The organism is Nonomuraea sp. NPDC004580 (assembly GCF_040609855.1).
Lineage (GTDB): Bacteria > Actinomycetota > Actinomycetes > Streptosporangiales > Streptosporangiaceae > Nonomuraea > Nonomuraea salmonea.
Map to the genome: position 1 here is coordinate 1 of NZ_JBEXLH010000033.1, position 56132 is coordinate 56132.

A 56132-nucleotide genomic window follows, 5' to 3' on the forward strand; every position below is an offset into this window, starting at 1 on the left:
GCAGCGTGCGGCCTTCGCGGGCGAGCCGGGGCCGCAGCAACGTCCCGACCTTTCCCGCGGCTCCCGTCATGAGAATGCGCATGCATCCATGATGTCCACGATAGCCAGGACGCGGACCCGGCTTGGGCCCGGGACGGGCGCCGGGGCCGGGACGCGGGCCAGGCGTGGGACGAGCGGGCGCGCCGCTCTCGAAACGTGCCTGAGGAGCCCCAGAGGTCTCGCCGCGCGCCGCCTCGGGCTGCTGCGGCTGCTGGTGGGGCATGGGCACCGGCGGGCGCGGCTGGCCGCCGCCCTGACCGCCCTGTCCGCCGCCCTGTCCACCACTGGGACCACCGGCCGCGGGACCTGGCCGCGGGCCGGGCTTGGGCCCGGGACGCGGCGGGGCGGGAACAGGCGCCTGCCCGGCGCCGTTACCGGCCTGGCTGTCCGCCGGCCGGGGCGCAGCCCTTGGCGGCTGCGGCTTGTTGGACGGCTGACCGCCGCCACGAGAGGGGCCACCCTTGGATGCCCCCAGCGCTTCGGTGAGCCTGCGGACCACCGGCGCCTCGATGGTCGAGGACGCCGAACGGACGAACTCTCCCATCTCTTGGAGCTTGGCCATGACGACCTTGCTCTCTACGCCGAACTCCTTAGCGAGCTCGTATACCCGGACCTTCGCCACTGCACTCCCTTACTCGGCCCGGGAGGCTGGCTGTGCCGTCCGGACCGTCGCTACCTTGACGTCTTCATCGCCGCGTGCTCATCAGGCGCTCATAGCAATCTGACTCCGCCCATCAACTCGGCGTCCTACATGACATTTCGTGGTCTCCCTCCAAGTGCGCCCGCACGGGCGACACGTCAAGCGGCCCCGGCACGCGGAACGCGCGCGGGAACGCTCGGCGCCGCTCGGCGAGCTCCAGACAGCTCAAGGACGGATGCAGTGATGCACCGCGACCAGAGAGCCGTCCTCGCAGGTCAGGGACCACGTGATCCTCGACCAGCACCAGACGGAGCAGCTCGGACTTAGCCGTGCGAACCCTGCAGCCCACACAGGTGCGCTGTGGGACCGCTTGGCCACCATATTCCAGCTTACCGTGTTGACGCATCTACGGAACCGGCGGCATCCTCGGCTTGGGTGTCGGGCCTGATGTCGATCCGCCAGCCCGTGAGCCGGGCGGCGAGCCGGGCATTCTGCCCCTCTTTCCCGATGGCCAGCGAGAGCTGGTAGTCGGGCACGGTGACCCGCGCCACCCGCCCGTCAAGGTCGAGAACCTCAACGTGGGAAACACGGGCCGGCGACAGGGCATTCCCGACGAACTCGCCGGGATCTTCCGACCAGTCGATGATGTCGATCTTCTCGCCGTGCAGCTCGGTCATCACGTTGCGGACGCGTGAGCCCATGGGGCCGATACACGCGCCCTTGGCGTTGACGCCGGGCTTGCGCGACCTGACGGCGATCTTCGTACGGTGGCCCGCCTCGCGCGCCACCGCCGCGATCTCGACGGTGCCGTCGGCGATCTCCGGCACCTCGAGCGCGAACAGCTTCTTCACCAGCCCCGGGTGGGTGCGCGACAGCGTGACCGAGGGGCCCTTGTGGCCCTTCTTCACCTGCACCACGTAGGCGCGGATGCGCTCGCCGTGCACGTATTCCTCGCCGGGCACCTGCTCGGCGTGCGGCAGCACGGCCTCGATCTTGCCGAGGTCGACCAGCACCACGCGCGGGTCCTTGCCCTGCTGGATCACGCCGGAGACCAGCTCGCCCTCGCGGCTGGCGAACTCGCCGAAGTTGATCTCGTCTTCGGCGTCGCGCAGCTGTTGCAGGATGACCTGCTTGGCGGTGGTGGCGGCGATGCGGCTGAAGTTGGAAGGAGTGTCGTCGTACTCCCTGACGACCTCACCGTCCTCGCCGAGCTCCGCCGCCCAGATCGTGACGTGGCCGCTGGCCCTGTCGAGCTCCGCCCGCGCCTTGGCGGCGGCGCCGTCGGTGCGGAAGTATGCGATGAGCAGCGCGTCCTCGATCGCCTTGACGACCAGGTCGAAGGAGATGTCCTTCTCCCGCTCAAGGCTGCGCAGGACGCTCATGTCGATGTCCACGACGGCTCCCCCTTAGCCTTCGTCGCCGTCGACGTCGTCGATCCGGCGGAACTCCACCTGCACCCGTCCGCGGGTCAGGTCCTCATAACCGAGCCTGCGCGGCTCGCCGGCGACGTCGAGGTCGACGCCGCTCTCGTCGGCGGCCTTGACACGGCCCTCAACCACGGTGCCGTCCTTCAGCTCCGCCTTCACCAGCCGCTTGGCCGCACGCCGCCAGTGGCGCGGCTCGGTCAGCGGGCGGTCGACGCCCGGCGAGGAGACCTCGAGCGTGTAAGCCGCCTGGCCCATCGCGTCGGTGTCGTCGAGCGCCGTGGAGACGGCCTGGCTGACGTCGGCCACGTCGTCGAGGCTCACGCCGCCGTCGCGATCGACGATCACGCGCAGCAGCCGCCGCTTGCCCGCCTGGGTGACCGTGATGTCCTCCAGGTCGAGGCCCTCCGCGCTGACCACGGGCTCCAGGAGCTTCATCAGGTGGTCGCGGGGTGATGCGCTGCCCATATCGACCTCCCCTATTGTCATGTCTCAGCCGGGCGGACCTCGCCACTGGCTCTCCCGCCGTCTGACCTCTCAGCCAGCGACGACAGTTGACACCCTATCCGTATGAGGGCACGGAGAGAGCGCCACTCGTCGTGGTCGAATGGCGGAGCGTCGCCGGACGGCGAGCGCGGGCACTGGCCGTACGATGCTATCGAGGCCGGTAGCCAGGCCCGCCAGGTAGGTGACAAGTGGAGGTTGGAGTTCGTGCGCCCGCGTCAGCTCTCCCGGCGAACCGTGCTGGCGGGCGGGGCGGCCGCTCTGACCGCCTGCAGCGCCTCCGGCCCGCCTCCGCCGCCCTCTCCGGCGCCCGACTCTCCCGAGGTCGTGCTGCTGAAGGCGCTCATCGCGGAGAAGGAACGTACCCTCGCGCTCTATTCGGCGCTGATCGCCGACGGGGGCGGCAAGCTGGCGCCGTTTCGTGACCGTCACCAGGCTCATCTGAACGAGCTGCGCAAGCACGTCCCGGCCGTATCCCTTACAGCGGCCGCCTCCGCTTCGCCCTCTCCTTCGCCCACCCCTTCGCCCACTACGCGCAAGCCGTCGCTGAAACGGCTGCGCGACCTGGAGCGCGAGGCGGCCGCCTCGCGCGCCCGCCAGCTCGACGCCGTCTCGCCCGGCATCGCGCAGCTCATCGCCGGGATAGGGGCCTGCGAGGCCGTCCATGCGATCGCCCTGCCGAGGTCGCTGTGACGGCCGCGGGCGACGACCTGGAGAAGCTGGGCAAGGCGCTGGCGGCCGAGCACGCCGTGCTGTTCGCGTACGGGCTGCTCGGGGCGCGCACGTCGGGCAGGCTGCGCGACCGGATGAGCGCCGCCTACGACGCCCACCGGGCGCGGCGCGACCAGCTGCGCTCCTCCATCACCTCGCGGGGCGGTCGGCCGGTCGAGCCGGAGGCGTCCTATCAGCTGCCGTTCATCCCCTCCAACGCCACGCTGGCCACCGATCTGGCGGTGCGGCTGGAGGCGGGGGTGACGGCGGCGTACCTGGAGCTGGCCGCCGCACAGGACGTCAAGCTGCGCCGCTACGCCGCGCTCGCCATGCAGGAGTCGGTCACGCGTTCCTACGCCTTCCGCCCCGCCCAGCCGGCGGCCTTCCCCGGCATGCCGCAGGCGGCCACCCCGCCCGCCTCGCCTCCCCCGGGCGGCTGACGCCACTCAGCGGTAGAGCGCCGAGAGCAGGTCGGGGCCGAGCCGTTCGAGGGCGTCGGCGTCGAGCTGGTAGTAGACGACCGAGCCGCGCCGGTGGGTGTGCACGAGCTGCGCCTCGCGCAGCCTGCGCAGGTGTCGGGAGACCTGCGGGGCGGTCATGCCGAGCTGGGTGGCCAGCTCCGCGGTGGCGACGGGGTTGCGCAGGATCGCGTAGCACAGGCGCAGCCGGGTCGGGTCCTGGAGCGCGGCCAGGCGGCGGCGCGCGGTCTCCAGGGTGGGGGCGCCGTCCCCTTCGGGCTCGCTGTACTGGATGACGACCGGATAGCCCGGATAGTGCTTGATGACGAAGTGGGGCCGTCCGTGGACGGTGGGGACGAGCAGGCAGGGCCGGTCGGGGGTGACGCGGGCGGTGGCGTTGTAGAGCTTGTCGAAGACGATGCGCGGCGGCGTGCCCGACGGGTGGGCGGCGGTCGGGAGGTCGGCCAGCGCGAGCGCGCCCTTCCTGCGCAGGTCGCGCTCGCGCAGCGCGGCGTCGTGGTCGAGGGCGCGGCGCAGCGCGGGCCACTCGGCGTCGAAGGCCGCCGCGGCGAAGGCGGCGAGGAAGTCGAGCAGCTCCGCGCGCACCGCCTCGGGGTCGGCGCGCAGCCGGGCGCCGATCTCCATGCGGCTGGAGGAGATGAGCCGCAGCCGGTGCAGCACGTCCTCCCCGAGCCTGGGGGCCAGCTCGGTGTCGTTCTTGCCGATCAGCGCCTGCACGGTCATGGCGACGAAGTCGCCGATGGGCAGCTCGGCCACCTCGCGCAGCTCCTCCTCCAGCGTGCGCCGCGGGCCGGCCGACAGCGGGAGCAGGTAGCGGGCGCGGAAGGCGCCGTAGAGGGGCGCCCAGACGGCGGCGGTGGTGAGCAGCGCGGTGTCCAGCTCGGCGTGCGCCCTGGCCACCCAGGCGGCGCTGGCGGGGTGGTGGCCTGGCTCGTCGAGGGCGTGCAGGCAGGCGCACAGCTCGGCCAGTGGCGACCGCTGGACGGCGATGGACGCGATGGACGCGGGGGCCGAGGAGGTGCCGGATGAGTCGAGGAGGAGCGTGACGGCCACCCTGCACATTACCGCGTTGCCGTCAATCTTCTTGTGGGCGGTCCTGCGTTTGCGCAGGCTGTCGCCTCATGGCTGAGGCACTGCACGTGGTCAAGCACCCGACCGGCTTCTATTCGGCGGGGGCGACGACCGTTTTCGCGTCGAGACATGATCAGAGGTTCTCCTACTGCCTGTACGTGCCGTCCGCCCACGACCCGGACGGCGCTCCCCTGCCGCTGGCCGTCCTGCAGCACGGCACGGGCCGGCGCGGCCCGCAGTACCGCGACAACTTCGCCGAGTGGGCGGAGGAGCGCGGCTGCCTGGTGCTGGCCCCGCTGTTCCCGGCCGGCGTCGGCGACGATCCCCGGGACCTGCACGGCTTCAAGTTCCTGCGGTACGGCGACATCCGCTTCGACCTGGCCCTGCTCGCCATCGTCGAGGAGGTCGGCGAGCGCTTCAACGTGCGGACGGACAGGTTCCTGCTGCACGGCTTCTCCGGCGGCGGCCAGTTCGTGCACCGGTTCGCCTACCTGCACCCGGACCGGCTGGCCGGATTGTCGATCGGTGCACCAGGGCGGATAACGTACATCGATCCGAGCAGTCCGTGGTGGATCGGGCTGAAGGGGTTCGAGGAGGAGTTCGGCCAGCCGCCCAGGGTGGCGGAGCTCCGGGACGTTCCCGTGCAGATGGTCGTGGGCAGCGCCGACGTGGAGACCTGGGAGATCAACAATCCGGGCGACTCCAACTGGATGGACGGCGCCGACGCGCACGGCGTGACCCGCGTGGAGCGGCTCATGGCATTGCGCGACGACTTCGAGTCGCACGGCATCGCCGTCAGGTTCGACGTCGTGCCGGGCGTGGGGCACGACCCGATGCTCGTGCTCGACCCCGTCAAGGACTTCTTCGCATCGATCCTCACCCCCCGGGAGTCATCATGAGAATCAAACTGCTGGCCGCCGTCGCGGTGGCCGTCTCGCTCACCGGTTGCGCCGTGGGCGAGAGCGCCGGCGCGGGCGGCGACTATCCGAGCAAGGCGCTGTCCATCATGGCGCCGGGCAGCCCCGGAGGCGGGTGGGACACCCGGGCGCGGGGCATCGCGAGCGCGCTGAGCGAGTGCGGCGTCGCGGACGTGGACGCCACGGTCACGAACGTGCCGGGCGCGGGCGGGACGATCGGGCTGGCGCAGTTCGCCAAGCACGAGGGCGACCCGTACCAGCTCATGGTGATGGACAGCGTGACCATGCTGGGCGGCATCGTGAACAACAAGTCGCCGGTCGACCTGTCCTCGCTGACGCCCGTGGCCGGGCTGAGCAGGGGGCCGAGCGCGATCGTGGTCGCGAAGAAGTCGCCGTACGAGGACCTCAAGAGCCTGCTCGACGAGTTGGCGGCCGAGCCGCGCGGCGTGAAGTGGACCGGCGGCTCGCTGGGCGGGCCCGGCCAGATGACGGTGGCGGGGCTCGCCAAGGCCAGGGGCGTCGCGGCCAAGGAGATCAACTTCGTGCCCACGGCGGGCGGCGGCGAGTCCCTGAACCTGCTGCTCAGCGGCGCCGCCACGGCCGGCATCGACACGGTGGCCGAGCTGCGCGCGCAGATCGAGGCGGGCGAGCTGCGCGTGCTCGCGGTGGACTCCGACGAGCGGATCTCCGGCATCGACGCTCCCACGCTCAAGGAGCTGGGCCTGGCCGACGAGGCCGTCTCGACGCTGGCCGGCGTCATGGCTCCGGCCGGGCTGTCGAAGGAGCAGCAGCAGGACGTGATCGGCCTGATCGACAAGGTGCGTCAGTCGTCGTGCTGGAAGAAGGTGCTGGAGCGCAACAGCTGGACCGAGGACTGGACGCCGGGCGACGCGTTCGGCACGGTGCTGGCCCAGCAGCGCGAGCAGGTGACGGCCATCCTGGGCGAGCTGGGGCTGGGCAAGTGAGCAGGCGGATCGTCTCCGTCGGGTTCCTCGCGGTGGCCGTGCTCGTGCTGGCGCAGGCGTTCGCGATCCCGCTCGGCGAGGGGTATCAGGCGGTGGGGCCGCGCGCGTTCCCGCTGCTGGTGGGGATCGGGCTGGCCGTGGTGTCGGTGCTCGGGGTGGTGCAGGCGTTCAAGGCGCCCGCCGGGGGCACTCGGGACGCCGAGGGCGCCGAGGAGACGCACTGGCCGTCGGTGCTGCTGTTGCTGGGGACGCTCATCGCGTACGCGCTGCTGCTCGTCCCGGCGGGCTACTGGCAGGCCACGACCGCGTTCTTCGTGGCCGTGGCGAGGGTGCTGGGCAGCAGGCGGCTCGTCCGCGACCTGCTGGTCGGGCTGGTGCTGGGGCTGGCCACGTACTTCCTGTTCGACCGGCTGCTCGGCATCACGCTGCCGCCCGGCCTGATCAGATTGGCGATCTGAGATGGACGTGCTGAGCAACCTGCTCGACGGGTTCGGCCACGCGCTGAGCCTGCAGAACCTGCTGCTCGGCCTGCTCGGCGTCACGGTCGGCACGCTGGTGGGCGTGCTGCCCGGGCTCGGTCCCGCCACCACGATCGCACTGCTGCTGCCGCTGACGTTCGTGTTCGACCCGGTGGGGGCGTTCGTCATGTTCGCCGGCATCTACTACGGCGGCATGTACGGCGGCTCGACCACGGCGATCCTGCTCAACATCCCGGGCGAGACGGCGTCCATCCCGACGACGCTGGAGGGCTATCCGATGGCCCGCAAGGGCCGGGCGGGCGCGGCGCTGGCGACGGCGGCCATCGGCTCCTTCGTGGCGGGGACGATCTCCACGGTGGTCATCACGTTCCTGGCCCCCGGCATGTCGAACATCGCCAAGCTGATCCAGCCCGCCGAGTACTTCTCGATCATGGTGCTCGCGTTCGTCACGGTGACCTCGCTGATGGGCGACTCGATCGTGCGCGGGCTGTCCAGCCTGTTCCTTGGGTTGACGATCGGCATGGTCGGCATCGACCAGATGACCGGCCAGCCGCGCTTCGCCTTCGGCGTGCCCGAGCTGTACGAGGGGCTGTCGGTGGTGGCGGTGGCGGTGGGCCTGTTCGCGGTGGCGGAGGCGGTCTCCACGGCGGCCGCCAGGCGTCGTCCGGGCACGCCGGTGCCGCGGCTCGGCGGGAAGGTCGGGATGACGCGGGAGGACTGGCGGCGCTCGTGGCGTCCGTGGCTGCGCGGCACCCTGTTCGGGCTGCCGATCGGGTCGCTGCCGGCGGGTGGGGCCGAGCTGCCGACGTTCCTCAGCTACAACGTGGAGAAGCGGCTGTCGAAGTACCAGGACGAGTTCGGCCACGGCGCCATCGAGGGGGTGGCGGGGCCTGAGGCGGCCAACAACGCGGCCTTCTCCGGCGTGCTGGTGCCGCTGCTGACCCTCGGCATCCCGACGTCGGCCACGGCGAGCATGTTGCTGATCGCGTTCCAGATCTACAACGTGCAACCGGGGCCGCAGCTGTTCGACCAGCAGCCGGTGCTGGTGTGGACGCTGATCGCCAGCCTCTACATCGGCAACGTGATGCTGCTGGTGCTGAACCTGCCGCTGATCCGGGTGTGGGTGAAGCTGCTGAGCGTGCCGGCCGCGCTGCTCACGGCGGCGATCCTGACCTTCGCCACGCTCGGGGTCTACTCGATCTCGCAGAGCGTGTTCGAGGTGCTGGTCGCGTACGGGTTCGGGCTGCTCGGGTGGGTGCTGCACCGGGCGGGCTATCCGGTGGCGCCGCTGATCCTGGGCGCGGTGCTGGGGCCGCTGATGGAGGTGCAGTTCAGGAGGGCGCTGGCGTTCAGCGAAGGAGACCCTTCGGTGTTCGTGACCCGGCCGGTGTCGCTGGTCATCCTGCTGATCGCGGCGGTCTGCCTGGTGGGCCCGGTGATCGTGCGCCGGCGTACGAAGACGGCGCTGCCCGTGGCGTGAGTGGAGCCCGCTCGGCCTGAGCGGGCTCCACGCCTGTGTCGTCAAGCGCCGGTGGCTGTCTTAAGCGCCGGTGGCGGCCACGATGCGGTCGGCGGCCTCGGCCAGCGGGATCTCCGACTTCTCGCCCGAGACGCGGTCGCGCAGCTCGACCACGCCCTGCGAGAGGCCGCGGCCGACGATGACGATCGTGGGGACGCCGAGCAGCTCGGAATCCTTGAACTTGACGCCGGGCGAGACCTGCGGCCGGTCGTCGACCAGCACCCGCAGGCCGCGCGACTCCAGCTCGGCCCCCAGCTCAAGGGCGGCCTCGACCTGGTTCTCCTTGCCGGTGCCCACGATGTGGACGTCGGCGGGCGCGACCTCGCGCGGCCACACCAGCCCCAGCTCGTCATGGGCCTGCTCGGCGATCACGGCCACCGCGCGGGAGACGCCGATGCCGTAGGAGCCCATGGTGATGCGGATGGGCTTGCCGTCGGGGCCGAGCGCGTCGAGGCCGGCCGCGTCGGCGTATTTGCGGCCGAGCTGGAAGATGTGGCCGATCTCGATGCCGCGGTCGATGGACAGCTCGGAGCCGCAGCGCGGGCAGGGGTCGCCGGCGCGGACCTCGGCGGCCTCGATGGTGCCGTCGGGGACGAAGTCGCGGCCCGCGACCACGCCGGCGGCGTGCTTGCCCGGCTCGTTGGCGCCGGTGACCCAGGCGGTGCCGGTGACGACGCGGGGGTCGACGAGGTAGCGGACGCCGAGCTCGCGCAGGACCTGCGGGCCGATGTAGCCGCGGACCAGGCCCGGGTGCTTGGCGAAGTCTTCGGCCTCGAAGATCGCGGGCTCGCCGGGCGACAGCGCCGCCTCCAGGCGCTTGAAGTCGACCTCGCGGTCGCCGGGCACGCCGATGACCAGTGTCTCCACCTTGTCGGAGCCGGGCGTGACGACCTTGACGACGACGTTCTTGAGCGTGTCGGCGGCGGTGATGGACAGGCCGTGGTGCTCGTTGACGTGGGACACCAGCGACTCGATGGTCGGCGTGTCGGGGGTGTCCATGACCGTGAGCGCCGGCGCGTCGTCGAGGGACTTGGCGGGCGGCGCGGTGGTGACGACGGCTTCGGCGTTGGCGGCGTAGCCGCAGGAGCGGCAGGCGACGAAGGTGTCCTCGCCGGTGGGCGTGGGCGCCAGGAACTCCTCGGAGGCCGAGCCGCCCATGGCGCCCGACTGCGCGAAGACGATCTTGTAGTCGATGCCGAGGCGGTCGAAGGTCCTGATGTAGGTCTCGCGGTGCTGCTCGTAGGAGCGCTTGAGGCCGTCGTCGTCGAGGTCGAAGGAGTAGGAGTCCTTCATGACGAACTCACGGCCGCGCAGGATGCCCGCCCTGGGCCGCGCCTCGTCGCGATATTTGGTCTGGATCTGGTAAAGCGTGACCGGATAGTCCTTGTAGGAGGAGTATTCGCCCTTGACCAGGTCGGTGAAGAGCTCCTCGTGGGTGGGGCCGAGAAGATAGTCGGCGCCTTTCCGATCGTGCAGGCGGAAGAGCAGATCACCGTATTCGGTCCAGCGACCGGTCGCCTCGTAGTATTCGCGCGGCAGCAGGGCGGGGAAGAGCACTTCCTGGCCGCCCATGCGGTTCATTTCCTCGCGGACGATCTTGGTGACGTTTTCCAGCACCAACTTGCCGAGCGGGAGCCAGGTGTAGATGCCGGGGGCGACGCGGCGCACGTAGCCGGCACGGACCAGGAGCTTGTGGCTCGGCACTTCCGCGTCTGCCGGGTCGTCCCGCAGGGTGCGAAGAAACAACGACGACATGCGCAGCAACACGGCTACTCCTTGCTCGAAGCTGGATGTGGAGGACTACAGGCTATCGAGTCGGAGGAGCGATGCGCTCGCGCTTATCCACAGCTCGGCCGCGCTCAGCCGGCGAGGGGGAACCAGCCGACCATGGCGGCGGTCATGCCGGCCGTGACCAGCCCGGCCAGCGTGGCCGACAGCGCGAGCGCGCGTACCCGTCCTCGTACGTTCCTGCGCAGGACGAGCACCGCGGCCACGGTGAGCACCCCGATCACCACCGCGGGGCCGGGCCAGAACGACTGCTCGCTCTCCACGACGCCCGGTGCCGCCCTGGCCACCACGTCGGCGATCAGCGCGGCGCCGACCGCGCCCGCCGCGACGTCGCCCCAGACGTCGTCCCTGCGGGTGGCGTAGGCGAGCAGGCCGAGGCAGACGAGCAGCGCGAGCGTCCAGTTGAGCCCGGCGGCGCCTGGGCCGGTGAGGTGGAAGGGGTCGGCGCCGCGCAGCGCGCTCGCGCCGATGGCGGCGACCAGGGTGGACAGCGAGGCGAGGAACGTGGTCAGCAGCGCCCAGGCGAATCCGGACGCGGTGGCGCCGACGACCAGGGACAGGGCGAGGTAGGCGTAAGGGTCGTAGATCTGGCCGGCCCAATGGGGGCCGTCGCCGGAAAGGAGCATGCCGAGCATGCCGACGGCGAGGCCCCCGAAGAAGGCGCCCAGCAGATGATGTTCGATGGCGCGCTGGCGCCGGTCGTATTCGGCGAAGTCGGCGTACTCGATCGTGGTGTTGTTCATGTCCATCCCTGGTCAACCCCTCCCCCCGATGCGTCTGGGGATGACCAGCTCCAGATTAGGCATACGTCCCGAAAAGGCAAATTTCGGTCATATCCCTGCCAAAACTAGCAAGTGCTTGGTTACCATAATCGCGTGGCACTCGCCGATGACCTTCGCGCCGCCGTCCGCGACCATCTCGCCGGCCGCCCGGGAGCGTCCTGGCAGGGGTGCGCGCGCGAGCTCGGGCTCGCGGGCCTGATGATCCCCGAACGGCACGGCGGCGCCGGCTGCGGCCCCCTTGAGATGGCCGCCGTCGCCGAGGAGCTGGGCCGCGTCCTGTCACCCCACCCGTTCCTGCAGTCCGCCGTCATGGCGGTCGCGGCGCTGCGCGCGTGCGAGGCGGGCGACGAGCTGGCGGCGCTCGCCGGAGGCGGGACGAGCGCGACCGTGGTGCTGCCCGGCGACGGTGACCTGCGGCTCGACGGTGACCTGCTGACCGGCGAGGTGCCGTACGCGCCGGCCGGCGACCTGGTGCTCGCCTACGTGAACGGGCTGCTGGTGACGGCGGAGCCGGCGGAGCGCGAGACGTACGTGACGATGGACGAGAGCCGCCCGCTGCAGCGGCTGCGCTTCGATGCGGCCCCCGCACGGCTGCTCGGCGACGGCGGGTCATGGGCCCGCGTCCGCGACCTCGGCATCACGGCGCTGGCGGCCGAGCAGGTCGGCGGGGCGGCCCGGTGCCTGGAGATGGCGGTGGAGCACGCCGGGCGGCGACACCAGTTCGGGCGGCCGATCGGCTCCTTCCAGGCGATCAAGCACAAGCTGGCCGACGTGCTGCTGCTGGTCGAGTCGGCCCGTTCGGCGGCCTTGGGGGCGGCGGCGGACGTGGGCGAGGTGAGCGCGGCGATCGCGGGGTCGTACTGCACGGAGGCGTATCTGACGGCGGCGGGCGAGAACATCCAGGTGCACGGCGGCATCGGCATCACCTGGGAGCATCCCGCGCACCGCTACTTCAAGCGGGCCACCTCCGACGCCCAGCTCTTCGGCCCGCCGCAGGCGCACCGCGCCCGCCTGGGCGCGCACGTCTTCGGGGACTAACCGCCGAGCAGCTCTTCCCAGGGGTGGCGGGTGTTGGTGCGGCGGGTGGTGTCGAGCGCCTCGGCCAGCCGCCAGAGACCGGGGCGGGCGCGTACGGTGGCGCGGCCCATGGGGTCGATGGCGCGCAGCTCGAACCGCACGCCCATCACGTCGAGCACCGCCGAGCCGGGCCGGCCGGGCCCCGCCTGGGTGACCAGGGAGCCGTCGCGGCCGCGTACCTGCTCGGCGAGCAGCGCGGCCACCTCCGACGCGTAAGGCCCGTCGCGCCACTCGATGTGCCAGCTGTGGTCGGCGCCGCGCCACCAGGTGAGGTCGCGGCAGGACTCGATGAAGTCGGCCTCGGTCGCGAGCGCGGCCATCACCCGGCCGAACGCTTCGTACCTGCGGGCGCCGGTGAGCGAGAGTTCGTCGCCTGGGGAGGTGGACGTGCCGCTCTTGGTCCGCCGCAGCGCGTGCTTTCGCTTCACGAACACCCACTCTGATCGTCGCCGCGCCCTTCCCGCAAGTCTTTGCCGCTGATACGCTCTACCAAGCGAGCGCTTGGTTTCCTACTTCTCCGGAGGCGCGATGACGTCCCTACGGATCAGCCTGGGGTACGAGCTGGAGGTGCGCGGGCGCTCCAGGGACGTGGAGCGGCAGGCGTTCGGCAACGTGGTGGACCAGGTCGTGCTCGGTGACCGGCTCGGCTTCGAGGCCGCCTGGTTCGTCGAGCACCACTTCACCCGGGGCTTCTCCCACTCCTCGGCCCCCGACCTGGTCCTGGCCGCCATCTCGCAGCGCACCGAGCGCATCAGGCTCGGGCTCGGGGTGGTGCTGCTGCCGTTCCAGTCCCCCATCCGCACGGCCGAGCGCGTCGCCACGCTGGACGTGCTGAGCGGCGGCCGGGTGGAGTTCGGCACGGGGCGGGGCGCCTCGCCGCTGGAGTACCAGGCGTTCCGCCGGCCGTTCGAGCGGTCTCGGCAGATCTGGGAGGACTCGCTCGAGGCCACGCTGGCCATCTGGCAGGCCGACGGCGAGCCGGTCAGCCGCTCGAACGAGTTCTTCGAGATCCCCGACGTGGCCGTCTACCCGCGCCCGGTGCAGCGGCCCCATCCGCCGGTCTGGGTCGCCTCCACCTCGCTTGAGGGCTACCTGGCAGCCGCGCGGCACGGCTACAACCTGCTCGGCATGACGATGCTCAAGGGCATCGACGACGTCGCCGCCGACATCGCGGCCTACCGCGCCTGCCTGGCCGAGCACGGCTTCGACCCCGCCTCGCGGCGCGTCGCGCTGATGATCCCCTGGTACGTCGCCCCCACCCGCGACGAGGCCATCACCACCGCCGCCGACCCCGTGCTGTGGTACATCCGCCGCCAGGTCAACCTCGTCACCCCGCCCGGCTACTACGACGCCCGCCACGCCACCCACCGCGTGCTCGGGCAGCTCGCGGCCGGGCTGCCGCCCGAGGAGTCGATGGCCACGCTGCGCGAGCACCTCATGGTGGTGGTGGACGACGTGGAGGGCTCGCGCAAGGCCCTGGCCAGGATCGCCGAGGCCGGCGCCACGGACCTGATCATCCAGGCGCAGGTGGGCGGCCTCGCGCACGAGCACGTGTGCGCGTCGATGACGCTGTTCATGAAGGACGTGATCCGCTGATGGGGCGCCGGCCGACCCGTGACGATCGCAGGCTGAAGGACGTGATGCGCTGATGGGCCGTTGGCCGACCCGGGACGACCTCGGGGCCGCCGCCGGCTCCGCCTGCGGGCTGCTGCTCGTCTCCCCCGACGGCACGACCGCCGTCCCGCTCGGTCCCGACGACCACGCGCGTACGGCGCGGGCGCTGCGCGCGGCGGGCGTCGGCGAGCGTGACCGGGTCGTGGCGGCGCTGGCCGAGCCGGCGGGCTCGTTGTGGGCCGCGGCGGCGGCCGAGGTGGCCGAGGCGGGCGCGGCCGTCGGGCCGCGCGGCCGGATGCGGCTGCACCACGCGCTGACCGCGCTCAGGGCCACCACGCTGGTCGCCACCCCGACGGGCGCGATGGACTTCCTGGCCCGCCTGCACCTGGAGTTCCTGCTGGACCCGCTGGATCTCGGGCTCAGGACCATCGTGCTGACCGGCGAGATCGCCTCCAAGCGCACGATGGGGCACCTGGCGCACGAGTTCGGGGCGCGGGTGACGGAGGTGCTGGCGAGCCCGTTCGGCGGGGGCGCGCTGGCCTGGCGGGCGGCCGAGCAGGACCCGCTGACGCCGCTCGCGGACGACCTGCTGGCCCTGGCCTCGCCCGCCGAGGACGTGCTGACCGAGTCGGGGCCCGCCGAGCTCGTCCTCACCACGCCCGACGCCGTCCTCAGAACGGGTCTCGTCGCTCTTGGGCCTGGCCACGCCCCCGCGCACACCGTCGGGGAGCACGTGCTGGTCAGGGGGCTGTGGCTGGCGCTGCCCCGGCTGGAGAAGGCGCTGGCGCGCATCGACGGCGTGACGGGCTGGGAGCTGGCCGTCAGCAGGCAGGGGACGCTGGACACGGCGGCGCTGACGGTGACGTTCGGGCGCGAGAGCCTGATCGGCAACCCCATGTGGAAGGCGCGCATCGAGGAGTCCGTACGCGCACTCACCCCGATCTCCGTCGCCGTCGAGATCGCGCCGAATGTCTCCGAGAGCCCCGCGCCCGGCACCGTGAACGACCTGCGCGGCCACCACCTTGGAAGGGACCGGTCACTCATCACCTGAAAGCTAGGGGCAGCCCATGGAAACCTGGGAAACGCTTCCTCGCATGCTGCGCGACCAGGCGGAACGGCATCCCGATGACGTCGTGATCGCCGAGCCCGGCGGCCCGCGCCTCACCTTGGCGCAGCTGCGGGCGGCGGCGTCCGAGGTGGCCAGGGGGCTGCTCGCGCTCGGCGTCTCGCCTGGCGACCGGGTGGCTCTCTGGGGGGTGAACTCCGCGTCGTGGGTGGTCCACGCCTTTGGGATCTGGGACGCGGGCGCGGTGATCGTGCCGCTCTCGCCCCGCTACAAAGGCATCGAGGCGGGTGAGCTCATCGCCAAGACCGGCGCGGAGGTGGTGATCGCGGGGCCGGGGGCTTCCCCGGAGTTGCTGCCGGGAACGCGCGTCGTCCCCATGGGAGGGCTCGCCGCGCGGGCGCCGGCGCGGGAGGCCGAGGAACGGGCGCTGGCCGTACGGGACTCCGACCTGTGCGAGATCATGGCCACCTCCGGCACCACCGGCACGCCGAAGGGCGTCATGCTCGACCACGCGCAGATCCTGCGCGGCTACCTCGACTGGTCGGAGATCGTCACGCTCGGCCCGCACGACCGCTATCCGGTGATCGCCCCCTTCAGCCATGGTTTCGGGCTGAACGCCGGGCTCATCGCCTGTGTCATGCGCCGCGCCACCATGCTGCCGATCGCGTCGTTCGCGCCGGACGCGCTGATGTCGCTCATCGCGGGTGAGCGGGTGAGCGTGCTGGCCGGGCCGCCCACGCTCTTCTTCCGGGTGCTGGACGAGCTGGAGCGCGGCTCGTGGGACGTCTCGTCGCTGCGGGTGGCGATCTGCGGGGCGGCGGCCGTACCGGCTGCTCTGATCACCCGCCTGGTCGGCGAGGTCGGTCTCGAACGGATGATCAACGCGTACGGGCTGATGGAGGGCACGGTCGTCTCCATGACCAGGGCCGGCGACCCCATCGACGTCGTCGCGAACACCACCGGCAGGCCCGTCCCCGGCATCGAGGTCAAGGTCGTGGACGACGACGGCAAGGAGGTCGCGCCCGGCGAGCGCGGCGAGATCCTGCAGCGCGGCTACGGCGTGATGCGCGGCTACTGGGGCGAGCCCGAGCGCACGGCCGAGGTGGTGGACGCCGGCGGCTGGCTGCACACCGGGGACGTCGGCGTGCTGGACGAGGCGGGCAACCTCGCCATCGTGGACCGCAAGAAGGAGCTCTACATCGTCAACGGGTTCAACGTCTCGCCCGCCGAGGTGGAGTCGCTGCTGCTGCGGGAGGGCTCGCTGGCGCAGGCGGCGGTGATCGGGGTGCCCGACCCCGTCTCGGGTGAGGCGGGGGTGGCGTACGTGGTGGGCAGACCGGGCGTGCGTCCCGACCCCGCCGCGCTGATCGCCTGGGCCAAAGCCAACATGGCCGGTTACAAGGTGCCGAAGCGAGTCGTCGTGGTCGACGCCCTGCCCGTGAACGTCAACGGCAAAGTGGACAAGCTCGCGTTACGGCGTGATCGGCCGGTCGGCGAGTAGCCTGGGGATGCGGGTTCAGCCGTGGCGGCAAACGGGGATACATCGGTCACATCCCGGGCGCACGCACAACCGGCATAGGGAGGCAGCGTGACGTTGCACGTGGCGGTCATCGGGTCGGGCCCCGCCGGGATCTACACGGCCGAGGCGCTGGTCAAGCAGGCGGCCGAACCTGTCCAGGTCGATGTGCTGGAGCGGCTGCCGACGCCGTACGGGCTGGTCCGCTACGGTGTCGCGCCCGACCACACGTCCATCAAGTCGATCGCCAACTACCTGCGCAGGGTGCTGGAGCTGCCGCAGGTGCGCTTCTTCGGCGGCGTCACGCTCGGCTCCCACCTGTCGGTTGGCGACCTGCTCGGCGTCTACGACGCCGTCGTCTACTGCACGGGCGCGATGGTCGACAGGAAGCTCGGCATCCCCGGCGAGGACCTGCCGGGCAGCGTGGCCGCCACCGACTTCGTCAACTGGTACTGCGGGCACCCCGACGTCGATCCCGCGCGCTTCACGCTCGACACCTCCGAGGTCGCGGTCATCGGGGTCGGCAACGTGGCGGTCGACGTCGTCCGCGTGCTGGCCAAGACCGCCGAGGAGCTGCGCGCCACCGACGTGCCCCACGAGGTGCTCGAACGGCTCGGCGAGAGCCAGGTCAAGGCCATCCACATGGTCGGGCGGCGCGGGCCCGAGCACGCCAAGTTCACCCTCAAGGAGCTGCGGGAGCTGGGCGAGCTGGCCAACGCCGACGTGTGCGTGCGGCCGGATGAGGCCGTCGTGCTCGGCGCCGACTTCCCGCGTCAGGTGCAGGGCAACATCAAGGTGCTGCAGGAGTGGGCGGCGCGCGAGCCCGTCGGGCGGGCGCGCCGGCTCGACGTGCGGTTCTGGCTGCGGCCCGTCGAGATCCTCGGCACCTCTCGGGTGGAAGGGCTGCGGCTTGAGCGCACCCGTCTGTCGCCGGAGGGGCGGGTGGTCGGCACCGGCGAGTACGAGACGCTGCCCGTCGGGATGGTGTTGCGGTCGGTCGGGTATCAGAGTGTGCCGTTGCCTGGCGTGCCGTTCTCCGAGGCCACCTCGACGGTGCCCAATGTGGCGGGGCGGGTGCGGGAGCGGGAGTACGTCGCCGGGTGGCTCAAACGTGGGCCTACCGGGGTGATCGGCACCAACAAGTCGGATGCCGCTGAGACCGTCCGTACGTTGCTTTCCGACCTTGCCGGGTCGCCTCGGACCGGGTCGGGCGCCCTCGAGGCGCTGCTGGCCTCTCGGGGCGTGCAGCCGGTCACGTACGAGGAGTGGCTGGGCATCGAGGCGGCCGAGACCGAGCTGGCCCGGTCTTTGGGCCGGGGCGAGAGGGTGAAGCTCGTGGGCTTGGAGGCCATGCTCCGTGCGTGCCGTCCCTGAGGGGTTCTCGGAGACTTACCGGGTGCAGCAGGCCCGTTACCCCTCTGCCTCGGAGCCTGCCTGGCAGCCTGTCCACACCGTCTACGTCCCTGCTGACCGGTTTTCTTCTGGGACGGTCGCTGACTGGGGCGATACGGCGTCGTCACTAGTGAAGGCGCACCTTTCCGGCCCTGCCGAGGTGGCTTCCGTCTTCGACCTGCCTAGTGCTCTGGCGGCCGCCGTGCATGACAAGGTGCTGCGCAAGCTCGCCACCGAGCCCGTCGAGGATCTTCGGATCGACTTCGAGGACGGATACGGGGTGCGCGGTGATGCGGTCGAGGATGCCCATGCCGCTCAGGCCGCCGAGGCTGTCGCCGCCCTGCATGCCTCCGGGGCCTTGCCTAGGCGGTGGGGGGTGCGGGTGAAGTCCTTCGCCGATGGGGATCCTGCTCGGTCGGTGGGGACGTTGCGGGTCTTCTTGGCCGGGGTGGTGGGTGCGGTCGGGGAGGTGCCCGACGGATTTGTCGTGACATTTCCCAAGGTGTTGATGGAAGCGTACCTTGGGCAGTTTGTCGGGGTTTGTGGTGAATTGGAGGGTGAGTTCGGGACGCGACTGCGCTTCGAGATGCAGGTGGAGGCGCCGCAGACGCTGCCGTTCCTGCGCGGCGACCTCAACGAGTCGCTGGGCGGGCGGCTGGCCGCCGCGCACTTCGGGGTGTTCGACTACACCGCCGCGATCGGGCTGCCGCCGCACGAGCAGCGGCTCGACCATCCCGCCTGCGATCATGCCCGGCACGTGATGCAGACGGCGTTCGCCGGCACCGGGGTCGAGCTGTCCGACGGCTCCCTGGCCGCCTCGCCCGCCTCGGACCGTACGGCCGACGTCCACGCGCTGTGGCGGCGGCACGCCGACCTCGTCCGCCACTCGTTGCGGCACGGCTACTACCAGGGCTGGGACATGCACCCGTCCCACCTGGTGAGCCGCTTCGCCACCGTCTACGCCTTCCACCTGGCCCGCTACGACGCGTACCGGGAACGGGTGCTGGCCTGGCAGGAGCGGCGGGATGCGGGGGGCGGCGTGATGGACGAACCGGCCACCATCCGCACGCTGGCCGCCGCCCTGCGCCGCGCCGACCAGGCCCTCCCCTGATCGGGGCTTGTCAGTCGCGCTCGACCAGGGACCGCCACTGACGTACGAGCCGCCACTCCACCGGATCGGACCAGCTCGCCCGTACGGCGGACCCGACATGAAAGGCCCGTACGCCATAGTCGAGCAGCGCCGGCACGTGCGCAGGCCGCAACCCCCCACCCGCCAGCACGATCGACGCGTCACCCGCGTCGGCCCGCGCCTTGAGCACGGGCAGCCCGTCCCCCACCCCGGTCGGCGCCCCCGACGTCAGCACGGTGGCGAGATTCGGCAGCAGCCGCACGGCCCGCCACGCCGCATGCACATCCGCCGCATGATCAACGGCCCGGTGAAAAGTCCACGGCAACGGCGAGACGGCATGAATCAGCGCCTCGGTAGCCGCGAGATCCACCGCCCCACCACCATCAAGAAACCCGAACACGAACCCGGCCGCCCCCGCCTGAGCGAGCGCCTTGGCATCGCGGCTGAGCCGATCGAGCACGTCGGGATCGGCGGCGAAGTGGGCATCGCACCGCAACATCACCATCTGCGGAAGGGGGCACTCTGCGGCGATCGCGGCGACCGTCTCCGGGGAAGGAGTCAGCCCATCGGCCGCCATGTCGGCCACGACCTCCAGACGGTCGGCGCCGCCCTGTTCCGCGGCCACGGCGTCGCGCACGTTGAGCGCGATCACCTCAAGCAGGGATCCGGTCATGGAGGAGAGGTTATAGGGCTATCTGTCCCTTTGCGCCACTATGACCACCCTGCTGCCGGCCGATCACTGCTGATCATCGGACGGCTCCCTCACCCCTGCCGCCCTCTCCGCCGCAAGCTCGACCGCCACTTCCAAGGCATCACTCGCCACCTACCGCCGCTCGCCCGTAGACGTCGCAACCTCCCGCGCAAGGATCGCTCTGACTTCAGCGCTGAACACGCCCATGCTGCCTAAGAGCAACGTATAGTAGAAGAAGGTTTTTCCGGTCAGTCCCGCCACCCACCGGCTGATCATTTCCACCTCGCCGAGAATCTGCCTTCGGCAATACTCCTCGATGTCATACTCCCCATCGGGAGCAGATACCGTGCGGCCGTACGAAGCGCCGCGAAAGATCTCATCAAGTACGAGCCACGCATTCTCCGGCAACGAACCTTGCGCCCTCAAAAAGGCCAAGATTCTATCCACAACCGGCGCAGCCCCCGCATGCAAGTCCCCTTGATTAACCACCTCTCCAACAATGCGATGAAATGCCTCATCTCTCTTCGGTTCTTCCCCTTCGAGCAGGGCGTCGAGATACGGCACCAGCTCTGAAGCTCTCCCCGTAGCAGTTGGCACGGAGCTCCAGTCCCACCCCATCACATCACCTTTCCCAAGATCCGCCAGGCTCTGGTACAGCGCCAGGGGGAAACTGGCTTCTCTCGTAGTCGTCCTGACAACGAACATTGCATACTTCAGCCACTCGACCTGTATCGGGGTACATAGAATGGCCGTAGCGGAGAGTCCTCTCTCGGAGAGCCGCGCGGGCAGGCGCGCTCGCGGCAGACCTGCGCCTCTTGTGCCAGCGCAGGCTTATCGACTCCCGGCCAACGCACAGGTCGCGCGGAAAGGTGACTACGCATTCCTTGACCCGGGTGGCGAACACCGCGCAGGCCGGGCACGCCTTCGAAAACCCGTAACACTCGCTCCACCTCGGACGAGAACCGCTTCACCACATATCCCCGCACCAACGCCTCATGAAGCCACTCCGCATTCCGGGGAAACCGAGTATGTGATGTCCACCTTAGAAACTGCCGGGGCACTTCTCAGGTCGTCTTATTCCGAGCCCTGCGCTCTTCGGCGAGGTCAACCGCAACTTCCAGCTGATCCATGGCGGAGTCAAGCCGAGGACCGCTGGACTTCGCTATCTCGCGCTCCAGGATCGCAATCGCCTTATCGCTGTCCTCCCCTATGTCGCCTAGCAAAAAGGCCGCATATGAGAAGTCCTCTCCATCCAGCCGCATCACTACTTCATCGATAACAGGTAGAGCGCTGAGAACGGAACAACGACAATACTCTTCAACTTCATAGCGCTCATCATCGACAACCAACGAACGGCCGGAAGAGGAGCCGCGATAAATCTCGTGCAGTATCAACCACGCCTCTTCGTGCAAGTACCTCTTCAGACGCAGCTCAGCCAAAATCACGTCTGTCACCGCCGCAGCCGAGCTGAAGAGGTCACCTTGGTTCACAACCTTGCCATCCAGCGCCGAAAATGCCTCCGCCCGCTGACTTCTGGAGCCGTGCAGAAGCTTGTCGAGGACTGGCGGAACACCGGTAGCATCGCCATTCAGGATTTCGAGCTGCTGCCAGTCCCATGTCATCTATGTTCCTCGCGCTTTCTTGCCGCATTACCAGCGCCGGTCCGGCGGAACCTGCGAAGGTTTTATCCAGCCCCTACATCTGCCGCAGAAGTCTGCCTCTTTCATCGAATCGGGATGTGCAGGATGACCGAACCTAATATCCTCCGGATCTGAGCCGCCTGCGACAAGCTCATCGCGAGCCAGATTCTCCGCGCAGTGAGTTGATGGCACACCTCGCTCAGATCGCTTCACCCCTACAGCGACCCTGCCTGTTTTGCAGTCGACCGCTCCGACAATCATGACATGCTTTCTTCGCTGCGTGTTCGACATCTCCTCGCGCACTTGATCGCGAGCCCGGTCAGCGATCTCCCAGCATTGTTCGTCAGAGTAGGGTGGGCCATCGTTGTGGACGAGGATGGCCTGGCTGCCGGCCGCCACATGGTAGGTGTGGAAGTCCTCGACTGTCAGGTTGTGGACGCGTTGGGTGGCTGTGCGGTGGGCGACTGCGGTGATCTGGACGTACGTGCCGGCTGAGGTTTGCAGCCACATGCCGGGCTGCAGGGCGCCGGCGGTCAGCCAGGCCTTGCGCTTCGGGACCCAGAACGGGTGGTTGTCCGTCGCTGTGATGACGTCCTTAGCGCCGTCCACCGTGACGGTGATGTCGACCAGTTTCTTGAGGCCCTTGCTGCTGATCAGAGCCAGGACCGGGCGGGCTTCCGTGCGGCCGGTCGCCGGGTCGGTGGCCACTACCTCGTCGCCGGTCTCCACCTTTTCGATCGGCTTGGTCGAGCCGTCGGCCATCAGGACCGGGGTGCCGGGGACGAAGCTGTTGGGGAGGGCGCAGGTGGTGCCCGGCGGGTCCACCGGGACGTCCGGGATCGTGGCATCGACGATGTCCTCGATCACCTTGTCCGCGATGTCCTCGGCGGCGTTCTCTCCAAGCTCCTCGGCGACGTCCTTGGCGCACGAGATCAGGCTGCGGCACAGCATGTCACCGTCATAGTCGACCCCTTCGTAGTCGACGCCCGCGGTGGCTATGTCGGCGACCTCCGCCTCCTCCAAGACCATCTCGGTGGCCTCGTTGGCGGTCTCGTTCTTCTTCTTCGTCGTCGAGGTCTTCGTCTTCGGCTTCGAAGCCGTCTTCTTCGTGCTCTTTGGCTTCTTCGTCGTCTTCTTCGGGGTCTTCGCCTTCGGCTTCTTGACCTTGGGGGTCTTGACCTTCGGCGACTTGGCCACGGGCCTGGTCGGCTTCTTCGCCGCCGCCCTGGTCGTCTGCTTCTTGGTCGTCGACTTCTTCTTGGTTGTCGACTTCTTCTTGGTCGTCGGCTTCTTCGGTTTCCCGCCCTTCTTGGTGGCCTGCTTGCTGCCACTCTTGCCTCGCTGGGTGGCCTTCTTGACGCCATTCTTGGCGGCCTGCTGCGTGGCCTTTCTGCCGCCTGTCTGGGCGGTCTTCTTGACCGCCTGCTTGACGCCCTGCTTGACCACCTGCTTGACGGCGGCCTTGGCGAACTGCTTGATCGCCACCTGGGCCGCCACCCGCACCACCGCGAACAGGATCGGGATGCAGAACGGGCAGTTGCCGGACGGGTCGGTGTAGGCGAGCGGGTTGCCGCCCGCGTAGGTGTAGCGGTTGAGGTTGATCGACGGGTACGGGTCGATCGTGAAGTCGTCGCGCGAGGCGAAGCCACCCGTGCCCGGGATGTACCAGCGGGAGGCCATGTTGACCTTGCCGGTGTTCGGGTCGGTGTAGGCGCCCTGGTAGCCCAGCCGCCGCTTGGTACCGTTACTCGCGATGACCTCACCGAACGGGTTGTACGCGCTCGAGTCCACCAGCGCGTCGCCGGTGAAAGTGGCCACGACGTCGTCGTGCTAATCACTGAGCACGGTCGAAGGCTGTTGCCGTCAACGTAGCTGTCAGGACGTATGTGGTCGTCAGCGATTCGGCGTCGTGACACTGCTCCTCCAAGTAAAGGATTTGCTACACTTCTGGGCGTGGAGGAGTGGGAGATCCGCGTCACCAACGAGATCCTGGCCTGGATCAACGCCCTGGACGAACGATCCCGGGTGCAGGCCGTCGATGCCATCGACCGACTGGCCGAGGCCGGCCCGAGCCTGGGCCGCCCGCTGGTCGACAAGTTGGAAGGCTCCCAGGTCCACAACCTGAAGGAACTGCGTCCCGGCTCGGCAGGCCGCTCCGAGATCCGGATCTTGTTTGTGTTCGATCCGTGGCGGTCGGCCATCTTGCTGGTCGGCGGGGATAAGTCCGGTGACTGGTCGGGCTGGTATCGGCAGGCCATCCCCCGCGCCGAAGAGCTGTACGCGAAGTACCTGGCCGAACGCGAGACGGAGGAGAAGGACCGATGACGAACTTTCCCAAGTGGAACGACGTCCGCGCCGACATCGTGGCCACCTCCGGCGGCGAGGAGGCCGTGGCCGAGGCCCGGCGGCGCAATCAGGCCTACATCGACGGCTACCGGCTGGCCGAACGGCGCAAGAGCCTGGGCCTGTCACAGACCGAGGTCGCTGACCTGATGGGAGTGACCAAGAGCCGGGTCTCCCAGATCGAACGCGGTGAGGTGTCCACCGTGGAGACCATCGCCCGCTACGTGCAGGCCCTCGGCGGGCAACTCCAGATCTCGGCCGTGTTCGGCGATGACCTGTACATCCTGCGCGGCACCGACACCCACGCCGCGTAACTCGAACACCATCTTCACGCCCCGATCACACAAAACCCGAGCAGCGACAGAGCGACCGCGACGCACACCAGCTCGGAGTCGGTCAGCACCGGGGGCGGCCCGTCCATCGCGGTCCCTTCAGCTCATCGTCGATCTTCACCACCATCCGGATAACGCATACCACCGGCATACTCCCGAAGCCCGCCGTACGCATGCAACCGCCAGGTGACACCTCAGACTTTCAACCTCTGTACCGGGCCTCCTGGCAGCTACCCGGGCCGGACTTTCACCGGCAAGCGTCGACGAGCTTACGAACAACAAGATCAGCCACTACGTCACGGCTTCACCTCCTGCTCTGCTGGGCGCACGAAAAGAGGTCACTGATTTGGGCGACGAGGCTTATCTGTGTTCGCGTGCAACGCACGCCTCTTCATAGTCCAGGATAGCTTTTGCGGACTCACGGTCGATGAGACCATGAACAACCCTGTAATCAACCTCCGGCGGCACATCGACAGCAAGCAGAGACTGGATTGGACCGGCCTCGGCCTCACAGCCAAGCTGCTCCAGTTCTCGCCTAACTCGGACCTCGGCATCTTCCCGGAAGAAGATAAGTCGGAGAGTTGAATGACCCCTCGCAGACAGCAGTTTGGAGAACCGCCCCTCACCGGCAGATGCGCGATAGGAGACGAAATCCCCTTTGCTGATTCCAACCACAAATAAAGGGACGCTGAGAACTTCTCCCACGCCGTCAGCGAGCGGCCTGACCCAGATTCCCTCTCGTATAGGGAGGGCAGCCGTCCGGGTCCTGTTCGAGCGGAAAAACCACACGAACAGAACTAACACTTGAAGCAGACATGCTACCCTCGCACTTCTATTGCCGCTAAGTAGAGACAGTAACGCTTTCCGTGAGCCTTAGCATCCGAAACTACAGCGGCTTTTTTGGGGGGTGTTACTCCAGCGAGCGTTGCAGGGCACACATCACCCGACCATTCCAGGGAGATGCTGGACCGCCTAGCGACTCGGGCCAAATGTATCGTTCGCGTTTCGCGAGGATCAGGAGAAACGCTTTTACGTGAAGACTGCGCAGGAATTGTCTCAACACTGCAGTCATCACAGACAGTTAACCTACCATTGTTATTCCGGGATTTCTCGACGACCTTACGCTTGCCGGCGGGCGTAAATGGCTTACCCGCACCGTGTCATTTCAGCATCCAGATCTGTGGTTACGCTCGCGAGTCTACTTCAAATCGACACGGACTGGTGTTGTGAACGAGGACGGCACTCGGCGGACCGGGAGAATGGGCCAAAGCACAGCTGAAGACCTGGCGTACCCCGCGCAAACTCCGCTGCTGCCCACTCCTCGCAGGTCAGCTCGTCAGAGCGATCCTCGTCCTTCAGCGCCGCGAGGCGGGATGAAAAGCACTCACAGGATCGTAAGATAACCGTCGCTGCTAGAGCTATTTCCTCGCCACGCGAATGAGTGCTTCCGCCTCGGCGCTTCTGTCTACAAGCTCGGCCGCCATCCTGATCTCCTGATCGGACATCGAGCGAGCCAGCGATATCGCCTCATGAACGCCGTCCCCATCGCCAAAGTCGAGCAATTTGAGGAACCAGCGCACGGCCTGCACCTTGTCCACCGGCCCGCCCACTCCGTCTCGATACCACTCCGCCAGCGTGTAGATGACCCTTGAAACGCCACCTGACGCTGCCACGCCATAATGGACGCGGGCCTGCGCGAAGTCCTGCTGCGCCGCGAACTGGTCGCCCAGAACAGCGTTGGCGGCCGGCAGTCCTTCGTCGGCGGCCCGGCGCAAAAATTCCAGCCCCTTGACTTCGTCCTGTTCGACGCCAGCTCCCTGTAGGTACATCATCGCCAGATTGAAGAGAGCGAACAGGTCGCCCGAGAGGGCCGCAGACTCGAACAGCTCGCGAGCCGCATCGAGATCCCGCTCTACACCTATACCATTGGCGAGCATCGAGCCCAGCCCACGTTGGCCAGCCGGGTGGCCAGCCTTGGCCGAGGCGACGAATAGCCGGTACGCCTTCTCCGGCTCCCTAAGGCGTTCCAGGTAGAGCCCGGCAACCAAAGCTTGGACATCCGCTCGCCCCTCGGAAGCAATCTCCTCAAGCTGCGGAAGCATGCGCATCAGTTGCTTGCCGGCTGCGGCATCCCCCCGCACGAGTGCCTCGTGCAGTTGCTCCGCCAACTCGAAGAGATCACTACCGGATCGATTCGCCATCGTGTCAAACCTCGCCTACCCTGGCCCACAAAGATTACCCATGGTACTGGAAACCGGGGTCGGCAACAACCGTAGTTTACGGTTTGAACTGATAACGTCCGCTGGGATCATTTACTGCTAAACATTGCCCGGTATGACGAGCCATATCCGTGAAGAAATCGAAGCAGTCATCACACATCGGCCTCGTTACCGTTACCTCCTCGCCCGGCCTGAGGGTCGCTGCCTGCTTCTCTGCATGGGACAGGTAGTAAGCGCCTGCTCCTGCTTTATTGTCGCGAAAGTCGGGAACGCGGCCCTTACCAATCGAGTCCTGCACTTTAAGGACATCTTCTAGACTGGGGCGTTCAAATCCGTCCGGGACAGTGTCCGCATAACCGCTGAGAGTGAAGATACCGTCTACGTACGCTGCCGTCTTCTTCGGGTCGTAGGACGGCCACTTGATCCTATCGTTGTGAACGAGGATCGCTTGACTGCCGGCCACCACGTGGTAGGTGTGGAGGTCCTCGACGGTCAGGTTGTGGACGCGTTGGGTGGCGGTGCGGTGGGCGACTGCGGTGATCTGGACGTACGTGCCGGCTGAGGTTTGCAGCCACATGCCGGGCTGCAGGGCGCCGGCGGTCAGCCAGGCCTTGCGCTTCGGGACCCAGAACGGGTGGTTGTCCGTCGCTGTGATGACGTCCTTAGCGCCGTCCACCGTGACGGTGATGTCGACCAGTTTCTTGAGGCCCTTGCTGCTGATCAGAGCCAGGACCGGGCGGGCTTCCGTGCGGCCGGTCGCCGGGTCGGTGGCCACTACCTCGTCGCCGGTCTCCACCTTTTCGATCGGCTTGGTCGAGCCGTCGGCCATCAGCACCGGGGTGCCGGGGACGAAGCTGTTGGGCAATGCGCAGGTCGTGCCGGGCGGGTCCACCGGGACGTCCGGGATCGTGGCGTCGATGACCTCTTCGATGACCTTGTCCGCGATGTCCTCGGCGGCGTTCTCTCCAAGCTCCTCGGCCACGTCCTTGGCGCACGAGATCAGGCTGCGGCACAGCAGGTCACCGTCGTAGTCGACCCCTTCGTAGTCGACGCCCGCGGTGGCGATGTCGGCGACCTCCGCCTCCTCCAAGACCATCTCGGTGGCCTCGTTGGCGGTCTCGTTCTTCTTCTTCGTCGTGGTCTTCTTCGGCTTCGAAGCCGTCTTCTTCGTGGTCTTCTTGGGCTTCTTCGTCGTCTTCTTCGGGGTCTTCGCCTTCGGCTTCTTGACCTTGGGGGTCTTGGTCTGCGGCTTCTTGACCTTGGGAGTCTTGACCTTCGGCGACTTCGCGACCGGCCTGGTGGGCTTCTTCGCCCCCGCCCTGGTCGTCTGCTTCTTGGTCGTCGACTTCTTCTTCGTGGCCTTCTTCGGTTTCCCGCCCTTCTTGGCCGCCTTCTGGCCGGCCTTCTTTCCCGCCTGCTGCGCGGTCTTCTTCCCGGCCTGCTGGGTACCCTTCTTGGCGGCCTGCTGCGCGGCCTTTCTGCCGCCCGTCTGAGCGGTCTTCTTGACCGCCTGCTTGACGCCCTGCTTGACCACCTGCTTGACGGCGGCCTTGGCGAACTGCTTGATCGCCACCTGGGCCGCCACCCGCACCACCGCGAACAGGATCGGGATGCAGAACGGGCAATTACCCGAAGGGTCGGTGTAGGCGAGCGGGTTGCCGCCGGCGTAGGTGTAGCGGTTGAGGTTGATCGACGGATACGGATCGATCGAGAAGTCGTCGCGCGAGGCGAAGCCACCCGTGCCCGGGATGTACCAGCGGGAGGCCATGTTGACCTTGCCGGTGTTCGGGTCGGTGTAAGCGCCCTGGTAGCCCAGCCGCCGCTTGGTACCGTTACTCGCGATGACCTCACCGAACGGGTTGTACGCGGTCGAGTCCACCAGCGCGTCGCCGGTGAAAGTGGCCACGACGTCGTCGTGCTGGTCGCTCAGCACGCCCAGCTGGACGCCGTTCTCCGCCAGGCTCACCAGCCTGCCGTCGGGGTCGCGGCCGAAGCGGGCCTTGACGGTGCCGGCCGGGTCGGTGACGGCGGCGATGTCGTTCTCGATGCCGGTGTAGACGAAGCGCTCCTCCTGCCCGCCCTGGGTGCGCGAGGCGAGGCGGCCGAGGCCGTCGTAGGTGTAGGTGGCGTCCCCGTCGGAGACCAGGTTGTCGAAGGCGTCGAACTTGAGCTGCTTGGTGACGCCGTTCGTGGTCTCGGTGGCGAGGGTGCCGCGCGGCGTGTACGTGTACTCCGTCCCGCCGCCCGACAGCAGCCGGTTGCGCTCGTCGAAGACGAAGGACGTGTCCCCGACCTTGACCCGGTTGCCCGAGTCGTCCCACTCGTAGGTGGTCGTGGTGCCGTCGGGAGCCGTCCAGGAGGTCATCCGGTCGGCCTGGTCGTAGGTGTAGGTGTTGCTGCCCGCACCGGCCGTGCCCGCGGTGACCTTGGAGCGCAGGTTGTCGTTCTTGTCCCAGCCGTAGGTGATCTTCGCCAGCTGGCTGCCGGCGGCGTTGCGCAGGGTGTGGCTGGTGATGCGGTCGAGGTCGTCGTAGCCGAACTCCTGCTTGCCTCCGGGGCTGGCGGAGGTGAGCGTCCTGAGGCGGTCGGCGGCGTCGTAGTCGTAGGTCAGGGAGCGGCCGCTGACCGCGTCGCTGAAGGTCTTCAGTCGATCGGCGGCGTCGTAGCCGTACGTCGTGGCGCCGTTGACGTCCTGCTTCCTGGTGGCGTTGCCGTAGGCGTCGTAGGTGAAGGCCGCCGTCTGCGTGCCGCCCTTGGCGACCCTGGTGAGCAGCCCCCGGTCGTTGTAGTCGAGGGTGTAGTCGCCGACGACGGTGTTGCGGCCGGCCGCGTCGTAGTCGAACGTCCACCGCGGCGTGTCCACCTCCGCGCCCGTGCCGCTCTGCTCGGTGAGGCGGCCGAGCGCGTCATAGGCGTGGTCGACGCGCACCCCGCCGGGGTACCGCGCCGAGATCATGTTGCCGCCGGCGTCGTAGACGTAGGTCCACGTTCGGTCGGCCTCGTCCGGGTGCGCGGTGGTGGCCGGCTCGATCGTGCGCTCGGCCAGGCCGAGGCTGTTGTACGTCGTCCAGAACGCGTTGCCGCGACCATCGGTGGCCCTGGTCGGCGAGCCGGCGATGTCGTAGCCGTACGTGGTGGTGATCGACTTGTCGGCCGAGACCGGCTCGACCAGCTTGGTCAGCAGGTCCGTGGCGTCGTACGTGCTCCGGACCGTGTGGCCTTCCGGCGTGGTCTCCGAGATCTCGTTGCCCGCCGCGTCGTAGGCGTAGCCGGTCGTCCGCAGGACCTTCCCGGTGTCGTCGGCCTCCTTGAGCGCGGTGAGCCGGCCGGCGAGGTCGTACTCGCTGAGCGTGGAGTTGCCCAGCGCGTCGGTGACCTTGGTCGTCCGCCCGGCCGGATCGTAGGCGTAGGAGACGGCGTTGCCCGCCGGGTCGGTCTCCTCGGTGATCTCACCGGCCGCGTTCACCTCCCACGAGGTGGTCCGGTTCAGCGGGCCGACTTCCTTCGTCCGGTCGCCGGCGTCGTTGTAGGTCAGCAGCGTGGTGAACGCCTCGGCCGCCGGTTTGCGCTCCAGCACCGTCGTCTTGTACATCCGGCCCAGGCCGTCGTAGTCGCTCTCGACGCGTGCCCCGGTCGGGTCGACGGCGGCGCGCAGCTCCCCGGCTAGGTTGTACTCGTACACCCACTGCCCGGCTGCCCGGCCGGTGGCGGCGGGCTCGGTCACGCGGACCCGGTTGCCCAGCGCGTCGTACTCCGTCACCCAGGTCGAGCCGCGCGGGTCGGTGTACTTCGTCACCTGGCCCGCCGGGTTGTAGGCGAAGGTCTCCTTCGGCGTCAGCGTCGGGCCGCCCGGCTGCTGGTACGGGAACCCGGTGATCGACACCAGACGTCCCAGCCGGTCGTAGGCGGAGGTGGTGACCGCGCCGGCCTCGTCCACCTCGTGCGTACCCCGCCCCGCGCTGTCGTAGCCGAACTTCACGCTCGGCCTGGCCCGCCTGGGCTCGGCGCCGTACTCCTCCACCGCGACCTCGGGCGCCTTGACCTCGACGAGCCGGCCCGCCGCGTCGTGGCGGTAGTGGGTGGTGAAGCCGGCCTCGTCGGCGCCCGAGGCGTTGCCGCGCGGGTCGACCGACTCGACGATCAGGCCGCGCTCGTCGACCTTCCAGCGCGTGGTGACGTCCTCGTCGCCGTTCTCGACGGTACGCCGGACGAGCACGTCGTCGTCGTTGTAGGCGAACTCGACCGACTCGGCGCGGCTGGTGCCCGCGCCGGTCCTGGTCATCTTCGTGACGTTGCCGTTGGCGTCGTAGACGTAGGCGGTCTTGCGAGCCAGGTCCGCCGGGTCGAAGGTCTCGGACGTCACCCGCCCGGCGGCGTCGACCGTGTAGCTGATCTCCTCGATACGGCTCGCGCTCTGCGTGGGGGTGCCGCCGGCGGCCACGTGGACGAGGTTGCCGGCCGCGTCATAGGTGTTCTCCTCCAGCACGACGTCGCGGGTGCTGGTCGAGCCGTTCAGCTTGGCGCCCTTGGCGACCACCCGGTGCAGCAGATTGTCGCCGTGGTAGACGTACTCGGTCTTGCGGCCCTCTGGCAGCGAACGCAGGCTCAGGCGCCCGCCCGGGTCGTACGTGAGCTCCTCCAGCACCACGTCCTTGGCCGGCTGCGGCGAGACCGGGCTGCCGGTGTAGCCCTTGAGCGTCGTGCTGTGCAGCTCGCCGCGCCGGGTGTAGGTGTACTCGAAGCGGTTGCCCAGCTCGTCCACCATGTGGGTCTGGTTGCCCATGGCGTCGTGGCCATAGGAGACCGTGCCGCCCTCGGGGCCCATCACCGCGGCCACCCGGCCGAAGTCGTCATAGGTGTAGGTGATGGTGCGCGGCGGGTCGCCGCCGGTGAGGTCGGAGGCGGTCTCGGTGAGCGCGTTGCCGTCCGGGTCGTAGGTGTAGGTCACCTCGGAGGTGTGGGTGACGTCCGTGACCTCGTTCTTGATGCCGGGTCCCCGGGTGGACAGCAGCCGGCCGACGGCGTCGTAGGTGTACGTCGTCCGCACCCCGTCCGGGTGTTCCTCCGTCACCTCCGTCTTCGAGGTCATCCGGCCCAGCGGGTCGTGAGTGTACGTGGTCACCAGCCCGGCCGGCAGCCGGACCTCGGCGTGGTCGCCCGCCGCCGTGTAGGCGTGGGTGGTCGTCTTGCCCCGGAAGTCGGTCTCCGTCTTCACCAGGCCGGCGGGCGTCGTCCCGCCGCCGACGGCCGGTTCTGTGCCGTCGGTGTAGGTCACGGTGGTGGAGCGGCCGTCGGGGAAGTCGGGGGTGGCCGGGGTGGTCTGCTTGACCTGCTCGCCGTACTCGTTGTACTCGATCGTGGTGAGGTAGCGGTTGTCCGTCTCGCTCGACGAGCGGGCGTCCCGTTCGTGGGTCAGCCGGTTGTTGCGCGGGTCGAGCGGCTTGTCCTTGTCCCAGTAGTAGTCGCGGTAGACGTACTGGCAGTCGCCGGCCCTGCGGCAGGTCTTGATCCTGATGGCGTTGCCACGCTTGTCGTGCCACTGCTGCGAGACGGTGCCGTTGGGGTCTGTCTGCTTGACGGCGAACCCGCCGGTGTCGTACGAGTACGTGGTCTTGCCGCCCGCCTCGTCGACCGTGTACGCCAGCCGCTTGTTGCGCAGCGAGTCGTAGGCGTACTGCAGGGTCTCGCCGCGCGGATCGGTGAGCGTGATCTTGTAGAGCCCCTCGACCCAGTCGATCTCATAGTCGCCGAGCCGCCAGGTGCCACCGTCGCCGTCGGTGTGCGTCAGGAGCGCGTCGGTCGATGGGTGGTAGGTGTTGCTGGCCCAGACCCGGCCGGAGGGCAGCGTGGTCTTGACGAGCTTGTGGCTGGCCTTGGCGCGGGCCGCGAAGTGCGCCTGCACCTCGGCCTCGGTGAGCGGCTTGCCGTACACGGCGAACTCGTCGATCGAGCCCTTGAACGCGAACGCGCCCGACGTGGTCTGGCCGGCGGGGATGTCCCGCCAGGAGGTGGCGCGGTCGCCGCTGCCCAGGAACGCCTCCGCGAGGTAGCCGGTGGGGCGCGTGCCGGTCAGCTCACCGACGAGTTGCCCGTCCAGGTACAGCTTCTGCGTGTTCCCGTCCACGGTGAGCACCACGTGGTGCCACTGGTCGTCGTTGACGGCGCCGGTGGACGTGATCGGGGTGTAGCTGCCGTCGACGTAGCCGAGCTGGCCGCGCAGCTTGCCGTCGGTGCCCACGTACACCACGGGCTCGGTCGCGCCGAACTCGTAGCCGAACTGGCCGGCGGACAGGACGATGCCGTTCTGCGAGGTCTTGATCCAGCCCTCGACGGACATCGAGTTCTGAGCCTTGTCCAGCATGTCGAAGGGCAGCATCATCGTGGACTTGGTGAAGGCGGCCGCGGTGTCGGCGGTGCCCTCCAGGGCACCCGGCTGCCCGACGGTGACGTTCTTGTAGATGCCGTCGCCGCCCTCGCTGCCCAGGTTCGCCGCGGGTTCGAGCCGCGCGTCACCCAGCCGCCAGTAGCCGAGCGGCTCGGAGTCGAGCACGAGGCCCTTGTAGCGGGAGCCGTCGCCGTAGGCGTAGGCGGTGCAGTTCGGCGCGGCGGCCGGTGAGCAGACCGAGGTGAGGTTCCCGTCGGTGTAGGAGTAGGTCCAGGTCTGCGCCGTGCCGTCCACCGGGTCGGTGGAGACCGTGGCCACGCGGTGGCCGTCCCAGGTGAAATGCAGCGCCCGGCCGCCGGGGCCGCTCACCGTGTCGAAGGTGCCGTCGGCGTTGTAGGTGAGCGTCTGCGCCCGCCCACGGTTGTCCTCGATCTTGGTCAGCCGGCCGTTCTCGTTGAAGACATACGTCGTCGCGTACGTGTCCATGAGCCGCCAGCCGCCGCCCTCGACGTCGGCGAGCGTGTCCTTCCTGCCCGGCGGGGCCTGGTAGGTGCCGTCGCCCTTCGGCGCGAAGCGGACCCGGCGGCCGCTGGCGTACGTGACCAGCAGCCCGGTGATCGTCGAGCCCGAGCGCTCGGCCACGATGTTCATGTCCCAGGTGGCCGACCAGCCGGGGCCGAACATGCCGTCGGTCCGCGAGTCCAGGCTGTTGTACGTGCGCACCACGGCCAGGTCAGGCCCCGCCACCTGCACCTGCGCGTCCACCACCGTGGTGGTGTAGTTGCCGGAGGCGAGCGAGAACTCCTTGCCGTCACCGAGCTGCTCACCCAGGTGCGGGCTGTTGAACGGCTGCGGCGACTGCGTGCCGATGAGCTGCTTCTCGGACGTCGCCGTGGCCCGGCTCTCCGGGTCCGTGACGCGGACCCACCACTCGTACTGCTTGCCCCATTCCAGCCAGCCGGCGGTCACCTTCCAGGTGTCGGCGCCCAGCATGTCGGAGGAGTTCCAGCAGGGCGGGTCGGGCGGCGGAGGGAAGACGACCTCGTCGGTCTCCTCCGGCTTCTCGCAGATGCTGTAGCGATAGCGCATCTCGATCCAGGGCCCGCCCAGCCGCGAGGCACGGACGGTGAACAGCGGCGTCGTGGTGCCGACCAGCGAGCCCGCCACCGGGTAGACCGCGTCGATGAAAGGGAACGTGTCGGCCGCGGTCGCGACGTCCCGCTGTTCCGCGCGTCTGATCGCGGGAGGCAGCTCAGATTCGGGTTCCTTGTCCGGTTTCAGCGCCGTCCGCGGCCATCCGCCGGCGTCGCGGGGCAGGGCGCCCGGCACGTACGGGTCCTGCGCGTCGTCCGACGCGGTTTCCCCGGCGGGCCGGCCCGTCATCTCGGGCAGGGCCTCGGCGCCGCGTAACGGTGCCTGCCGCGTCACGAAGCCGGTCTGCTGGACGCTCACCTCGGCGGCGACGGGCATCGCCGGTAACTGGAGCAGCCCCGGCAGCCCGGCGATCAGAACGAGAGCCGCCGTCCGGGAGAGGAAGGCATGCGACAAGAATCTGCGCACGGCGCGTCACACTCCGAACCACAACGAGGGACGCCCCTGACCAGGGCGTCGGACGTCGCTCCACCCCACCGGCAGGCGCGTGCCTGACTCGTGCGGCTCTGGAGCTCTGACTGAACCGGGCAAAGCGTAACTAGCCAACCGTCAACCCGACAAGATCGACTTTGCTGTCGTTTCTGTACGGAATGTGACGTTCCGCATGGACCCCGGCGGGGGGTGGGACCGGGGCCGGCGGTGGGTCAGGCGCTGATCAGCTCCGCCATCGTGAGGTCACGGAAGGCCGTGGCCGGCACGTCCTCCGAGGGGCGCTGGAAGAGCGCGCCCGACGACCGATGCGGCAGGTCCACCGTGCGGACGTGGCGGAAGCCGCGGCTGCGGTAGTAGTCCTGCAGTTGCGGGTTGCTCTTGGCGCAGTCGAGCCGCAGCCAGGGCAGGCCGGACGCGTACGCCATGGAGCAGGCCCAGTCCAGCAGGGCGTCACCGAGGCCGGAGCCGGACCAGGGACGGGCGACGGCCAGCTTGTGGATGTAGAGCGCGGCCCCCGGGTCGTCGGCGGGTTGCCAGAACTCGGGGTCGGCGTGGTCGTCAAGGGCTATGGTGGCCACAGGCGGGGCCGATTCGTCGGGGTCGAGATACCTGAGCTCGTCATCGAGCAGGAAGAGCACGCGTTCGGCGATGAGCGGCTCGATCCGCTCGGGGCCGAACCCTCCCCGCGGCCACTGCCGCACTCCCCGCATGTACAGCCACTCGGCGGTGTCGGCGAGCAGCGTGAGTACGCCGGGAAGGTCCGCGGGTTCCGCTCTGCGCAGGGAGAGCGGGTGCAGGAGGGTGGTGGTGTGCATAAGACAAACCCTTCGATGCCGTGGGTGTCCGCAGCGGCACGATGCGTAATGGCGCAATGGTGCGCTGGGGCGAAATGGGGCCATATACCCGATGTATATGGATAAATGGCGATTTAGGGGAGTATGCACGACTCCCCATGGCCAGCGAGGCGGCTAATTCTCGCTGCGCCCGGCCGGCGGGATCACCCCTTCACCCACGAGCTCTCAGCGGCGATCGAGCTCGTATCTGATCAGATGTTTGTCGGCTGGCAAAACCGACACGGCGACACGCACAGGCATGTCAGCCCGGTCGTACCCCACTCTGACGTACACCATGACTGGTGTACCGAGTTCGAGCTGGAGACGCTCTGCCTCCTCCTGGTTGGGCATGCGCGCCCAGATGTCGTCGACGACGCGCACCTGCGCATGGCCCAGCTCCTCCAGCACCCGGTTCGCCCCTCGCGCGATGTCACCGGGCCTGGCGATCTCGGAATCTGCGACTAGATCACGGGGAAAGTAGGAGTCGTTGGTGTTGTACGGCTGTCCGTCCACGAACCGCAGACGGCGTCTCACCACCGCCAGCTCCCCATCGGCCAGCTCGAGCCTGCTGGCGATCTCCTCGACCGGAGACACCGTCAGGACCTCGATGTACTGGCTGGGCGCCCGGCCCTCCTGCGCGACGGCGTAGGCGAAGGCCTCGCGAAGTTCCCCGCTGGGTTGTGGCTCCAGCTCCCGTTGCGGATAGATCAGTAACGGGCGCCGGTCTCTGACCACCGTGCCGCGCCGCGGCGTGCGCGTGACGAGCCCCTCGTTGACGAGTTCGCCGAGGGCCAGTCGCACGGTGTTCCTGCTCACCCCATGGTCTTCCATGAGCTGCGCCTCGGTCGGCAGCTGTGCCCCGGGGCCGAGGACACCCGAGTAGATGGCTCGACGCAACTCCGAAGCCACCTGCTGATACAGCACCGACCTTGCCACTTTCACCCCTTTTGTTCCAACAATTTAGACGATCTGGTTCTAGCAGGCCACAACCCCTTGACCGAACCCCCTTGACCGGCCCATCATCCATTCGTTGGTACAAATCCATCTAAAGGCCGGTGAGGGGGTGAAGGCCAGTGTTGCCGGTCCGCGCGGGTACGCCATACCTGCCCTGGCAGGACCCTCGCGAAGCAACGCGTTCACTGCGTTACGCGTCGCTCCGCCTGCGGTCAACCCACACCTACCAGAGCATGGGCGGCGGCACGCCCGCGCACACGGTGTCGGCTGAGCTGACCGCGAGATGCGCCGACGGATCCTTAGTCCGCAACGAGGAGGTTGGCGCCCCCGTCGCGCATTCCATCGATGACCCGGTCGGAGCAGCTCGACACATCGCACGTATCCGGCAGCTGGAGCCTTCGCGCTCCCCCATCGACTCCGTGTGCGGATCAACGGTTTAGGACTCCATCCCTCGCCGGAGTCCTGGGTCGTCGCACACGGGGCAGGAAGCGCGTCCTGGCGGGTCCCCCACGCCCGCCAGGGCGCGCTTTCCTCCGAGGGGACCGGCAGAACCGACGCCTCCATCTCCCGATGGGGGCCTTTCCATGTGCCGGGGGGCGGTGCGCGGGCGGGCATGCGAGCACCGCGTGACCTCCTCGCGGTCACGCAAGCCTTCGCGTACGCAACGCTCACGTCTGCCCCAAGTCCGCGCCGTCCGCGTTGACGACGCCTACTGCCTCATCATCAACCCTCAGGGCCGAACGTGGGGACACCTTTCGTGACGGTGGGACTGGTGGGATTTACCGGTACCAATCCAATTTCCGGCTCAAGGTCAGAAACCGGGAGGATTTACGGCGCCGTCCCCCGCAGCGACGCCCGTCCCGGGCCCGCTCCCGTCGCCGGCCGGCGCCCAGTTCAGCAGCGTCACCCCCGCCGCGACCTCGACATACTCTCCCGTCACCGGCTCCCAGGGCGCCGGTGGCCGCGACGCCCGCCAGTTCCCGTACACCAGGCAGCCCGGCACCGCCGCCAGCCGGACCATTACCACTAGGTATGGGTCGCGTCTTCCCGGCACGAAGGGTTGACGGCTGACGATCCAGCTCTCCACCGTCCCCTCGGGCGCCACCTCGCGCCAGTGCCACTCCTCCGTACGGCAGGCCGCGCAGAACGCGCGCGGCGGGAACCGGAGCGCGCCGCAGGAGCAGCACTCCTGCACCGCGAACCGCCTGTCCGCCAGCCGCTCCCACCAGGGCGCCGAGTCGCGGTCGGGCTGGGGCAGGTAACCGGTCATCGGTCACTCCTCCAGAGGGGCCGGTCAGAAGGCTCCTCACGAAAGCCGGTCATCGGTCGCTCCTCAGGATCAGGGCGCTGGTGGCGGGCAGGACGTAGCCGGGCTGCGCCGTCGAGAGCGCCACCTCGGCCCCGGCCACCTGCCGCTCCCCCGCCTCGCCGCGCAGCTGGGAGACCGCCTCGGCGATGTGGTTGATGCCGTGCACGTATCCCTCCGACAGGAAGCCGCCGTGCGTGTTGACCGGCAGCGGGCCGCCGAGCGCGGTGGCGCCGGAGGCCACGTACGGGCCGCCCTCGCCCTTGGGGCAGAAGCCGTAGTCCTCCAGCTGCACGATCACCGAGTACGTGAAGCAGTCGTACAGCTCGGCCACGTCGATGTCGGCGGGCCCGAGGCCGGCCTGGGCGTACAGGCGGGGCGCCAGCTCGGCGGCGGCCGTCACCGTGGGGTCGGCGGCGCCGCCCGACAGGTGCGAGGTGCCGCCGCCCCAGGCCGCCGCAGAGATGAGGACGGGCGGGCGGCGCAGCGCGCGGGCGCGCTCGGCCGTGGTGACGACGACGGCGCACGCGCCGTCGGTCTCCAGGCAGCAGTCCAGCAGCCGGAACGGCTCGGCGATCCATCGGGCGGCGAGGTAGTCGTCCAGGGTGATGGGGGTGCGCATGAGGGCGCGCGGGTTGGCGGCGGCGTGGGCGCGCTGGGTGACGGCCAGGTGGCCGAAGTGCTCGGCCGTGGTGCCGTAGCGGATCATGTGGGCGCGGGCGTACATGGCGTACTGCTGGGGCGGGGCGACGTAGCCGTACGGGGCCTGGTACTGCACCTCGGGGCTGACCGGCAGGGCGCGTCCCGTGCCGCCCATGCGGAACTCGGAGCGGGCGTTGACGGCGCGGTAGCAGACGACGGTCTCGGCCATCCCGGTCGCGACGGCCAGCGCGGCCTGGCCGACGACGGCGTGCGAGACGCTGCCGCCGCCGAACTGGTCGAGGTGCCAGGTGACGCCGGTGAGTCCGAGCGCGGGCGCGACGAGCGTGGGCGGGGCGGAGTCGCCGACTCGGTGGGTGGCCAGGCCGTCCACGGCGTCGGGCGGCAGCCCGGCGTCCTCCAGGGCGGCGAGCACGGCGCGGCAGGCCAGGGTGAGCGTGCTGACTCCCGAGTCCTTGGAGAAGGGGGTCCAGCCGACGCCCGCGACGGCGGTGCGGTCGCGGAATTCAAGCAAGCGCTTGGGCACAATGGCACCGTAGGCAGCCTCTCTCGCCGCTGTCAACGCAGGTCGGAGGGTACGACTTGACAGCCGTTTCGGCTTCCCCCTAGCGTCCAAGCAAGCGCTTGGTAAGATTGAGCGCACAGGCGGACGAGGAGGCCCACCATGAGCACACACGCTGCCCGGCTCATCGCACCGGACGGCTGCCGCGGCCTTCCCACGCCCCATCAGCGCAGGATTCGCAACGGAGCCGCCATGGCCACGGGCCCAGCCCAGCCTGTCCAAAGCGGTCAGAACGGCCAGAGCGGCCGGCTGGACAGCCGCCGCTTCCGGCAGGTGCTGGGCAGGTTCGCGACCGGGGTGGTGGCGATCACCGCCGTCGATCCGGTGGACGGCCGGCCGTACGGGCTGGCCGCCAACTCCTTCACCTCTGTCTCGCTCGACCCGCCCCTCATCGCCTTCTGCGTGGCCCACACCAGCACGAGCTGGCCCAGGGTGCGCGGAGCCAAGGTCGTCACCGTCAACGTGCTGGCCGAGACCCAGGAAGCCGTCTGCGTGCAGATGGCGGCCAAGGGCGGCGACAAGTTCGCCGGGCTGGCCTGGACCGGCTCCCCCGGCGGCAACCCCGTGCTCGACGGCGCGCTGGCCTGGCTGGACTGCGCGGTCGAGGCCGAGCACCCGGCCGGCGACCACGTGATCGTGGTGGCGCGGGTGCTCCAGCTCGACACGCACGCCGACGCCGGCCCGCTGGTGTTCTTCCGCGGCGGCTACGGAGGATTCGCCGGGGGGTTCGTTGAGCCTGCGTGAGGAGGCGCGGGCCTTTCTGGAGGAGAGCCTGAGCGGCCCGTTCGCCCGCGCGCGCGGGCTCGGCGGTCCGGGGCGCGAGCACGAGGGCCACGAGCTGCGCCAAACGTGGGAGCGCCACCTCGGCAAGCACGGCTGGACGTGCCTGGCCTGGCCCGAGCGGTACGGCGGCCGCGCCGCCTCGCTGGAGGACCAGGTCGCCTTCCACGAGGAGTACGCCAGGGCCGACGCCCCCGCCCGGGTCGGCCACATCGGCGAGGGCCTGATCGGCCCGACCATCCTGGAGTTCGGCACCGAGGAGCAGAAGGAGCGCTTCCTGCCGCCGATCCAGCGCGGCGACGAGCTGTGGTGCCAGGGCTACTCCGAGCCCGACGCCGGCTCCGATCTGGCGAACATCCGCACCAGGGCCCGCCTCGAAGGCCGCGAGTGGGTGATCACCGGGCAGAAGGTCTGGACGTCGCTGGCGCACGTGGCCGACTGGTGCTTCGTGCTGTGCAGGACGGAGGAGGGCTCGCAGCGGCATCGCGGGCTGTCGTACCTGCTGGTCCCCATGAAGCGGCCAGGAGTCGAGGTACGGCCGATCGTGCAGCTCACCGGCACCTCGGAGTTCAACGAGGTGTTCTTCGACGGCGCCCGCACGGCGGCGGGGAACATGCTCGGCGCCCCTGGCGACGGCTGGCGGGTGGCGATGGCCACGCTCGGCCACGAACGCGGCGCCTCCACCCTCGGCCAGCAGATCGGCTTCCGCCGGGAGCTGCGGCAGGTCATCGAGACGGCGAAGCGCACCGGGGCGGCCGGCGACCCCGTGCTGCGCGACCGGCTCGTCCGGTCGTGGCTGGAGCTGGAGATCATGCGGCTCAACGCGCTCAGGATGCTGCGCTCCGGACGGCCTGGCCCCGAAGCGTCGATCGCCAAGCTCTACTGGTCGGAGTGGCACCGCAGGCTGGGCGAGCTGGCGCAGGCCGTACAGGGCCGGGCGGGGCTGGTAGGAGAGCTCGACGCGCTGCAGCGCCTCTACCTGTTCAGCAGGGCCGACACGATCTATGCCGGTTCGAGCGAGATCCAGCGCACCATCATCGCCGAGCGCACGCTGGGACTCCCCCGCTGAACGGAGCCGCACCCATGCCCACGTCCTACCCCAGAGCGCACGGCCTGCTCGACGGCCGAGTCACGCTGGTCACCGCCGCCGCGGGCGCGGGCATCGGCTACGCCACGGCCCGGCGCTGCGCGGAGGAGGGCGCCACGATCGTGCTGTCGGACCGGCACGAGCGCCGCCTGGCCGCCGCCGCCGAGGCGCTGACCGAGCTGACCGGCGTCAAGCCGCTGGCCGTGCCGTGCGACGTGACCTCGGAGGCGCAGGTGCTCGCGCTGTTCGACGCGGTGGTGGAGGCGCACGGGCGGCTGGACGTGGTGGTCAACAACGCCGGACTCGGCGGTACGGCCCCGCTCGCCGAGATGACCGACGAGCAGTGGCACGCCGTCATCGACGTCACCCTGACCGGCACCATGCGCTGCACCAGGGCGGCCCTGCGGCACATGATCCCGCAGGGCGGCGGCGTCATCGTCAACAACGCCTCCGTGATCGGCTGGCGGGCCCAGCGCGGGCAGGCGCACTACGCGGCGGCCAAGGCCGGGGTCATGGCGCTGACCAGGTGCGTCGCTCTAGAGGCCGCCGAGCACGGGATCCGGGTCAACGCCGTGGCGCCGTCGCTGGCGGTGCACCCGTTCCTCGCGAAGGTGACGAGCGAGGAGCTGCTGGCGGAGCTGGCGGCCAAGGAGGCGTTCGGGCGGCCGGCGGAGCCGTGGGAGGTCGCCAATGTGATCGTCTTCCTGGCCAGCGACTATTCCTCGTACATGACGGGCGAGGTGGTCTCGGTCTCCTCGCAGCATCCCTGACCGGCGCGACGCCTGGCGACCGACCAGTTGGTATGGCATGCTCCCAGAACATGACTCTGTTCTCCGTTGAAGGCAAGACCGTCGTCGTCACCGGCGGCTCGCGCGGCATCGGGCGCATGATCGCGGCCGGGTTCGTGGCCGCCGGCGCGGACGTGTACATCTCCGCCCGCAAGACGGCCGAGGTCGAGAAGACGGCCGCCGAGCTGGGCTGCCGGGCGGTGCCCGCCGACCTGTCCACGCCCGACGGGATCGACCGGCTGGTGTCGGCCGTGGAGGGGCCGCTGCACGTGCTGGTGAACAACGCCGGCGCCACCTGGGGCGCGCCGCTGGAGGAGTTCCCCGAGCACGCCTTCGACAAGCTCTGGAACATCAACGTCAAAGGCGTCTTCTACCTGACGCAGAAGTTCCTGCCGCAGCTGCGGCAGGCGGCCGGCGCCGACGACCCCGCGCGGGTGATCAACGTGGGCTCGGTGGACGGCATCAGGGTGCCGGCGCTGGAGAGCTACGCCTACTCCTCGACCAAGTCGGCCGTCCATATGCTGACCCGCCACCTCGCCCAGCGCCTGGCCAAGGAGCACATCACGGTGAACGCCATCGCCCCCGGGCCCTTCGACTCGAAGATGATGGCGTTCGCGCTCGACGACCCCGGCACCCGCGAGGCCATCGCGCAGAGCGTGCCGCTCGGGCGCATCGGCCGGCCCGACGACATGGCGGGCGCGGCCATCTACCTGTCGTCGCGGGCGGGGGCCTACCTCACGGGGGCGGTCATCCCCGTGGACGGCGGCATCACCTGCTAGCCCAGCAGCTCGCGCAGCGCCACCGCGAACCGCGCGGGGGCGGCGGGGTCGAGGTTGAGGAAGAAGTACGGCTCGGTCAGCTCCAGCTCGATCAGCACCGGCTCGCCGCCGGGTAGCCGGACCAGGTCGATCCTGGCATAGAGAAGGTCATGGGGTACGGCGGTGAGCACCTTCTCGGCGAGTTCGACCTGGTCCGGGGCTGGTGTGCGCAGCTCGGCCCGCTCGTTGTCCTCGGTGGTGGCACCGGGGGCGAGCATGGGGCTGCGGCGTACGGCGTGGCTGAAGCGGCGGTTGAAGTAGAGCAGGGAGGTCTCGCCCTCCGACTCGACCATGTCGAGGTAGGGCTGGACCATCGGCGTGCGCCCCGCGGCCTCCAGCGCCGCGGCCAGCCGGGCGGCCTCGGCGCGGTCGGTGGTCCTGGTGGTGTCGCGGGCGCCGGCGGAGACGGCCGGCTTGACGACGTATTCCGGCCAGTGGGGCAGCTCCCGCGACGACCAGTGCGTGGGCACGATCGGCACGCCCAGCTCGCGCAGGTAGGTCTTGTCGGTGTTGGCGTCGATCACGGGGTACGGATTGAGCAGCCGCGTGAGCGAGGCCACGTGGCGCGCCCACCCGACGAACTCCTCGCGCCTGTCCACGTAGTCCCAGACGCTGCGGACCACCACGGCGTCGTAGGCGCTCCAGTCGGTGTCAGAGTCGTCCCAGCGCTCGGCGCGCCCCTCGATGCCGGCCTCTCGCCAGGCCGCCAGCATCGGGGCGAGCTCGTCGTCCGGCCCGTCAAACGTGGCATAAGCACAGATAGTCACGCAGGGATGCTAATACGCCGCAAGCCGGGCCATTTCCGGCCCGGCTCGCCACGGTCGGGCCGCGCCGCGGTCCGGCGGTCGCGCGGCGCGGCCCTGGCTGTGCTAGTCGACCACGTCATCCACGACGACGTCGCTGCCGTTGGTGCCCGTCACGGCGTTGCCGTTGACGTTGTTGAAGCTGGTGGCGCCACGACCGCCGCTGACGTTGGCGTTGTAGACGTTGCCGAAGTTGTTGCCCGACTGCGAGGAGTTGGCGTTACGGCTGGAGTTGCCCGCGTTGGTGTCGGCGTAGGCGGGGGCCGACAGCAGGGTGACGCCGGCGGCGGTGGCGGCGATGACACCGGTCACACAGAGCTTCTTCATCATGATGTGTCCTTTCGAGGTGCTGTTTTCTCGGACGTCAGCCGGTCAGTGGAAGATGTAGGTCACCGTGATCCCGCCGTTGGTCGCGGTGGGTGCGATGCCGTTGATGTTGTTGACGTTGGTCGAGAGCCCGTCGCCGTCGTTGCCGGCGAGGACGTCTCCGAAGGCGTTTCCCGACTGGGCCGAGTCGGTGTTGGCACTCCGGTTGACGGCCCAGTTGCCACCGGCCCAAGGGCCCGTCCACCGGGCCCAGTCGTCGTCAGCGTGAGCGGGAGTTGCGAGTAGCGCTCCGCCGGCGGCTGTTGCGAGCACGGCCGCGACGGTCCACACCCTTCTGATCACATCTGCTCCTTCGCCATCCGAGGGGAAAGCCCGCCGGGGACGGCGGCCACCGGGCCCGATGGGCACCGCCGTCCCCTTTGGGGCTTCCTTGACCTCAGGGGATCAAGGTCAGTGCGAGCATATAACCATGTGTGGTCGAATGGTAGCGAGGAGTGATCAGAACATTGTTCGGAGCATACGCTGACAAGGGGTGTCAGTGACCCGGGCTTACCGTCCGCGCATGATCTACGAACTGCGGCGCTACCGCATGCGCCCGGGACGGCGCGACACCCTGATCTCGCTGTTCGAGCGGGAGTTCGTCGAAGGACAGGAGGCGGCGGGCATGCGGGTGCCCGGCTCCTTCCGCGAGGCCGGGGAGCCGGACACGTTCCCCTGGTTGCGAGCCTTTCCCTCCATGGAGGAGCGGCGCGCCTCGCTGGAGTCCTTCTACGGCGGGCCGGTGTGGCAGGCCCACCGCGACGCCGCCAACGCCACCCTCGACGACTCCGACGACGTGCTGCTGCTGCGGCCCGCCGGGCCCGAGCCGCCCCTGTCCGAGCGCCCGCCCGCCGGCGCCACCGGCCTGCCGCCCGCCCTGTACGTCGCCACCGTCCATCACGTCGGGGCCGGCTTCGCCGGGTTCTTCGCTCGCGAGGTCGCGCCCGTGCTGGCCGAGGCGGGGGTGCCCGTCGTCGCGTGCTTCGAGAGCGAGCACGCCGAGAACACCTACCCGCGGCTGCCCGTACGGACCGGGGTGAACGTTTTCGTGTGGTTCGCCCGCTTCGACAGCCCCGAGAAGGAACAGGAGGCGGATCTGCCGATGATCACCCCCTACCTCACCGCCCCCTCACTCCGCCTGGGACTCCACCCGACGGCCCGCTCAACCATGCGCTGATCTCAGAGGTCGGACCTTACCGGCGGGTCAGGTGGGCTGGCCGTAGACGGGTTCTGGGGGTGGGGCCGTGGCCAGGAGGTCGGTGACGGCCGGGCCGATGTCCGCCGGGTCCCAGCGCGCGCCGCGGTCCACCTTCGGGCCGTGGCGCCAGCCCGTCGCCAGCGCGATCGTCCCGCCCTCCACCTCGAACACCCGTCCCGTCACGTGCGCCGACTCCTCCGAGCCGAGCCAGACGACGAGGGGGGAGACGTTCGCGGGGTCCATGGGGTCGAAGCCGGACGCGGGCCGGGCCATGGACTCCGCGAACACCTGCTCGGTCATCCTGGTACGGGCGGCGGGCGCGATCGCGTTGACCGTCACCCCGTACCGCGCCAGCTCGGCGGCGGCCACCAGGGTCAGCGCGGCGATGCCCGCCTTGGCCGCCGCGTAGTTGCCCTGCCCCAGGCTGCCCATCAGGCCCGCGCCCGACGAGGTGTTGATCACCCGGCCGCTGACCCGGTCGCCCGCCTTGGCCCGCTCCCGCCAGTACGCCGCCGCGTGCCGCAACGGCGCCGCGTGACCCTTGAGGTGGACGCGTACGACGTCGTCCCACTCCTGCTCGGTCATCGAGACCAGCATCCTGTCCCGTACGAAGCCGGCGTTGTTGACGAGCACGTCCAGCCGGCCGTACGCGCTGACGGCGGTCCTGACCAGCCGCGCCGCGCCGTCCCAGTCGGCGACGTCCTCGTTGCTGGGCACCGCCTGCCCGCCGAGGTCGCGGATCTCCTCCGCCACCGCCAGCGCGGGCCCCGCCGAGCCGCCCTCGCCGCCGGGGCCGGTGCCGAGATCGTTCACCACGACGCGAGCGCCCTGCCGGGCGAACTCCAGCGCGTGCTCCCTGCCGATGCCCCGACCGGCACCCGTCACGACCACCACGCGCCCGGCACAGATACCCACGCAGACCTCCCGAGAAGGATCAAGCACAAATATCAGCAAACACCCCCAGAAACCACCCTCCGAAGGCGAGTCACGGCTCCCCGTGGAGCGGGGTGAGCGCCCTCCGAAGCAGGCGGTCAAGGTGGGGTGGTGGTGAGGAGGTGCCAGGCGGGGACTTCGCCGCCGCCGTCCACGCGGACCTCGGCGCCGGTCACGTAGCCCGGGGCGGCCAGCCACAGGCAGGCGGCGGCGACGTCCTCGGGGGTGGCCGGGCGGCCGGCCGGGATCGCGGAGGCGTCCACGTCGCGGCCGCCGTAGTGGGCCGCCGCGTCGGGGGTGGCGGCCAGGCCGACGACGACCGTGTTCACGCGGACGTGGGGCGCCCATTCCGCGGCCAGGCAGCGGGCCAGGTGGTGCAGCCCGGCCTTGGCGGCGCCGTACGCGGCGGTGCCCGGCGACGGCCTGGCCCCGCCGGCGCTGCCGATCATCACGACGGCCCCGCCCACGGCGGCGAGCAGCGGGTACGCGCGCTGCGCCACCAGCAGCGGGGCCGTCAGGTTGAGCTCGATGACCTTGGCGTGCAGGCGCGGCGAGGTGCCCGCCAGTGGCGCGGGCGGCGACCCACCGGCGTTGTTGACCACCACGTCGAGCCGCTCGAACCCGGATATCAGCCGCTCCACGTCCTCAGGCACCCGCACGTCGGCCCGCACGAACCGAGGAGCCGGCAGCTCTCCCTGCGGATCCGCACGGGGCGGCCGCGGGTCTCCCCCTGGATCTGCGCGAAGAGGCCGCGAACCTTCCTCTGGTTCCGCGCGAGGGGGCTGCGGAGCTGCGTGAGGGGGGCGCGAGTCGTTCGCTGGGGGTGGGGTGCGGGCGCAGATGGTGACGGTGGCGCCGGCCGCTTGGAAGGCCCTGGCGATGCCGGCGCCGATGCCGCGGGTGCCGCCCGTCACCAGGACGTGCTTGCCCGCGTAGTCGTAAGAGACGGTCACGGGTGCTACCGTACCAAGCAAGCGTTAGGTGGAGGAGAGTGGATGGGGATCTCGCTGCTGGACGGGCCCGTCGCGGAGGTGGTCGTGGACGTGCCGCCGGTGAACGCGCTGGCCGTACGCCACTGGGAGGAGCTGGCGCGGGCTCTGCGCACGGCCGGCGACGACCCCGCGACCAGGGTGGTCGTGCTGCGGGCCGAGGGCCGCGGGTTCAACGCCGGGGTGGACATCAAGGAGATGCGCGACACCGACGGCTTCACCGCCCTGGTCGGGGCCAACCGCGCCTGCCACGCGGCCTTCGCCGCCGTCTACGAGTGCGCCGTCCCCGTGATCGCCGCCGTGCACGGTCACTGCCTGGGCGGCGGCATCGGGCTGGCGGGCAACGCGGATGTGGTGGTGGCCAGCGAGGACGCCTACTTCGGGCTGCCCGAGGTGGACAGGGGCGCGCTCGGCGCCGCCACCCACCTGGCCAGGCTGGTGCCCGGCCATCTGATGCGGGCGATGGTCTACACGTGCAGGAACGCGACGGCGGCGCAGCTGCACGCGTTCGGGTCGGTGCTGGAGGTGGTGCCGCGCGGCAAGCTGCGGGACGCCGCCATGGAGGTGGCCGGGAAGATCGCCGCCAAGGACCCGTACGTGATCCGCCGCGCCAAGGAGTCGCTCAACGGCATCGACCCGATCGACGTCAACCGCAGCTACCGCTTCGAGCAGGGCTTCACCTTCGAGCTGAACCTGATGGGCGTCGGCGACCGGCACCGGGAGCGGTTCGCGTGAGCAAGGTGATGACGGCCTGCGACGTGGCCGGCCAGGTGGAGAGCGGCATGACGGTCGGGATCGGCGGCTGGGGGTCCCGGCGCAAGCCCATGGCGCTGGTCTCGGCCCTGCTCCGCTCCCCCGTACGCGACCTCACGATCGTCTCCTGCGGCGGCCCCGACGTCGGCATGCTCTGCGCGGCGGGGAAGGTGCGCAGGGTGGTGGCCCCGTTCGTCACGCTCGACACCATCCCCCTGGAGCCGCACTTCCGGCGGGCCAGGCAGCGCGGCGAGATCGCGTTCACCGAGTACGACGAGGGCATGTTCATGTTCGGCCTGCTCGCGGGGGCGTACCGGCTGCCGTTCCTGCCGACGCGGGCGGGGCTCGGCTCCGACGTGCTGCGGGTCAACCCTGAGCTGCGGACGGTGCGGTCGCCGTACGGGGACGGGGAGGAGCTGGTCGCGGTGCCCGCGCTGACCATGGACGTGGCCCTCGTCCACCTCAACAGGGCCGACCCGCGGGGCAACGCCCAGTACCTGGGGCCCGATCCGTACTTCGACGACCTCTACGCCAAGGCGGCGGCACGGTGTTACGTCTCGTGCGAGCGGCTGGTGGACCCGGCCGACCTGCTCAAGGAGGGCCCTGTGCAGTCGTTGCTGATCAGCCGGTCGATGGTGGCGGGGGTGGTGGAGGCGCCGGGCGGTGCGGGGTTCACCTCGTGCGAGCCCGACTACGGGCGCGACGAGGCGGCGCAGCGGGTGTACGCCGAGACTCCTTGGGAGGACTACCGTGAGCGGCTCGGCTGAGACGACGACCGCGACCACGACGCGGGCTGACGTGTGCGTGGTGGCGTGCGCGGAGGCGTTCAGGGGTGACGGGGAGATCCTGGCGGCCGGGATCGGCGGGCCCGTCACGGTGCTGGCGGCGCGGCTGGCGCGGCTGACGTTCGAGCCCGACCTGCTCACCAGCGACGGCGTCTGCCTGCTCACCGGCGACGTGCCCGCGCTGGGGGCGGCGCCTGAGGTGGTGGAGGGGTGGCTGCCGTTCCGCGACCACCTGTGGCTGGTGCTGAACGGACGCCGGCACGTCATGCTCGGCGCGAGCCAGATCGACCGGTACGGCAACACGAACATCTCCTGCGTCGGCGACTGGGCGCGTCCCAAGGCGCAGCTCCTGGGGGTGCGCGGGGCGCCGGGCAACACGCGCTGCGACCCGACCAGCTATTGGATCCCCCGGCACGGGCGGCGGGTGTTCGTGCCCGAGGTGGACATGGTGAGCGGCGTCGGCACCGACCGGGGCGCGTACGAGCTGCGCCGCGTCGTGACGAACCTCGCCGTCCTCGACTTCTCCGGCCCCGGCGGGACGATGCGGCTGGTGTCGGTGCATCCTGGCGTGAGCGTGGCCGACGTGGTGGCCGCGACGGGGTTCGAGCTGTCCGGGGCCGACGGGGATGTGCCGCGTACGCGGGAGCCGGCCGCCGAGGAACTGCGGGTGCTCGGCCGCCTCGACCCCGGCCGGCTGCGCGAGCGCGAGGTGCCGGCGTGAGGACCGCGCTGACCTCGCTCGTCGGCTGCCGGTACCCGATCGTGCAGACCGGCATGGGGTACGTCGCGGGCGCCCGGCTCGCCGCCGCCACGTCGCGGGCCGGTGGGCTCGGCGTCATCGGGGCGGCCACCATGTCGGTGCCCGAGATGACGGCGGCCGTCAGGCGGGTGAAGGAGCGTACCGACGCGCCCTTCGGGGTGAACCTGCGTGCCGACGCCGACGACGCGGCCGAGCGGGTGGAGGTGCTGGTCAGGGAGGGGGTGCGGGTGGCGTCGTTCGCGCTGGCGCCGCGCCCTGAGCTGATCTCCCGGCTCAAGGACGCCGGGGTCGTGGTGATCCCGTCGGTGGGGGCGCGGCGGCACGCCGAGAAGGTGGCGGAGTGGGGGGCGGACGCGGTCATCGTGCAGGGCGGCGAGGGCGGCGGTCACACCGGGCCCCTCGCGACCACGCTGCTTCTCCCGCAGGTGGTGGACGCGGTGGACATCCCGGTCGTCGCGGCCGGCGGGTTCTTCGACGGGCGTGGGCTCGTGGCGGCGCTCGCGTACGGGGCCTGCGGGATCGCCATGGGCACCCGCTTCCTGCTGACCAGCGACTCGCCGGTGCCCGGCGAGGTGAAGCGGGTCTACCTGGCGGCCCGGGAGACCGTGGTGACCAGGAACGTGGACGGGGTCCCGCACCGGGTCCTGCACACGCCGTTCGTGGCCTCCCTTGAGCGGTCGCGGCTCGTGCGGGCGGTGGTCAACGCGGCCCGCTTCAAGCGGCTCTCAGGGCTGTCGTGGGGGTCGCTGCTGCGCGAGGGGCGGCGTATGCGGCGCGGGCGGGAACTGACGTGGGCCCAGGTGCTCCAGGCCGCCAACACGCCGGTGCTGCTGCGGGCGGCCATGGTCGGGGGGCGGGCGGACCTGGGAGTGATGGCGTCGGGGCAGGTGGTCTCGGTGCTGGACGACCTGCCGTCGTGCCAGGAACTGATCGAACGCGTCATGGCAGAGGCCAAGACCACCCTCGCCCGTCTCCCTTGACTAGAGAACGGTGATGCCGCGGGCGGCGAGGATGGCGGCGGCCTGCGACTGGGTGATGACGGCGCCGGCGAAGGCGCGGAGTCTGGTGTCGTCTGGTTCGCCGAGGTCGGCGCCTCTCAGGTCGGCCTTCGCGAACTTGGCGCTCAGGAGGCGGGTGCCTCGGAGGCGGCAGTCCACCAAGGTCGCCTCGGTGAAGTCGCAGCCCGACAGGTCGGCGTCGTCGAAGCGGACTCCTTCGATGGTCTCGCCGCGCAGCGAGCAGCCGCCGAGGTTGGCGAGGGTCAGGTTGCAGCGGGACAGCGTGAAGCCGGTGCCGCGCGAGCCGGTGAGCATCGCGCCGATCATGCGGCAGCCGGTGAACGACGCGTCGGTCAGCAACGCCCCGCCGAACTGCGCGGAGGACAGGTCGACGTCGGTGAAGCGGGCGTCGATGAGGTCGGCGTCGGCGAACCGGATGCGCATGCCGCCCCCGCCGGTGAACACGGCCCCGTCGAGGTCGGCCTTGCGGAGGTCGGCGCCCTCCAGGACGCACGACTCGAAGCGGGCGCCGGCCAGCGGCGCGCCCCACAGGTCGGCCTCGGTGAGGTCGCACTCGCGGAAGACGTGGGTCTCGTCGGGAGAGAGCCGCTCGGCCAGCGCCTGGTGGGAGAGGTCCGCGCCGTCGAAGATCACCGTCAGAGGCTACCAGTCAGCACCTCGGCGGCGGCCTGTCCGCAGACCCTGGCGGACCCGTACGTGGCGATGTGCACGGCGCCGAGGTCGGAGCGTACGGGCAGCCCCATCTCGACCACGACGGCGTCGGGACGGACCCCGAGCAGGCGCCGCAGCGCCTCGGCCTGCCAGGGGTGCCGGTGCGCGTCCCTGACGACCACGACCAGCGGGCGGTCACCGGTGAGCACGAGCAGGCGGTCCAGCTCGGCCCCCGTGGCCGAGCCGGCGGTGAGGCGGGTGGCGGTGGTGCCGGGCCGCAGGCGGGCGAGCGGCTCCCCGACGCCCCACGGGGTGGCCTTGTCGATGGCCAGGTTCATCTCGGGGGCCAGCTCGACGACGTGCGGCGCAGGTCCGATGGGCAGCACGGTCGCGGTGGAGCGGCGGGTGACGCGGACGGCACGGCGGGCCGCCTCCAAGCCGACCCCGCCGTCGGAATGGCGGGGCGCCTCCAGGCCCGTCCCGCCGTCGGAGTGGCGGGCCGCCTCCAGGCCGGTCCCGCCGTCGGAGTGGCCACGGCTGCCCGAGGAGGCGGCCCAGCCGGCCAGCTCGCGGACCCTTCGAGCGGCGTCGGCCAGCCGCTCCTCGGGCAGCAGTCCGGTGGTGACGGCGGTCGCGATCGCGTCGCGGACGCCGTCGGCGGTGGCCTCGTCGGCGTGCTCGCCGCCGACGCAGATGGCGTCGGCCCCGGCGGCCAGGGCTCGGGCGGAGGCGCCGCCGATCCCGTACGCCTCCGACACGGCCGCCATCTCGATGCCGTCGGTGATGATCAGCCCGTCGAACCCGAGCTCCTCGCGCAGCAGCCCGGTGAGCACCTTGGGGCTGAGCGTGGCGGGCCGCTCGGCGTCGTACGACGGCACGAGCAGGTGCCCGGTCATGATCACCTTGACGCCCTCGTCGATGGCCTCGCGGAACGGGTGCAGCGCGTCCTGGATCCCGCTCTCGGCGACGACGGGCACGCCGTGGTGGGAGTCGACCGTGGTGTCGCCGTGCCCGGGGAAGTGCTTGGCGGTGGCCGCCACCCCGGCGGACTGCAGGCCGCGGACGAACGCGCGGGTGTGCCGGGCGACCAGGGACGGGTCGGCGCCGAAGGCGCGCAGGCCGATGACGGGGTTGTCGGGGTTGGAGTTGACGTCGGCCGAGGGGGCGAAGTCGATGTCGATGCCGGCCCTGGCCAGGTCGTGGCCGAGGTCGCGGGCCAGGGCTTCGGTGAGCCGTACGTCGTCCACGACGCCGAGCGCGTACCCGCCGGGCCTGCTGCTGCCGGTGGCCACCTCCAGCCTGGTGACCTCGCCCGACTCCTCGTCGGTGCCGATGAGCACCGAGGGGTTCTCCGCGCGCAGCTCGGCGGTGAGCCGGGCGAGCCCGCCGGGGTCGGCGATGTTGCGGGAGAACAGCGCGACGCCGGCCAGCCCGGCGCCGAGCCGGCGGCGCAGCCAGTCGGGCGGGGTGTGGCCGGTGAAGCCGGGGAAGAGCACGGCGTCGGCGAGGCGAAGCAGGTCACCGCTGAGGGACATGCACCGCAATCTAATAGGAAAGTTTCCTATTTGCTAGAGGCATTTTCTGACGTCAACCCACTCCCATCAGCGCGGAGCTCCGGGAGGCGTTCGACGACGGTGACGTTCGCCTGTCCCCCGCCCTCGCACATCACCTGCAGGCCGTACCTGCCGCCGGTGCGCTCCAGCTCGTGCAGCAGCTTGACGGCCAGCACCGCGCCGGTCGCGCCGAGCGGGTGGCCGAGCGCGATGGCGCCGCCGTTGGGGTTGACGCGGCCGGGGTCGGCGCCGGTCTCCTTGATCCAGGCCGCCACGACGGACGCGAACGCCTCGTTGATCTCGATGACGTCGAAGTCGCCGATCTCCATGCCGGTGGCGCGCAGGGCGTGCGCGGTGGCCGGGATGGGGGCCGACAGCATCATGATCGGGTCGTCGCCGCGGGCCGACAGGTGGTGGACGCGGGCGCGCGGGGCCAGGCCGTGCTCGCGTACGGCTCGGGGCGAGGCGACGAGCAGGGCGGCGGCGCCGTCGGAGATCTGCGAGGCCAGCGCGGCGGTCAGGCGGCCGCCCTCGGTCAGGGGTTTGAGCGTGGCCATCTTGTCCGGAGTGGTGTCCCTGCGCGGGCCCTCGTCGGTGGTGACCCCCTCGTACGGGGCGATCTCGCGGCCGAAGCGTCCGGCGTCGATGGCGTCCAGGGCCCGGCGGTGCGAGGCGTACGCGTACCGCTCCATCTCCTCGCGCGACAGCTCCCAGCGCTCGGCGATCATCTCCGCGCCGGCGAACTGGGAGACCTCGCGGGTGCCGTACCGCTCGGTCCAGCCCTTGGAGCCCGAGTACGGCGTCTCGTGCCCGAGCGGCCGGCCCGCGAGCATGGCGGCGGAGATGGGCACCATGGACATGTTCTGCACGCCGCCCGCCACCACCAGGTCGGCGGTGCCGGACAGCACCGCCTGGGCGGCGAAGTGCAGCGCCTGCTGCGAGGAGCCGCACTGCCGGTCCACGGTGACGCCCGGCACCTGCTCCGGCAGCCCGGCGGCCAGCCAGCAGGTACGCGCGACGTCCCCCGCCTGCGGCCCGATCGTGTCCACGCAGCCGAAGATCACGTCGTCCACGGCCGCCGGATCGGCGCCCGTGCGGGCCATCAGCTCCTTCAGCACGTGGGCCCCGAGATCGGCGGGGTGGGCCGCGGACAGGCCGCCGTTCCTGCGCCCGACCGGGGTGCGGACGGCGCCGACGATGTACGCCTCGCTCATCTCCGTATCGTAACAAGCGCTTGGTCGAGCCGGGAACGCCGTATGAGCTGGCACTGTTGTGTGAACAAGCGATTGTCTGAGGGCTCATAATGGTGACGTGACGACGCGAAAGAACTCCGGCACCACCACCGCCCCGGCGAAGCGCCAGCGCGCGACCTCATCGGGGTCCGCGTCAGAGCGCCGTGACCACCTCGTCAAGCTCGCCGCGGAGCTCTTCGCGCGCAAGGGCTTCCAGGCCACGACCGTACGCGAGATCGCCAACGAGGCCGGCATCCTCTCCGGCAGTCTTTACCACCACTTCGACTCCAAGGAGACGATCGTCGACGAGGTGCTGTCCACCTTCCTCGACGACCTGCTCGCCCGCTACCGCGCCGCGCTCGACTCGAGCCCCGACCCGCGCGCGGTGCTGGAGGAGATGGTCCGCATCGGCTTCGGCACGCTGGAGCCCCACCGCTCGGCCATCACCGTGATGCAGAACGACTGGAACTACCTGCGCCAGTTCGAGCGCTTCAACTACCTTGTCAAGGCCGAGGACGAGGTCGAGCAGATCTGGGTCTCGCAGATCAAGGCCGGGCAGGCGGCCGGGCTGCTGCGGGCCGACGTCGACCCCAAGCTGACCTACCGGATGATCCGCGACACGATCTGGGTGGCGGTGCGCTGGTTCCGTCCAGGCGGCAGGCTCAACACGGCCGGGCTGGCCGAGCACTACATCACCGTGCTCTTCGACGGCATCGCCACGGGCGACCGCACCACGCACAAGGGATGAGCCTCGGCAAGGCGGTGCGGCTGGCACTGCAGGAAGTGGCCGAGCCCGGCAAGGCCGAGACGATGCGGGCCTACATGAAGTCGGAGATGCCGTTCCTCGGCGTGAAGGCGGTGCCCAGACGGTCGGTGCTGCGGGTGGTGTTCTCCGAGCACCGGCTGGAGAGCGCGCCCGAGTGGCGGCGCGCGGTGCTGTCGCTGTGGCGGGAGGCCGAATACCGCGAGGAGCGCTACGCCGCCATCGAGCTGTCCGGCCACCGCCTCTACCGGGACTACCAGACCCTCTACACGGTCCCCATGTACGAGGAGATGATCGTCACCGGCGCCTGGTGGGACCTGGTCGACGAGCTGGCCACGCACCGCATCGGCCACCTGCTCGCCACCTACCCCGAGTCCATGCGCCCGATGATGCTCGAGTGGGCCCACGACGCCGACCTGTGGAAGCGGCGCACGGCCATCCTGTGCCAGAACCGCTTCAAGGAGCGCACCGACACGGCCCTGCTCTACGCGTGCATCGAGCCGAGCCTGTCCGACAACGAGTTCTTCGCCCGTAAGGCGATCGGCTGGGCGTTACGCGAATATGCCAAGGTCAACCCCGCCGAGGTCGTCCGCTACGTCCGGGCGAAGGGCCTGACGGGGCTCAGCAAGCGCGAGGCGCTGAGGAACGTGCCCGTCACCTAGCGGGTCCACAGCGCGTCCTGCACGGCCTGCACGAGGGCCATCAGCTCAGGGGTGACCCGCTCCCTCGACCAGGCCAGCGCGTACGTGATGCGCAGCCCGCCCGCGTCCAGCGGCACGAACCGCACGTCGTCGCGCCGGACCGTGCGCACCAGCAGGTGCGGGATGGGCAGCAGCCCGGCGCCGGCCGCCACCAGGTCGAGCGCGGCGGCGAAGTCGTCGTCGGCCACCAGCCGCGGCCTGCCCGGCAGCCCCTGCCACGGGCGGCTCGCCGGGGTCAGCAGCACCTCGGCGGTCAGGTCGGCGGCGCTCGCCTTCGTGCGCGCGGCCAGCCGGTGCCCGGCGGGCACGGCCAGGTGGTCCACCGTGACGTGGAACCTGGCCGCCGTGACGAACTGGGCGGGCGCCGGCGTCGCCAGGATCGCGGCCGACACCTCGTGATCGGCCAGCGCCCGTGCCGCGGCCGCCCGTCCCGCGGCGCGCAGCTCGACCCCGATGGACGGGGTGCGGCTCGCGAGCCGTCTGGCGATCCTGGCCGCCAGTGCGCCGACGAGCGGTGGATAAGCCAGGTGAATGGTCGGTCTGGCCAGCCTGGCCGCCTCGTCGCCGAACGCGCGTACCGACTCGATCACCTGCTCCGCGTACGCGAGCAGCGCCTTGCCCTGGGCGGTGAGCCGCACCTCGCGGGCGCTGCGCTCGAACAGCCTGGTGCCGGTGGCGCGTTCGAGCCGGGTGACGGCCTGGCTCATCGCCGGCTGGGACATCCCCAGGTCGGCCGCCGCAGCCGAGAAGCTCAGCCGCTCGGCCACCCGCGTGAAGCACTGGATCTCCCTGAGCATAAGCAACACCAATACATGGTGCACGACGTGGCGACGAGTCGGCACGATGCGAGCGACCTGATCGTCCTTGCTGAGGGAGTCGAAACCCATGTCCCCAACCGCCGTCTTCCCCGCCTCCACGGTGCTCGGTTACCCGAGGATCGGGCCGCGCAGGGAGCTGAAGCGGGCGCTGGAGTCGTACTGGGCCGGGCGGTCCACCCGGGCCGAGCTCGACCGGGTGGGCGCCGAGCTGCGCGAGCGCACCTGGCGGCGGCTGGCCGAGCTGGGGCTCGACGGGCTGCCGTCCAACACCTTCTCCTTGTACGACCACGTGCTGGACACGGCGGTGCTGCTGGGGGCGGTGCCGAAGCGGTATCGCGACGCGGCCGACCCCTATTTCGCGATGGCCAGGGGCACCGAGGAGCTGGCGCCGCTGCGGATGACCAAGTGGTTCGACACGAACTACCACTACATCGTGCCGGAGATCGGGCCTGAGACGGTGTTCGAGCTGGACGCGGCCAAACCCCTGGGCGAGGTGCGCGAGGCGCGGGCCCTGGGGCACGAGACGCGGCCCGTGGTGGTGGGGCCGGTCACCTTCCTGCTGCTGGGCGGGGCGCTGGAGCGGCTGGACGACGTGCTCGGGCCCTACGAGGAACTGCTGGCGGCGCTCGCCGCCGAAGGGGTCGCCTGGGTGCAGCTCGACGAGCCCGCGCTGGTCGGTGACCGGACGCCGGAGGAGCTCGACGCGGTGCGGCG

55 protein-coding genes and 1 pseudogene (1 of these 56 running past the window's edge) are annotated in these 56132 nt (G+C 70.0%); 27 read left to right on the plus strand and 29 right to left on the minus strand.

What is annotated here, in order from left to right; genetic code table 11:
- The 4 genes from ABZW11_RS28565 to rimP all read right to left on the minus strand — a co-directional run.
- The coding region (locus tag ABZW11_RS28565) for a translation initiation factor IF-2 N-terminal domain-containing protein (protein WP_355423334.1) at positions 1-661 on the minus strand (661 nt) is incomplete at its 3' end.
- Between the two features lie 112 nt (positions 662-773).
- The gene (locus ABZW11_RS28570; protein WP_355423337.1) at positions 774-1085 is read right to left on the minus strand and encodes a YlxR family protein; all 312 of its coding nucleotides are present in this window, start codon (positions 1083-1085) and stop codon (positions 774-776) included.
- Positions 1069-2061, minus strand: coding sequence for a transcription termination factor NusA (gene nusA, locus ABZW11_RS28575; RefSeq protein ID WP_345409614.1), 993 nt, complete (start codon positions 2059-2061; stop codon positions 1069-1071). Before nusA ends, ABZW11_RS28570 begins: the two co-directional genes overlap by 17 nt.
- 24 nt (positions 2062-2085) lie before the next feature.
- Complete coding sequence (rimP, locus tag ABZW11_RS28580; RefSeq protein ID WP_355423340.1) at positions 2086-2571, minus strand: ribosome maturation factor RimP; 486 nt, start codon at positions 2569-2571, stop codon at positions 2086-2088.
- 243 nt (positions 2572-2814) lie between these two features.
- Here rimP and ABZW11_RS28585 point away from each other — a divergent pair, with 243 nt between their 5' ends.
- Both ABZW11_RS28585 and ABZW11_RS28590 read left to right on the plus strand, forming a co-directional pair.
- Positions 2815-3300, plus strand: coding sequence for a hypothetical protein (locus ABZW11_RS28585; RefSeq protein ID WP_355423343.1), 486 nt, complete (start codon positions 2815-2817; stop codon positions 3298-3300).
- The gene (locus ABZW11_RS28590; RefSeq protein WP_355423346.1) at positions 3297-3758 is read left to right on the plus strand and encodes a ferritin-like domain-containing protein; all 462 of its coding nucleotides are present in this window, start codon (positions 3297-3299) and stop codon (positions 3756-3758) included. The genes ABZW11_RS28585 and ABZW11_RS28590 overlap by 4 nt, the downstream gene beginning before the upstream one ends.
- Positions 3759-3764: 6 nt before the next feature.
- On the opposite strand, the gene ABZW11_RS28595 is transcribed toward ABZW11_RS28590, so the two are convergent.
- On the minus strand, positions 3765-4850 hold the full coding sequence (locus ABZW11_RS28595; protein ID WP_355423349.1) for a DUF5937 family protein: 1086 nt from the start codon (positions 4848-4850) through the stop codon (positions 3765-3767).
- Between the two features lie 68 nt (positions 4851-4918).
- Here ABZW11_RS28595 and ABZW11_RS28600 point away from each other — a divergent pair, with 68 nt between their 5' ends.
- The 4 genes from ABZW11_RS28600 to ABZW11_RS28615 are packed head-to-tail and all read left to right on the plus strand — an operon-like array spanning position 4919 to position 8709.
- Positions 4919-5767 (plus strand): hypothetical protein, encoded by an 849-nt coding sequence (locus ABZW11_RS28600; protein WP_355423353.1) that lies wholly within the window; start codon positions 4919-4921, stop codon positions 5765-5767.
- On the plus strand, positions 5764-6750 hold the full coding sequence (locus ABZW11_RS28605) for a tripartite tricarboxylate transporter substrate binding protein (RefSeq protein ID WP_355423355.1): 987 nt from the start codon (positions 5764-5766) through the stop codon (positions 6748-6750). The genes ABZW11_RS28600 and ABZW11_RS28605 overlap by 4 nt, the downstream gene beginning before the upstream one ends.
- Positions 6747-7208, plus strand: coding sequence for a tripartite tricarboxylate transporter TctB family protein (locus ABZW11_RS28610; protein WP_355423358.1), 462 nt, complete (start codon positions 6747-6749; stop codon positions 7206-7208). Before ABZW11_RS28605 ends, ABZW11_RS28610 begins: the two co-directional genes overlap by 4 nt.
- 1 nt (position 7209) lies before the next feature.
- On the plus strand, positions 7210-8709 hold the full coding sequence (locus ABZW11_RS28615) for a tripartite tricarboxylate transporter permease (protein WP_355423361.1): 1500 nt from the start codon (positions 7210-7212) through the stop codon (positions 8707-8709).
- Between the two features lie 60 nt (positions 8710-8769).
- Here the strand turns inward: ABZW11_RS28615 and ABZW11_RS28620 are convergent, their stop codons facing one another.
- Both ABZW11_RS28620 and ABZW11_RS28625 read right to left on the minus strand, forming a co-directional pair.
- Positions 8770-10515, minus strand: coding sequence for a proline--tRNA ligase (locus tag ABZW11_RS28620; RefSeq protein ID WP_355423364.1), 1746 nt, complete (start codon positions 10513-10515; stop codon positions 8770-8772).
- A 92-nt stretch (positions 10516-10607) separates the two neighbouring features.
- Positions 10608-11279, minus strand: a complete 672-nt coding sequence (locus ABZW11_RS28625) for a hypothetical protein (RefSeq protein WP_355423367.1) — start codon at positions 11277-11279, stop codon at positions 10608-10610.
- A 132-nt stretch (positions 11280-11411) separates the two neighbouring features.
- On the opposite strand from ABZW11_RS28625, the gene ABZW11_RS28630 reads away from it, so the two are divergent.
- Positions 11412-12356, plus strand: a complete 945-nt coding sequence (locus tag ABZW11_RS28630) for an acyl-CoA dehydrogenase family protein (RefSeq protein WP_355423370.1) — start codon at positions 11412-11414, stop codon at positions 12354-12356.
- Here the strand turns inward: ABZW11_RS28630 and ABZW11_RS28635 are convergent.
- Positions 12353-12823, minus strand: coding sequence for a hypothetical protein (locus ABZW11_RS28635; protein ID WP_355423373.1), 471 nt, complete (start codon positions 12821-12823; stop codon positions 12353-12355). The two genes, ABZW11_RS28630 and ABZW11_RS28635, sit on opposite strands and share 4 nt — an antisense overlap.
- A 100-nt stretch (positions 12824-12923) precedes the next feature.
- On the opposite strand from ABZW11_RS28635, the gene ABZW11_RS28640 reads away from it, so the two are divergent.
- From ABZW11_RS28640 to ABZW11_RS28655, 4 genes are all read left to right on the plus strand, one after another.
- Positions 12924-13991, plus strand: a complete 1068-nt coding sequence (locus tag ABZW11_RS28640) for an LLM class flavin-dependent oxidoreductase (RefSeq protein ID WP_355423376.1) — start codon at positions 12924-12926, stop codon at positions 13989-13991.
- 52 nt (positions 13992-14043) lie between these two features.
- The gene (locus tag ABZW11_RS28645) at positions 14044-15060 is read left to right on the plus strand and encodes a hypothetical protein (RefSeq protein ID WP_355423377.1); all 1017 of its coding nucleotides are present in this window, start codon (positions 14044-14046) and stop codon (positions 15058-15060) included.
- Between the two features lie 16 nt (positions 15061-15076).
- Positions 15077-16576 carry an AMP-binding protein gene (locus ABZW11_RS28650; protein WP_355423380.1) on the plus strand — a complete coding sequence of 500 codons (1500 nt, stop codon included), beginning with the start codon at positions 15077-15079 and terminating at the stop codon, positions 16574-16576.
- Positions 16577-16663: 87 nt separating this feature from the next.
- A complete protein-coding gene (locus tag ABZW11_RS28655) occupies positions 16664-17965 on the plus strand; it encodes an FAD-dependent oxidoreductase (RefSeq protein ID WP_355423383.1) in 1302 nt (433 codons plus the stop codon).
- A gap of 145 nt (positions 17966-18110) precedes the next feature.
- On the opposite strand, the gene ABZW11_RS28660 is transcribed toward ABZW11_RS28655, so the two are convergent.
- Positions 18111-18329 (minus strand): hypothetical protein, encoded by a 219-nt coding sequence (locus ABZW11_RS28660; RefSeq protein WP_355423386.1) that lies wholly within the window; start codon positions 18327-18329, stop codon positions 18111-18113.
- 204 nt (positions 18330-18533) lie between these two features.
- Here ABZW11_RS28660 and ABZW11_RS28665 point away from each other — a divergent pair, with 204 nt between their 5' ends.
- Positions 18534-19094, plus strand: a complete 561-nt coding sequence (locus ABZW11_RS28665; RefSeq protein WP_355423389.1) for a hypothetical protein — start codon at positions 18534-18536, stop codon at positions 19092-19094.
- 10 nt (positions 19095-19104) lie between these two features.
- Here ABZW11_RS28665 and ABZW11_RS28670 read toward each other — a convergent pair whose 3' ends face one another.
- The 4 genes from ABZW11_RS28670 to ABZW11_RS28685 form a co-directional block, all read right to left on the minus strand.
- Positions 19105-19785 carry a copper homeostasis protein CutC gene (locus tag ABZW11_RS28670; RefSeq protein WP_355423392.1) on the minus strand — a complete coding sequence of 227 codons (681 nt, stop codon included), beginning with the start codon at positions 19783-19785 and terminating at the stop codon, positions 19105-19107.
- A gap of 150 nt (positions 19786-19935) precedes the next feature.
- A complete protein-coding gene (locus ABZW11_RS28675) occupies positions 19936-20367 on the minus strand; it encodes a hypothetical protein (protein WP_355423394.1) in 432 nt (143 codons plus the stop codon).
- Between the two features lie 500 nt (positions 20368-20867).
- Positions 20868-21425 (minus strand): hypothetical protein, encoded by a 558-nt coding sequence (locus tag ABZW11_RS28680; protein ID WP_355423397.1) that lies wholly within the window; start codon positions 21423-21425, stop codon positions 20868-20870.
- A 27-nt stretch (positions 21426-21452) separates the two neighbouring features.
- A complete protein-coding gene (locus tag ABZW11_RS28685) occupies positions 21453-23261 on the minus strand; it encodes a polymorphic toxin-type HINT domain-containing protein (RefSeq protein WP_355423400.1) in 1809 nt (602 codons plus the stop codon).
- Between the two features lie 135 nt (positions 23262-23396).
- Here ABZW11_RS28685 and ABZW11_RS28690 point away from each other — a divergent pair, with 135 nt between their 5' ends.
- Both ABZW11_RS28690 and ABZW11_RS28695 read left to right on the plus strand, forming a co-directional pair.
- Positions 23397-23768 (plus strand): type II toxin-antitoxin system RelE/ParE family toxin, encoded by a 372-nt coding sequence (locus ABZW11_RS28690; protein ID WP_355423403.1) that lies wholly within the window; start codon positions 23397-23399, stop codon positions 23766-23768.
- Positions 23765-24100 (plus strand): helix-turn-helix transcriptional regulator, encoded by a 336-nt coding sequence (locus tag ABZW11_RS28695; protein WP_355423406.1) that lies wholly within the window; start codon positions 23765-23767, stop codon positions 24098-24100. Before ABZW11_RS28690 ends, ABZW11_RS28695 begins: the two co-directional genes overlap by 4 nt.
- Before the next feature lie 378 nt (positions 24101-24478).
- Here ABZW11_RS28695 and ABZW11_RS28700 read toward each other — a convergent pair whose 3' ends face one another.
- A complete protein-coding gene (locus ABZW11_RS28700) occupies positions 24479-24922 on the minus strand; it encodes a DUF4265 domain-containing protein (protein ID WP_355423409.1) in 444 nt (147 codons plus the stop codon).
- Between the two features lie 438 nt (positions 24923-25360).
- On the opposite strand from ABZW11_RS28700, the pseudogene ABZW11_RS28705 reads away from it, so the two are divergent.
- A pseudogene (locus ABZW11_RS28705) lies at positions 25361-25495 on the plus strand (IS5/IS1182 family transposase); the annotation flags it as partial.
- 41 nt (positions 25496-25536) lie between these two features.
- On the opposite strand, the gene ABZW11_RS28710 reads toward ABZW11_RS28705, so the two are convergent.
- The 6 genes from ABZW11_RS28710 to ABZW11_RS28735 all read right to left on the minus strand — a co-directional run bounded on the left by ABZW11_RS28710 (position 25537) and on the right by ABZW11_RS28735 (position 38585).
- A complete protein-coding gene (locus ABZW11_RS28710) occupies positions 25537-26319 on the minus strand; it encodes a tetratricopeptide repeat protein (RefSeq protein WP_355423411.1) in 783 nt (260 codons plus the stop codon).
- Between the two features lie 76 nt (positions 26320-26395).
- Positions 26396-34282 (minus strand): polymorphic toxin-type HINT domain-containing protein, encoded by a 7887-nt coding sequence (locus tag ABZW11_RS28715; RefSeq protein WP_355423414.1) that lies wholly within the window; start codon positions 34280-34282, stop codon positions 26396-26398.
- Between the two features lie 236 nt (positions 34283-34518).
- Complete coding sequence (locus ABZW11_RS28720; protein WP_355423417.1) at positions 34519-35121, minus strand: GNAT family N-acetyltransferase; 603 nt, start codon at positions 35119-35121, stop codon at positions 34519-34521.
- A 204-nt stretch (positions 35122-35325) separates the two neighbouring features.
- The gene (locus ABZW11_RS28725; protein WP_355423420.1) at positions 35326-36063 is read right to left on the minus strand and encodes a GntR family transcriptional regulator; all 738 of its coding nucleotides are present in this window, start codon (positions 36061-36063) and stop codon (positions 35326-35328) included.
- A gap of 841 nt (positions 36064-36904) precedes the next feature.
- On the minus strand, positions 36905-37363 hold the full coding sequence (locus ABZW11_RS28730; RefSeq protein WP_355423422.1) for a zinc ribbon domain-containing protein: 459 nt from the start codon (positions 37361-37363) through the stop codon (positions 36905-36907).
- 49 nt (positions 37364-37412) lie between these two features.
- Positions 37413-38585, minus strand: a complete 1173-nt coding sequence (locus ABZW11_RS28735; protein ID WP_355423425.1) for an acetyl-CoA acetyltransferase — start codon at positions 38583-38585, stop codon at positions 37413-37415.
- Between the two features lie 228 nt (positions 38586-38813).
- Between ABZW11_RS28735 and ABZW11_RS28740 the strand changes: the two genes are divergently transcribed.
- From ABZW11_RS28740 to ABZW11_RS28755, 4 genes are read left to right on the plus strand one after another with little or no spacing between them, the layout of a single operon-like run.
- Positions 38814-39365 (plus strand): flavin reductase family protein, encoded by a 552-nt coding sequence (locus tag ABZW11_RS28740; RefSeq protein ID WP_355423428.1) that lies wholly within the window; start codon positions 38814-38816, stop codon positions 39363-39365.
- Positions 39352-40470 (plus strand): acyl-CoA dehydrogenase family protein, encoded by a 1119-nt coding sequence (locus ABZW11_RS28745; protein ID WP_355423431.1) that lies wholly within the window; start codon positions 39352-39354, stop codon positions 40468-40470. The genes ABZW11_RS28740 and ABZW11_RS28745 overlap by 14 nt, the downstream gene beginning before the upstream one ends.
- A gap of 14 nt (positions 40471-40484) precedes the next feature.
- Positions 40485-41258, plus strand: a complete 774-nt coding sequence (locus tag ABZW11_RS28750) for an SDR family oxidoreductase (protein WP_355423433.1) — start codon at positions 40485-40487, stop codon at positions 41256-41258.
- A gap of 50 nt (positions 41259-41308) precedes the next feature.
- Entirely contained in the window at positions 41309-42055 is a 747-nt protein-coding gene (locus ABZW11_RS28755) for an SDR family oxidoreductase (protein ID WP_355423436.1), read from the plus strand.
- Here the strand turns inward: ABZW11_RS28755 and ABZW11_RS28760 are convergent.
- The 3 genes from ABZW11_RS28760 to ABZW11_RS28770 all read right to left on the minus strand — a co-directional run bounded on the left by ABZW11_RS28760 (position 42052) and on the right by ABZW11_RS28770 (position 43566).
- Positions 42052-42861, minus strand: a complete 810-nt coding sequence (locus tag ABZW11_RS28760; RefSeq protein ID WP_355423439.1) for a hypothetical protein — start codon at positions 42859-42861, stop codon at positions 42052-42054. The two genes, ABZW11_RS28755 and ABZW11_RS28760, sit on opposite strands and share 4 nt — an antisense overlap.
- Positions 42862-42963: 102 nt before the next feature.
- Positions 42964-43227 (minus strand): hypothetical protein, encoded by a 264-nt coding sequence (locus ABZW11_RS28765; RefSeq protein ID WP_355423442.1) that lies wholly within the window; start codon positions 43225-43227, stop codon positions 42964-42966.
- A 42-nt stretch (positions 43228-43269) separates the two neighbouring features.
- Positions 43270-43566, minus strand: coding sequence for a hypothetical protein (locus tag ABZW11_RS28770; RefSeq protein ID WP_355423444.1), 297 nt, complete (start codon positions 43564-43566; stop codon positions 43270-43272).
- A gap of 220 nt (positions 43567-43786) precedes the next feature.
- On the opposite strand from ABZW11_RS28770, the gene ABZW11_RS28775 reads away from it, so the two are divergent.
- Complete coding sequence (locus ABZW11_RS28775; protein ID WP_355423447.1) at positions 43787-44440, plus strand: NIPSNAP family protein; 654 nt, start codon at positions 43787-43789, stop codon at positions 44438-44440.
- A gap of 27 nt (positions 44441-44467) precedes the next feature.
- Here the strand turns inward: ABZW11_RS28775 and ABZW11_RS28780 are convergent, their stop codons facing one another.
- Positions 44468-45376 carry an SDR family oxidoreductase gene (locus ABZW11_RS28780; protein WP_355423450.1) on the minus strand — a complete coding sequence of 303 codons (909 nt, stop codon included), beginning with the start codon at positions 45374-45376 and terminating at the stop codon, positions 44468-44470.
- Between the two features lie 116 nt (positions 45377-45492).
- Complete coding sequence (locus ABZW11_RS28785; protein ID WP_355423453.1) at positions 45493-46347, minus strand: SDR family oxidoreductase; 855 nt, start codon at positions 46345-46347, stop codon at positions 45493-45495.
- Positions 46348-46389: 42 nt separating this feature from the next.
- Between ABZW11_RS28785 and ABZW11_RS28790 the strand changes: the two genes are divergently transcribed.
- The 4 genes from ABZW11_RS28790 to ABZW11_RS28805 are packed head-to-tail and all read left to right on the plus strand — an operon-like array spanning position 46390 to position 49661.
- The gene (locus tag ABZW11_RS28790) at positions 46390-47118 is read left to right on the plus strand and encodes an enoyl-CoA hydratase family protein (protein ID WP_355423456.1); all 729 of its coding nucleotides are present in this window, start codon (positions 46390-46392) and stop codon (positions 47116-47118) included.
- Positions 47119-47126: 8 nt separating this feature from the next.
- Complete coding sequence (locus ABZW11_RS28795; protein WP_355423570.1) at positions 47127-47903, plus strand: CoA-transferase; 777 nt, start codon at positions 47127-47129, stop codon at positions 47901-47903.
- Positions 47887-48642, plus strand: coding sequence for a CoA-transferase (locus tag ABZW11_RS28800; RefSeq protein ID WP_355423459.1), 756 nt, complete (start codon positions 47887-47889; stop codon positions 48640-48642). Before ABZW11_RS28795 ends, ABZW11_RS28800 begins: the two co-directional genes overlap by 17 nt.
- Positions 48639-49661: a nitronate monooxygenase gene (locus tag ABZW11_RS28805; protein ID WP_355423462.1), complete on the plus strand. Its 1023-nt coding sequence runs from the start codon at positions 48639-48641 to the stop codon at positions 49659-49661. The genes ABZW11_RS28800 and ABZW11_RS28805 overlap by 4 nt, the downstream gene beginning before the upstream one ends.
- Here ABZW11_RS28805 and ABZW11_RS28810 read toward each other — a convergent pair whose 3' ends face one another.
- From ABZW11_RS28810 to ABZW11_RS28820, 3 genes are read right to left on the minus strand one after another with little or no spacing between them, the layout of a single operon-like run.
- A complete protein-coding gene (locus ABZW11_RS28810; protein WP_355423465.1) occupies positions 49662-50333 on the minus strand; it encodes a pentapeptide repeat-containing protein in 672 nt (223 codons plus the stop codon). It abuts the gene before it with no gap.
- Between the two features lie 2 nt (positions 50334-50335).
- On the minus strand, positions 50336-51886 hold the full coding sequence (locus tag ABZW11_RS28815) for a glycoside hydrolase family 3 N-terminal domain-containing protein (protein ID WP_355423468.1): 1551 nt from the start codon (positions 51884-51886) through the stop codon (positions 50336-50338).
- 26 nt (positions 51887-51912) lie between these two features.
- Positions 51913-53118 carry an acetyl-CoA C-acetyltransferase gene (locus ABZW11_RS28820; protein WP_355423470.1) on the minus strand — a complete coding sequence of 402 codons (1206 nt, stop codon included), beginning with the start codon at positions 53116-53118 and terminating at the stop codon, positions 51913-51915.
- Between the two features lie 97 nt (positions 53119-53215).
- Here ABZW11_RS28820 and ABZW11_RS28825 point away from each other — a divergent pair, with 97 nt between their 5' ends.
- Together ABZW11_RS28825 and ABZW11_RS28830 are read left to right on the plus strand one after the other, a co-directional pair.
- The gene (locus tag ABZW11_RS28825) at positions 53216-53884 is read left to right on the plus strand and encodes a TetR/AcrR family transcriptional regulator (protein WP_355423472.1); all 669 of its coding nucleotides are present in this window, start codon (positions 53216-53218) and stop codon (positions 53882-53884) included.
- On the plus strand, positions 53881-54561 hold the full coding sequence (locus tag ABZW11_RS28830; protein ID WP_355423475.1) for a DNA alkylation repair protein: 681 nt from the start codon (positions 53881-53883) through the stop codon (positions 54559-54561). The genes ABZW11_RS28825 and ABZW11_RS28830 overlap by 4 nt, the downstream gene beginning before the upstream one ends.
- On the opposite strand, the gene ABZW11_RS28835 is transcribed toward ABZW11_RS28830, so the two are convergent.
- Positions 54558-55397 carry a LysR family transcriptional regulator gene (locus tag ABZW11_RS28835; protein WP_355423477.1) on the minus strand — a complete coding sequence of 280 codons (840 nt, stop codon included), beginning with the start codon at positions 55395-55397 and terminating at the stop codon, positions 54558-54560. The two genes, ABZW11_RS28830 and ABZW11_RS28835, sit on opposite strands and share 4 nt — an antisense overlap.
- Positions 55398-55485: 88 nt before the next feature.
- On the opposite strand from ABZW11_RS28835, the gene metE reads away from it, so the two are divergent.
- Positions 55486-56132, plus strand: the beginning of a protein-coding gene (gene metE, locus ABZW11_RS28840; RefSeq protein ID WP_355423480.1) for a 5-methyltetrahydropteroyltriglutamate--homocysteine S-methyltransferase. 1519 nt of this gene lie beyond the right edge of the window; only the first 647 of its 2166 coding nucleotides appear in the window; it begins with the start codon at positions 55486-55488; the stop codon falls past the right edge of the window.

Excerpts from the sequence above, each read along its gene's own strand:
- ABZW11_RS28615 (WP_355423361.1), top strand. The coding sequence starts at position 7,210 with ATGGACGTGCTGAGCAACCTGCTCGACGGGTTCGGCCACGCGCTGAGC.
- ABZW11_RS28795 (WP_355423570.1), top strand. The coding sequence starts at position 47,127 with ATGACGGCCTGCGACGTGGCCGGCCAGGTGGAGAGCGGCATGACGGTC.
- ABZW11_RS28660 (WP_355423386.1), bottom strand. The coding sequence starts at position 18,329 with ATGCAGGGCGGCGACAGCCTCGGCGGCCTGAGCGGCATGGGCATCCTC.
- ABZW11_RS28625 (WP_355423367.1), bottom strand. The coding sequence starts at position 11,279 with ATGAACAACACCACGATCGAGTACGCCGACTTCGCCGAATACGACCGG.
- ABZW11_RS28695 (WP_355423406.1), top strand. The coding sequence starts at position 23,765 with ATGACGAACTTTCCCAAGTGGAACGACGTCCGCGCCGACATCGTGGCC.
- ABZW11_RS28600 (WP_355423353.1), top strand. The coding sequence starts at position 4,919 with ATGGCTGAGGCACTGCACGTGGTCAAGCACCCGACCGGCTTCTATTCG.
- ABZW11_RS28605 (WP_355423355.1), top strand. The coding sequence starts at position 5,764 with ATGAGAATCAAACTGCTGGCCGCCGTCGCGGTGGCCGTCTCGCTCACC.
- rimP (WP_355423340.1), bottom strand. The coding sequence starts at position 2,571 with ATGGGCAGCGCATCACCCCGCGACCACCTGATGAAGCTCCTGGAGCCC.
- ABZW11_RS28640 (WP_355423376.1), top strand. The coding sequence starts at position 12,924 with ATGACGTCCCTACGGATCAGCCTGGGGTACGAGCTGGAGGTGCGCGGG.
- ABZW11_RS28720 (WP_355423417.1), bottom strand. The coding sequence starts at position 35,121 with ATGCACACCACCACCCTCCTGCACCCGCTCTCCCTGCGCAGAGCGGAA.
- ABZW11_RS28815 (WP_355423468.1), bottom strand. The coding sequence starts at position 51,886 with ATGTCCCTCAGCGGTGACCTGCTTCGCCTCGCCGACGCCGTGCTCTTC.
- ABZW11_RS28830 (WP_355423475.1), top strand. The coding sequence starts at position 53,881 with ATGAGCCTCGGCAAGGCGGTGCGGCTGGCACTGCAGGAAGTGGCCGAG.
- ABZW11_RS28740 (WP_355423428.1), top strand. The coding sequence starts at position 38,814 with ATGGCCACGGGCCCAGCCCAGCCTGTCCAAAGCGGTCAGAACGGCCAG.
- ABZW11_RS28680 (WP_355423397.1), bottom strand. The coding sequence starts at position 21,425 with ATGACATGGGACTGGCAGCAGCTCGAAATCCTGAATGGCGATGCTACC.
- ABZW11_RS28730 (WP_355423422.1), bottom strand. The coding sequence starts at position 37,363 with ATGACCGGTTACCTGCCCCAGCCCGACCGCGACTCGGCGCCCTGGTGG.
- ABZW11_RS28820 (WP_355423470.1), bottom strand. The coding sequence starts at position 53,118 with ATGAGCGAGGCGTACATCGTCGGCGCCGTCCGCACCCCGGTCGGGCGC.
- ABZW11_RS28650 (WP_355423380.1), top strand. The coding sequence starts at position 15,077 with ATGGAAACCTGGGAAACGCTTCCTCGCATGCTGCGCGACCAGGCGGAA.
- ABZW11_RS28750 (WP_355423433.1), top strand. The coding sequence starts at position 40,485 with ATGCCCACGTCCTACCCCAGAGCGCACGGCCTGCTCGACGGCCGAGTC.
- ABZW11_RS28710 (WP_355423411.1), bottom strand. The coding sequence starts at position 26,319 with ATGGCGAATCGATCCGGTAGTGATCTCTTCGAGTTGGCGGAGCAACTG.
- ABZW11_RS28670 (WP_355423392.1), bottom strand. The coding sequence starts at position 19,785 with ATGACCGGATCCCTGCTTGAGGTGATCGCGCTCAACGTGCGCGACGCC.
- ABZW11_RS28775 (WP_355423447.1), top strand. The coding sequence starts at position 43,787 with ATGATCTACGAACTGCGGCGCTACCGCATGCGCCCGGGACGGCGCGAC.
- ABZW11_RS28835 (WP_355423477.1), bottom strand. The coding sequence starts at position 55,397 with ATGCTCAGGGAGATCCAGTGCTTCACGCGGGTGGCCGAGCGGCTGAGC.
- ABZW11_RS28570 (WP_355423337.1), bottom strand. The coding sequence starts at position 1,085 with ATGCGTCAACACGGTAAGCTGGAATATGGTGGCCAAGCGGTCCCACAG.
- ABZW11_RS28790 (WP_355423456.1), top strand. The coding sequence starts at position 46,390 with ATGGGGATCTCGCTGCTGGACGGGCCCGTCGCGGAGGTGGTCGTGGAC.
- ABZW11_RS28755 (WP_355423436.1), top strand. The coding sequence starts at position 41,309 with ATGACTCTGTTCTCCGTTGAAGGCAAGACCGTCGTCGTCACCGGCGGC.
- nusA (WP_345409614.1), bottom strand. The coding sequence starts at position 2,061 with ATGAGCGTCCTGCGCAGCCTTGAGCGGGAGAAGGACATCTCCTTCGAC.
- ABZW11_RS28645 (WP_355423377.1), top strand. The coding sequence starts at position 14,044 with ATGGGCCGTTGGCCGACCCGGGACGACCTCGGGGCCGCCGCCGGCTCC.
- ABZW11_RS28765 (WP_355423442.1), bottom strand. The coding sequence starts at position 43,227 with ATGATGAAGAAGCTCTGTGTGACCGGTGTCATCGCCGCCACCGCCGCC.